This is a genomic window from Salinimicrobium flavum (assembly GCF_042684505.1).
GTDB classification, from domain to species: Bacteria; Bacteroidota; Bacteroidia; order Flavobacteriales; family Flavobacteriaceae; genus Salinimicrobium; species Salinimicrobium flavum.
Window position 1 is genome coordinate 57455 of the sequence record NZ_JBHULT010000011.1, and the last position, 49468, is coordinate 106922.

At 42.9% G+C, this 49468-nt stretch carries 42 protein-coding genes (1 of these 42 only partly in view); 18 read left to right on the forward strand and 24 right to left on the reverse strand.

From position 1 onward, the window contains the following. The 6 genes from ACFSTG_RS13445 to ACFSTG_RS13470 form a co-directional block, all read right to left on the reverse strand. A protein-coding gene (locus ACFSTG_RS13445) for a restriction endonuclease (protein WP_380753964.1) crosses the window boundary here: on the reverse strand, positions 1–451 show its 5' portion. Its footprint begins 392 nt before the window's first position; the window shows 451 of its 843 coding nt (coding positions 1–451); its start codon is at positions 449–451; its stop codon lies off the left edge, out of view. Between the two features lie 24 nt (positions 452–475). Further along, entirely contained in the window at positions 476–1324 is an 849-nt protein-coding gene (locus ACFSTG_RS13450; protein WP_380753970.1) for a universal stress protein, read from the reverse strand. Next, positions 1321–2172 (reverse strand): universal stress protein, encoded by an 852-nt coding sequence (locus tag ACFSTG_RS13455; RefSeq protein ID WP_380753976.1) that lies wholly within the window; start codon positions 2170–2172, stop codon positions 1321–1323. The genes ACFSTG_RS13450 and ACFSTG_RS13455 overlap by 4 nt, the downstream gene beginning before the upstream one ends. A 28-nt stretch (positions 2173–2200) precedes the next feature. Next, a complete protein-coding gene (locus ACFSTG_RS13460; protein WP_380753982.1) occupies positions 2201–3049 on the reverse strand; it encodes a universal stress protein in 849 nt (282 codons plus the stop codon). 159 nt (positions 3050–3208) lie between these two features. After that, complete coding sequence (locus ACFSTG_RS13465; protein ID WP_380753987.1) at positions 3209–3688, reverse strand: Hsp20/alpha crystallin family protein; 480 nt, start codon at positions 3686–3688, stop codon at positions 3209–3211. Positions 3689–4365: 677 nt separating this feature from the next. Continuing rightward, positions 4366–5418, reverse strand: coding sequence for a response regulator (locus ACFSTG_RS13470; protein WP_380753992.1), 1053 nt, complete (start codon positions 5416–5418; stop codon positions 4366–4368). Between the two features lie 207 nt (positions 5419–5625). On the opposite strand from ACFSTG_RS13470, the gene ACFSTG_RS13475 reads away from it, so the two are divergent. The 3 genes from ACFSTG_RS13475 (at position 5626) to azu (ending at position 7000) form a co-directional block, all read left to right on the forward strand. Then, entirely contained in the window at positions 5626–6039 is a 414-nt protein-coding gene (locus tag ACFSTG_RS13475; RefSeq protein WP_380753995.1) for a hypothetical protein, read from the forward strand. Between the two features lies 1 nt (position 6040). Then, a complete protein-coding gene (locus ACFSTG_RS13480; protein ID WP_380753998.1) occupies positions 6041–6307 on the forward strand; it encodes a zinc ribbon domain-containing protein in 267 nt (88 codons plus the stop codon). Positions 6308–6436: 129 nt separating this feature from the next. Then, on the forward strand, positions 6437–7000 hold the full coding sequence (gene azu, locus ACFSTG_RS13485; RefSeq protein WP_380754001.1) for an azurin: 564 nt from the start codon (positions 6437–6439) through the stop codon (positions 6998–7000). Between the two features lie 100 nt (positions 7001–7100). Here azu and ACFSTG_RS13490 read toward each other — a convergent pair whose 3' ends face one another. From ACFSTG_RS13490 to ACFSTG_RS13510, 5 genes are all read right to left on the reverse strand, one after another. Then, positions 7101–7916 carry a universal stress protein gene (locus tag ACFSTG_RS13490; protein ID WP_380754005.1) on the reverse strand — a complete coding sequence of 272 codons (816 nt, stop codon included), beginning with the start codon at positions 7914–7916 and terminating at the stop codon, positions 7101–7103. A 64-nt stretch (positions 7917–7980) separates the two neighbouring features. Beyond that, entirely contained in the window at positions 7981–8973 is a 993-nt protein-coding gene (locus ACFSTG_RS13495; RefSeq protein ID WP_380754007.1) for an MlaD family protein, read from the reverse strand. A gap of 6 nt (positions 8974–8979) precedes the next feature. Further along, positions 8980–9738, reverse strand: a complete 759-nt coding sequence (locus ACFSTG_RS13500) for an ABC transporter ATP-binding protein (protein WP_380754009.1) — start codon at positions 9736–9738, stop codon at positions 8980–8982. Further along, positions 9739–10518 carry an MlaE family ABC transporter permease gene (locus tag ACFSTG_RS13505; protein ID WP_380754012.1) on the reverse strand — a complete coding sequence of 260 codons (780 nt, stop codon included), beginning with the start codon at positions 10516–10518 and terminating at the stop codon, positions 9739–9741. Between the two features lie 98 nt (positions 10519–10616). Beyond that, the gene (locus ACFSTG_RS13510) at positions 10617–11054 is read right to left on the reverse strand and encodes a hypothetical protein (protein WP_380754015.1); all 438 of its coding nucleotides are present in this window, start codon (positions 11052–11054) and stop codon (positions 10617–10619) included. A gap of 143 nt (positions 11055–11197) precedes the next feature. On the opposite strand from ACFSTG_RS13510, the gene ACFSTG_RS13515 reads away from it, so the two are divergent. Together ACFSTG_RS13515 and ACFSTG_RS13520 are read left to right on the forward strand one after the other, a co-directional pair. Then, on the forward strand, positions 11198–11836 hold the full coding sequence (locus ACFSTG_RS13515; RefSeq protein WP_380754018.1) for a dienelactone hydrolase family protein: 639 nt from the start codon (positions 11198–11200) through the stop codon (positions 11834–11836). Positions 11837–11845: 9 nt separating this feature from the next. Further along, complete coding sequence (locus tag ACFSTG_RS13520; RefSeq protein WP_380754020.1) at positions 11846–12481, forward strand: phosphoribosyltransferase; 636 nt, start codon at positions 11846–11848, stop codon at positions 12479–12481. A 41-nt stretch (positions 12482–12522) separates the two neighbouring features. Here ACFSTG_RS13520 and ACFSTG_RS13525 read toward each other — a convergent pair whose 3' ends face one another. Further along, the gene (locus ACFSTG_RS13525) at positions 12523–13029 is read right to left on the reverse strand and encodes a nicotinate-nucleotide adenylyltransferase (protein WP_380754023.1); all 507 of its coding nucleotides are present in this window, start codon (positions 13027–13029) and stop codon (positions 12523–12525) included. A gap of 243 nt (positions 13030–13272) precedes the next feature. Between ACFSTG_RS13525 and ACFSTG_RS13530 the strand changes: the two genes are divergently transcribed. Further along, positions 13273–13524 carry an SDR family oxidoreductase gene (locus tag ACFSTG_RS13530; RefSeq protein WP_380754026.1) on the forward strand — a complete coding sequence of 84 codons (252 nt, stop codon included), beginning with the start codon at positions 13273–13275 and terminating at the stop codon, positions 13522–13524. 2 nt (positions 13525–13526) lie between these two features. Here the strand turns inward: ACFSTG_RS13530 and ACFSTG_RS13535 are convergent, their stop codons facing one another. Next, the gene (locus ACFSTG_RS13535) at positions 13527–16166 is read right to left on the reverse strand and encodes a cation-translocating P-type ATPase (protein WP_380754029.1); all 2640 of its coding nucleotides are present in this window, start codon (positions 16164–16166) and stop codon (positions 13527–13529) included. A 164-nt stretch (positions 16167–16330) separates the two neighbouring features. Between ACFSTG_RS13535 and ACFSTG_RS13540 the strand changes: the two genes are divergently transcribed. The 5 genes from ACFSTG_RS13540 to ypfJ all read left to right on the forward strand — a co-directional run bounded on the left by ACFSTG_RS13540 (position 16331) and on the right by ypfJ (position 24952). Next, positions 16331–17275 (forward strand): 1-phosphofructokinase family hexose kinase, encoded by a 945-nt coding sequence (locus tag ACFSTG_RS13540; RefSeq protein ID WP_380754032.1) that lies wholly within the window; start codon positions 16331–16333, stop codon positions 17273–17275. 15 nt (positions 17276–17290) lie between these two features. Beyond that, a complete protein-coding gene (locus tag ACFSTG_RS13545) occupies positions 17291–20020 on the forward strand; it encodes a cation-translocating P-type ATPase (RefSeq protein ID WP_380754035.1) in 2730 nt (909 codons plus the stop codon). An 18-nt stretch (positions 20021–20038) separates the two neighbouring features. After that, entirely contained in the window at positions 20039–21562 is a 1524-nt protein-coding gene (gene otsB / locus ACFSTG_RS13550; RefSeq protein ID WP_380754038.1) for a trehalose-phosphatase, read from the forward strand. Between the two features lie 12 nt (positions 21563–21574). Then, positions 21575–23989, forward strand: a complete 2415-nt coding sequence (locus ACFSTG_RS13555) for a glycoside hydrolase family 65 protein (RefSeq protein WP_380754041.1) — start codon at positions 21575–21577, stop codon at positions 23987–23989. 117 nt (positions 23990–24106) lie between these two features. Beyond that, positions 24107–24952 (forward strand): KPN_02809 family neutral zinc metallopeptidase, encoded by an 846-nt coding sequence (ypfJ, locus tag ACFSTG_RS13560; protein ID WP_380754044.1) that lies wholly within the window; start codon positions 24107–24109, stop codon positions 24950–24952. A 46-nt stretch (positions 24953–24998) separates the two neighbouring features. Here ypfJ and ppsA read toward each other — a convergent pair whose 3' ends face one another. Then, on the reverse strand, positions 24999–27371 hold the full coding sequence (ppsA, locus tag ACFSTG_RS13565; RefSeq protein WP_380754047.1) for a phosphoenolpyruvate synthase: 2373 nt from the start codon (positions 27369–27371) through the stop codon (positions 24999–25001). Between the two features lie 11 nt (positions 27372–27382). Further along, entirely contained in the window at positions 27383–27769 is a 387-nt protein-coding gene (locus ACFSTG_RS13570; protein WP_380754050.1) for a hypothetical protein, read from the reverse strand. Positions 27770–27883: 114 nt separating this feature from the next. On the opposite strand from ACFSTG_RS13570, the gene ACFSTG_RS13575 reads away from it, so the two are divergent. The 4 genes from ACFSTG_RS13575 to ACFSTG_RS13590 all read left to right on the forward strand — a co-directional run bounded on the left by ACFSTG_RS13575 (position 27884) and on the right by ACFSTG_RS13590 (position 31634). Further along, the gene (locus tag ACFSTG_RS13575) at positions 27884–28969 is read left to right on the forward strand and encodes an efflux RND transporter periplasmic adaptor subunit (protein WP_380754053.1); all 1086 of its coding nucleotides are present in this window, start codon (positions 27884–27886) and stop codon (positions 28967–28969) included. Continuing rightward, positions 28966–30228, forward strand: a complete 1263-nt coding sequence (locus ACFSTG_RS13580) for an ABC transporter permease (RefSeq protein WP_380754056.1) — start codon at positions 28966–28968, stop codon at positions 30226–30228. Before ACFSTG_RS13575 ends, ACFSTG_RS13580 begins: the two co-directional genes overlap by 4 nt. Positions 30229–30235: 7 nt before the next feature. Further along, entirely contained in the window at positions 30236–30907 is a 672-nt protein-coding gene (locus tag ACFSTG_RS13585) for an ABC transporter ATP-binding protein (RefSeq protein ID WP_380754059.1), read from the forward strand. A gap of 106 nt (positions 30908–31013) precedes the next feature. Next, positions 31014–31634 carry a DUF6064 family protein gene (locus ACFSTG_RS13590; protein ID WP_380754062.1) on the forward strand — a complete coding sequence of 207 codons (621 nt, stop codon included), beginning with the start codon at positions 31014–31016 and terminating at the stop codon, positions 31632–31634. Here ACFSTG_RS13590 and ACFSTG_RS13595 read toward each other — a convergent pair. From ACFSTG_RS13595 to ACFSTG_RS13635, 9 genes are all read right to left on the reverse strand, one after another. Further along, entirely contained in the window at positions 31619–32704 is a 1086-nt protein-coding gene (locus tag ACFSTG_RS13595; RefSeq protein WP_380754065.1) for a DUF6920 family protein, read from the reverse strand. The two genes, ACFSTG_RS13590 and ACFSTG_RS13595, sit on opposite strands and share 16 nt — an antisense overlap. 8 nt (positions 32705–32712) lie before the next feature. Beyond that, positions 32713–33567 (reverse strand): universal stress protein, encoded by an 855-nt coding sequence (locus ACFSTG_RS13600; RefSeq protein ID WP_380754068.1) that lies wholly within the window; start codon positions 33565–33567, stop codon positions 32713–32715. Positions 33568–33645: 78 nt separating this feature from the next. Next, on the reverse strand, positions 33646–34218 hold the full coding sequence (locus ACFSTG_RS13605; protein WP_380754071.1) for a pseudouridine synthase: 573 nt from the start codon (positions 34216–34218) through the stop codon (positions 33646–33648). Positions 34219–34450: 232 nt separating this feature from the next. Beyond that, positions 34451–35119: a helix-turn-helix transcriptional regulator gene (locus tag ACFSTG_RS13610; RefSeq protein ID WP_380754076.1), complete on the reverse strand. Its 669-nt coding sequence runs from the start codon at positions 35117–35119 to the stop codon at positions 34451–34453. 129 nt (positions 35120–35248) lie between these two features. Further along, positions 35249–35905, reverse strand: a complete 657-nt coding sequence (locus tag ACFSTG_RS13615; RefSeq protein ID WP_380754079.1) for a helix-turn-helix transcriptional regulator — start codon at positions 35903–35905, stop codon at positions 35249–35251. 126 nt (positions 35906–36031) lie between these two features. After that, positions 36032–36712: a type 1 glutamine amidotransferase domain-containing protein gene (locus ACFSTG_RS13620; RefSeq protein ID WP_380754084.1), complete on the reverse strand. Its 681-nt coding sequence runs from the start codon at positions 36710–36712 to the stop codon at positions 36032–36034. 96 nt (positions 36713–36808) lie between these two features. Next, the gene (locus ACFSTG_RS13625) at positions 36809–39835 is read right to left on the reverse strand and encodes an SbcC/MukB-like Walker B domain-containing protein (protein WP_380754090.1); all 3027 of its coding nucleotides are present in this window, start codon (positions 39833–39835) and stop codon (positions 36809–36811) included. Continuing rightward, positions 39832–41055, reverse strand: coding sequence for an exonuclease subunit SbcD (gene sbcD, locus ACFSTG_RS13630; RefSeq protein WP_380754096.1), 1224 nt, complete (start codon positions 41053–41055; stop codon positions 39832–39834). Before sbcD ends, ACFSTG_RS13625 begins: the two co-directional genes overlap by 4 nt. Positions 41056–41274: 219 nt before the next feature. Then, entirely contained in the window at positions 41275–42567 is a 1293-nt protein-coding gene (locus ACFSTG_RS13635) for a carboxypeptidase-like regulatory domain-containing protein (RefSeq protein WP_380754101.1), read from the reverse strand. A gap of 207 nt (positions 42568–42774) precedes the next feature. Here ACFSTG_RS13635 and ACFSTG_RS13640 point away from each other — a divergent pair, with 207 nt between their 5' ends. The 3 genes from ACFSTG_RS13640 to ACFSTG_RS13650 all read left to right on the forward strand — a co-directional run. Next, on the forward strand, positions 42775–45885 hold the full coding sequence (locus ACFSTG_RS13640) for a ligand-binding sensor domain-containing protein (RefSeq protein WP_380754106.1): 3111 nt from the start codon (positions 42775–42777) through the stop codon (positions 45883–45885). 69 nt (positions 45886–45954) lie between these two features. Continuing rightward, on the forward strand, positions 45955–46593 hold the full coding sequence (locus tag ACFSTG_RS13645; protein WP_380754110.1) for a response regulator: 639 nt from the start codon (positions 45955–45957) through the stop codon (positions 46591–46593). 253 nt (positions 46594–46846) lie between these two features. Further along, a partial coding sequence (locus tag ACFSTG_RS13650) for a GEVED domain-containing protein (RefSeq protein ID WP_380754113.1) occupies positions 46847–49468 on the forward strand: 2622 nt, incomplete at its 3' end.

A 49468-nucleotide genomic window follows, 5' to 3' on the forward strand; every position in this document is an offset into this window, starting at 1 on the left:
TTTTTACATCGCAATATCTCCCGTGGTCTCCATGAAATTTACATTCAATGAATAATTTTTTATTTTGAATGGTAGCTATGACATCTATCTCATGAGGCACACAAATTCCCTGCACGATCTTGCCTACTTCGACATTATACCCGCTGTTTTCCAGGATGGCGGCCACAAAACGTTCAAAAGGATAACCCGTGGGGCCCAATTCATAAATGGCATTTTTGAGCTTATAACGGGAGGCAAACAGGGAATCTTTTTTTCTGAGTAGTTTAAAAGCCCTGTTATAGATCTCTTTTGTAGTGATCCCTTCATAAAGTTCAGACTTAATTACCGAAAGGATTTTCCTTATATCAGCCTCATCAGCACCCGATTTTCTAAGGGAATTTGCTACTTTATTGCTGGAAAACCTGGCTTTTTCCCCCGAAGCTGTTGTAATTATAAGGTCAGAAATATTCATTAAGATATAAGATTGATGAGAGGATCAAGGTTGGTGCAATACCAGCACAGGAACTTTGGAATAATGAGCCAGGTTCTTGTATAACGGATCAAATAAAAGGTTTTCCAGGAAACTGTGTTTTTTATTGATAAAAGCGACCATTTCACTTTCCCGGCTTTCTGTAAAGGAATAAACGCCCAGAGGTATACTTAAATGTTCAAGGGTGTGAAACGAGTGGGCTACTTTCTCCTCTTTTAGGTGATTTCGCAGGGCTCTCCTGTTCTGTTTTTGTTTTTCATTGAGTCCTCCTTCTTCACAAATATGCAGGATACGTATGGGAGCCCAGAATTTCAGGGATAGTCTTATAAGAAACTTGAGATCTTTAGGAGTAAGTTCTGCTTTAAAACTGTTGGCCAGAACGATCTCTTTCAGTGCGTGAAATTTAACATGAGCCGGCACAGCCAAAAGAGGGCATCTCCTAATCTCTTCCATTAAGTTTATGGTATTACTCCCGTAAACAACTTCTGTGTTACCAGTATGACCTTGAGTACCAATAATGATCAGTTCAATATTTTTTTTTCTTAGCTGTTCTTTTACTGCTGTTGTAAGAGATTTATTGGCTGCTTCAAACTCAAAGTTGTGATGACAATTTTCCGGGGATTCCTTCAGTTTTTCTACTTTTTTTTTCAATCTTGTTTCTACCTTCTTTTGCCCTTCCAGCAATGCTTCCTCTCCGGGTATGGGGGTTAATTTGCTTTCCTCGTCATAGCCGTCTACCCTGTAAGCATGTAATAAAATAAACGTGCAGACCTCTTTATGATATAATTGAAGTGCATAATTTATTGCATTTTCAGCATTTTTGGAGAAATCTGTGGGAAGAAGGATCCTTTTCATAACTGCCTTTTTTTACCTGAAGGGATGACCAGAAAAGGTACCTTGACATGGAAACCAATTTCATTCACCACCGGCCTGAAAAGTAAATTCTCAAAAAATGAATGTTTATTGTTGATCATCACCAACATATCTATCTCATTTTCCTCCTGAAAGTCATAAATGGCCTGAGGAACGCTTTTATCTGCAATACTGTAAAAATGATGACCGTTGTTCTTAAAAATTTTGCCCAGGGCTTTTTTCCTCTTTTCCTGCTCCTCGGTAAGGGCGGGTCCAAAATATACATGAAGGATATGGACGTTTGACTGGTAGGTGACCGCGAGCTCTTGGAGGACCTCCAGAAGCTCAGGTAGGTCTGCTTCATAATCTGTTGGCAGAAGGATCTCCTTAGGGGGTCGAAATTCATAATGGGAGGGAATGGCCAGCAAAGGGCATTTGGTTTTTTTTATGGCATGAATGGTATGGGTTCCAAAAAGGATCTCTTCTGCCCCGGTAGCTCCCTTGGTACCCATTACCACAAGGTCGATCTTCTTTTCTGCTACCTGTTCTTTTATCTCATCGCTAAGCATATTAAAAGAGGAGATTTTCTTGAATTGGTGCCTTTCATTAGGAAAATTCTTTTTTAGCTTTCTTAAAACCCGGTTTAATCCTTTTATTGAGTTGTTCTTATAGATCTCGGTAAGGGTTGGCTGGGTAGCACTGTATACCAGGTATTCATTGTCATACAGAATAGGGGTATAGGTGTTCAAAAGGTAAAAGGTGCATTCTTCCCCAGTAAAGAGTTGTACCGCATATTTTGCTGCATTATAGGCGTTTTCAGAAAAATCTGTGGGTAGTAAAATGTTTTTCATGGCCTTGCTGTTTTGGGTTGAACTATGGTTAATTCCGGTGAAAATTCTGCAGTACTAAGAAAGGGATCCTGGGGTGCAAACCAATCCTGTCAAGAGTTGACTTGTAAAGGACGTTCTCAAGGTAGCTGTGCCGGGAATTCACCAGGATGAGCATATCTATTTTCAGGTCTTCTATAGATTTTAAAATGGCTTTGGTTTTTTCCTGTTCATCTATCTGATGAAACTCAAGATCCACATCATAGAATTGCTCTTTAATGGCCAATTGGTTATCTTTTTGCCTGAAAGAATCAAGCGGAAACCGGGAAATGTATAACATGTGTATCTGTGTGCAAAATGAACGGGCCAGATCGCCGACCAGTTTTAACTCCCGCTTTTGATAAGGAAGCATGTAATTGGTGGGAAAAAGTATTCTTTTAGGATCTGAATAGGAATAATTCTCTGGAATACTTAAAACAGGGCATTGAACATATTTTATGATCTGAAGGGTATTGCTGCCAAAAGTCATCTTGCGATCATTGGTCTTGCCTCGTGTAGAAGTGATGATAATATCTGCGTTTTCACGATCCACAAGATCGTTCACTTCATCGACCAGAAGACCAAAAGCTGAAATAGATTGAAAACGGTGCCGGGGATTAGGGAAAAGATCCTGTATACGGTTGAGGATCTTTTCAAGTTCAAGATCTGAATTATTTCGGGTGGTTTCCTTGAATTCCTCCCTTAATTCATCAGTGAGGAAACCTTCGGTATTATATACCTCATCTGCATAGGCGTGAAGAATAAAGAAGTCACTCCTTTCATACTTAAAAAGTTCAGCAGCAAAAATCAGGGCATTGAAAGCATTCTCTGAAAAATCTGAAGGTATAACTATCTTTCTCATCTTCCGGGGTTTATTCTTTAAATTTAAAGGAAAAAGCCCTGGAAAACAATGATTATTATCACCAATCAGGGCCGGGTAAAAAGAGAATTTCTTTTCTTCCCTGAGAGTTGAGAAGAAGTTATAAAAAGGGGGTGATTTTGACACCCCCTTTTTATAAAATTAGGATACTTTAATGGATTTTGGTTTTTTTTCCTGACTTCCTTCCTTTTTAGGGATCATCATTTTTAACACCCCATCTTTATAAGTAGCCTGAATATCTTTTGCTTCATCAACATTTTCAGGAAGTCTTACAGACCTTGAAAAAGAATTATAACTAAATTCTTTGGAAACATAACCTTCTTTTTCCTCTTCCTTTTTTTCTTCTTTTTCAGCGGAAACGGTCAATAATCCGTCGTCAAAAGTTATTTCAAAATCCTCTTTTGAAAGCCCTGGTGCGGCCAACTCTACCTGGATCTCTTTTTCTTTGTCCTTGACGTTCATTGCCGGACTAAGATCGAAATCATTCTCCCCCATGTTGAACATCCTGTTCAATAAATTACGGCGGGTGTTTAAACTATCAGAAAAGAAAGGATCATTAAAGAATGAGTTACTCATCATAGGAGTATTCCGGCGGCGTTTGTTTGATTTTACTAATGACATGACTTAAAGGTTTTTGGTTAATAATCACTATTATATCTTCTAATGTATACTGAAAGTCAGTAATTTAAAATGATAAAAATCATCTTTGTCTTTTTGGAAAAAAGAATACAGATCAGTGTGGACGATTAACCTTGCATTGGCCATGCCTTTGGTTTCTGTAATGATTGTATGAAAGGAAACTATTTTACCAAAGAGGTTTCTGAAGCTTCTGTTTCAAGGCAGTTTTTATCAAATGATACCGCGACATAACTCAGGGATAAGAAGAGACCGATCAGGAAGATCAGGAAAAACAAAAACCCCGCTTTTAAAATTCTGTACATAATGCTGAAGTTTAGGATGGGGATCTTTAACAGGAAAAGGTTGAAAGCAAAAAAAAAAGGAACAGGAAATCAATATTCCCTGTTCCCTAGGAAGATATAAGTGCAATATAACTCTAATTGATACCAGTGATTATACCTGCGTAAAATATGTGTATCAGGTTATAACTTGCCTTTCTACCTCCTTAACCTGATCTTCGACTCCAATAAAGTACTCAAAAATCAGATATTTCATTAATCTTTCTATTCTTATTATTGATCTACAGTCCTAAAGTACAACGAGATAGGTCCATTTTTCATGACAAATATCATCTAAAGAGGGTTTAACTAAACTTTAATAATTTACTGCCATACAGAGATTTACCTGATCGCATGAAGTTTTTTAAGGTCCAGGATCTTTATGTCCCGCCCTACAATATCGATCAAACCTTCCTTTTTTAAACATGACAGGCTCCTTATAAAACTTTCCGTAGAAATTCCGGCCACACTGGCGAGATCGCTCCTGGAGATCCTTATGCATTCCCCGGGATCTTCCTGGATCTTCTCTGCAAATTCCAGGATAGTATTAGTGGTCTTTTTCATCACAGAGCTATACGCCATATCAAGAAGGTGGGTCTTGAGAAGTGAAAGGTTAACTGTTAAAATTTGAGCAAATTCAAGAATGAGATCCTGACTTTTCGTGAGGTTTTGTATAAAATCTTCGGCAGAGATCCTGAACAAGGTGGTCTTTTCAAGTGCCTGTGAAGTTTCAGGGTATTGAGCCGGGATCCTGAAGCTATAGAAGCCCAGAAAATCATCCTTTTTAGACAGGCCGGTGATCAATTCCTTTCCGTATTCATCCAGGCTGTAGGTTTTTGTAAGGCCTTTATCAATCAAATACACATAGGACGCATTACGTCCTTCCTGAAAGATTTCGTCGTATTTTTCAAACTCAAGAAAATCTCCATAGATCCTAAAATATTCTTTAAGATCTTCCAGAGAGTGTATGGGCTTCTCTTCTTTTTTTTCAGTGTTCTTCCTCTTCTCCCTTTCAATAAGGATCGCCCGTTTGGCCAACCTGCTTTCAATGGCTGTTACCAGATCTTTTTCCCTGAAAGGTTTGGTAATATAATCATCGGCCCCCAGGTTCATTCCCTTCCGAATATCTTCAGGCCCGGCTTTTACAGAAAGAAAAATGAAAGGTATCCCACGGGTGATCTTGTTCTTTCGGAGTTGTTTGTATACTCCATACCCGTCAAGTTCGGGCATCATTATATCAGAAACGATAAGGTCGGGTATTTTTTCACTGGCAAGTTGCACCCCTAGTTTGCCATTCTGAGCGGTAAAGACTTCGTAACTGGACAGCTCCAGGAGTTCCTTTGTGTTTTCGATCAGAGTTTGATCATCTTCTATAAGTAAAATCCTTTTTTTCATTGCCGGGAACATTAAAAAGGTGACACGGATTTCTGTTGTAGGGAGACGGATGTAAATTACAGTAGGGAGAATTATTTTTCTCCTTCAGAACGCTCCTATAAAGATACATTCTTTTGGGCTGACCAGAAATTTTTTTGTTGCTAAAAATGATGAAAGTCATGCTTTTTTTAGCCTCTTTTAGTATCTTTAGTTCAATTAACATGAAATATGAAGGAGCAGGTGAATATAAAGACGTCACAAGCTTTTTACCAGAACCTGGGGCGATTGTTCTATGCAATAGCTGCTGCAGACAAAATGGTGACCAGGGAGGAAGTCGAGACGGTTAAAAGGTTAGTGAGAGAACAATGGCTGGACCTGGAGGGATCCCTGGATGAATTTGGGACTGATGCTGCCTACCAGATAGAGATCATTTTTGACTGGCTCGATGCGAACAAACCCCAGGCTACTTCTGCTTTTGAAAATTTTAACCAATTCCATAAGGAGAATAAAGATCTGTTCACCCCTTATATCAATGATAAGATCCTGAGAACGTCGAGGGAAATTGCATCTGCCTTTAGAGGTAAAAATAAATCTGAACTTGTAATGCTGGCAAAACTGCAAAGCTTACTTAAAAACCAATAAGATGAAACCCCTGATTTGCCAAAGCTGTGGATTTCCTTTTTCTGAAGAATTTCGGGGAACTAACAGGGACCATACCAAGAGTATGGATTTTTGTATAAGTTGTTTTAAGAACGGCGAATATACAGACCATCATCTTACCATGCATGAATTGGAGCGCAGACTCCTTGAAATGGCCCACGAACACAATGAGATCAGTCTGGAGGAAGCCCAACAGATAATAAAGCGTCTTCCCAATCTCAAAAGGTGGAAAATGACTAATATTCTGTAATCTGATAAAAATCTAAGATTCGCATAAAAAGGAGAATTTCTTCTCCCTTCTCCTATTTGATCAAAATCTTTATCTTTACACTAGCACCAAAAAATTTGTGCTGTATAACTATAACCAAAAATGAAATTTATGAGAAATGTTAGTAAATGGCTCGCTGTTTTTGCAACTATGGCTTTTATAAGTTGTGGGGACGAGAAAAAAGAAAAAGAAACGATCACAATTGGAGAAGACAATACTCTCGAGCAGGTAGAAACTACTGAAAGTACCACGATGACCGATAATGCTGTTTCTGAAGGTGAAGCGGTAATAAGCCGGGACGGAGTGACCGAAGTAAGGCTTACCGGAAATGATCAGATGAAATTCAATCTTAAGGAAATAAGGGTAAAGGCAGGTGATAAAGTAAAGCTTACGCTGACTCACGTGGGTCAATTACCAGAAAATGCTATGGGTCATAACTTTGTGTTGCTCAAACAAGGAACAGATATTCCTGAGTTCGCGAATAAGGCAATGGAAGCCAAAGACAATGAATATATCCCGCAGAACTCAGAACAAGTGATCGTTAACACAGAAATGATTGGAGGAGGGGAAGAAACCTCTATCGAGTTTGATGCCCCTGCTGCAGGGACCTATGACTTCATTTGTAGTTTCCCCGGTCATTACGTACAAATGCAGGGTAAATTCATTGTGGAATAAACCCCGTATTTAAAATTAAAAAAGCTGTCTGTTAAGATCCTCGTCCTCTCATTTCATTACAGGACTGGTTGAGTCTTTGAACAGGCAGCTTTTTTTATTGCTATAAGGCAGGAGGGAAGCTTAACAAAGGGACTTTGGTACAGGATTGCATTCTTTTGACCCGGTCCCTAATGATTACCTTATTAAGTTCGTTCTTTTCCCTGTGCTCAGGCATGACGATAAAATCGGGTTTGGTTTCGTCTATTGTTTCCTGAAGGGTGTCAAATATCTGGAAGGAATAGATATTCCTGAATGTTAGATTCTCATAGTTTATTACCTGTGTTACCCGATGTTTAAAATCTTCAAGGGCCTTTGCAGCAGCCTCTTCATCTTTATGGGTAATATGGATCACATTGATCTCCGGTTTGGCGGGTGCCAAAATGTTGATAAGTTCAGCGAGATTATTAATGTCTTCATCTGCCAGTACACTGGCAAACATCACCTTTTCTACCTTATCTGAGTTAAAGTCGGCCGGGACAGCCAGGACGGGGAAAGGGGAAGCTCCTAACATCTCTTTCGTGGTACTTCCTACTAACACTTCCTTGAAAGTACTGGTTCCGCAGGCTCCCATCACGATCATATATACGTTCATGTCTCTTACGAACTCAGATATCGCATGAGCCACATTGGCACCTTTAACCGCGGCCACACTTATTTCTGTAGAATCAAATTTATCCTTGAGATGTTCTTTACAAAATTCCAGAAGTTTCTCCTGGTGCATTTTGCGCACTTCTTTTTTTCCCGATCCTTCTTCAGAAGGAGGGTAGACATGTAGTACAATTACGTCAGTCTTTAAAAGATCACCCATGGCAGCAGCATATTTTAAAGCGGCAATCGAGTTGTTTGAGTAATCTGTAGTGTAGATTATTTTTTTCATAACCTGAAAAATTATGATCTAAAATTACCTTTTTATGAGAGCAAATAATATGACAAACATCATGCTATTGCTCATTTTCCCTTGCTTCGGCAGCTTTTTTTCTTTCCAGTCTTCTAAAATATCCCCTAAAGAGAAAATTGTGCTGCAATGCCTTCATGTTTTCATCCAGTTTTTTGCTGGCTTTCTCTGCATTTTTTATCGTTGCCTCCAGGTGATTTACAAAGCTGGTATCATTAACCATGTAATTTAGCAGGCCATCCCCGTCCCTTATCTCTTCGGAATAATGGTTTAGATTGGCTGTCATCTTTTCGATTTCTGAAGCAGACCGGCCAAGGCTCCCGATCATTTCCTGAACATTACCTGCAGCTGTTGTGTCACTCAGTAAGATCCCGGCCACACTTTCTTCGTAATTAACCGCGGAGAGGAGATTATTCAGTTTATAGATCGCGGCAGAGGCAGATTGGCTTGACCTGCGAAGATTGCTCACGCTTTTCCTGATATCTGTGGCCATGGTCGTATCTTTGATCAAGGCTCCCAGGGTTCCTTCTCCCCGGTTAATAGCAGCAGTGATCTTTAGAAGATCTGCTGTAAGCATGGCGGCATTCTCGTTAGTGGTGTTGAGAGTGGTGAGCATATCTGCCGTTGCAATTTTACTAATGGACTCAATAGTGTCACCGGGTTCTACTCTTGGTGCATTTATATACTCATCAGGAACCAGGTTCACTACCATACTTCCTACCAGCCCATCTGAACTTATTGTGGCTCGTGTATTCTTCCTTATGAACCTTATAGATTTTTCCTGGATAAGGAAATCAACCACAATACTGGTATCATTTACGATGTCGATATTTTTGACCGTTCCAACATTCACCCCTGCAAATCGTACATTGTTGCCCGGCTGAAGTCCGCTAATATTCTTGAATACAGAGCTTATCCTGGTATTTTCTCCAAAAAGGTTCTGCTGGTTGCCAATGAAATAAACGGCTGCAACAAAAATGATCAGCCCAAGGATTACGAACAGGCCCAATTTCAGGTTTTGTGTGTTTCTGTTTCTCATGTCATATCATTTAAAAAAGGCCTTTACTTTAGGATCTTCAGAAGCAGATAGTTCTGCAAAAGTGCCAACTGCATAATTGGTCCCCTCCAGAAGAAGGATCATGCGGTTGGAGATCACCCGGGCACAATCCACATCATGAGTAATGATGAGGGAGGAAGTTTTGTACTTCTCCTGGATGTTCATCATCAGCAGGATAATTTCCTTTGCGGTAATAGGATCAAGTCCGGTGGTTGGTTCATCATAAAGAATGATCTTTGGTTTAAGGATCAAAGCTCTTGCCAGCGCTATCCTGCGTTGCATTCCTCCCGAAAGTTCTGCAGGCATTAGTTCTTTGGTTTGTTCGAGACCCACACTTTCAAGCGCTTCCTCAACCAGGGCATCGGTATTGTTTACATCCATCCTTTTGGTGTGTCTTCGTAAGGGAAATTCTAGGTTTTCCTGTACGGTCATGGAATCATATAAAGCACTTCCCTGGAATAAAAAACCTATCTCTGCCCGCAATTCATCCATTTCATGATGTTTTAACTTGAGAATATCATTTCCCAACACCTCAATTTCTCCGCTATCCGGCTCCATTAAACCTACCATGCATTTAATCATCACAGATTTTCCCGAACCCGATTTACCCATTAATACCAGGTTTTCCCCTTCATACAATTCCATGCTGAAGTTATCGAGGACTACCTGTTCCCCAAATCTTTTACAAAGGTTATGAATCCTTATCACCGGTTTCTTCTTCTTTGGGTTATGTGACCTGGTTTCCATTTAACCGTAGATTATATCTGTAACAAATACTGCCACAAAATCAATTATAAAGAGCAACATAGAAGTAAAAACAACTGCCGAGTTCGAAGCTTTTCCTACCCCTTCGGTCCCTTTACTGCTATAATAACCTTTAAAACATCCTACAAGGCCAATGGCAAACCCGAAAAAAAACGATTTGACGGTTGCAGGTAAGAGATCACTATAAGTCAGCGCTTCAAAAACCTCGTTGAAATAGAGGGTGAAGGAAACATTACCTTTAATATTTTCCACCATTGCAGAACCAAACAAAGCGATAAGATCTCCAATTATTATCAATAATGGCAGCATTAAGGTCGCTGCCATTACCCGGGTCACTACCAGAAATTTAAAAGGGTTGGTCCCCGATACTTCCATGGCATCTATTTGCTCGGTTACCCGCATTGATCCAAGTTCAGCACCAATGCTGGAGCCAATTCGGCCTGCACAGATAAGGGCGATCATCATTGGCCCTATTTCCCGTACAATAGAAATACTGATCATGCTGGGCATCCAGGATACAGCACCAAATTCCAGTAAAGTAGGACGTGACTGTAAAGTAAAAACCAATCCCAGGATGAGGCCTGTTACGCCTACCAAAAGCAGGGATTTATTTCCCATCTGGTAGCTTTGTTTTAAAAACTCCCTGAATTCAAAGGGTGGGGAAAAAAGTTCCCTGTAAAACCTGGCAGCAAAACGGGAAAGTGCTCCTATTTCTATGAAGAAGGAGGAAATGTTCTCCATGAAAGGTGCTTTTTTTTCCATAATTGCCAGGTTATAAATCTTCTCAAATTTAAATTAGTTTTTAAGTAGGGTAAATGATTTCCCTCAGGTTTACATATTGACAGTAAGCCGGGAGAAGCTTAGGAGAGAGAAATGTTTTCAGAATCCATTACCTGTTCAGAGATCTTAAAGACCTCGAGCCGGTTGTTTCTGAAATTTCGAACAAAATCAGCAAATTCATTTTCCAATGTAATATGTAGAGAAGTCAGATTTTCCCGGTCTTTCACTTCCTGTTCATTGCTTACCAGTGCCTTGAGGACATTCAAGTGTTGTTCAATTTCACCCGATAATGCCTTCCCTTCCTCAATTAGTTTCAGGAGGCCTGCTGAAAGTTTGTTAACGGCTTCGGCATTTTCGCTGAGTTTTATCCAAATTGAATATTTCCCGATCAGGCGTTGAAGGAACTTCAGGTCCTGAAGATAAAATTCGATATCCTGCTTCCAGTGTCTGGTAAGTATGTAGAGATGATCGTAAGTGACCTCATCTCCTCTGTTGGAAAGGCTTTTAAAATTATCCATCGGTTTAACTATTTGTATTTAAATTTAGCAAATAAGGCGCGAAATGCAATGAGAATAATCAGGTAATTGATAAATGTCATGGACGAATTAGATCATATCATGTAACTTTAAGAGAGGTATAATACAAGTAATGTCGTGTTGCCATGGAAAATGATATAAAAACCGGACTTTCCTTAAGGATAAATAACATTAACCTTAAGGCTGATCTTGTTATACCTGGTGGTTCTACAGGCCTGGTGATCTTTTCTCATGGAAGTGGTAGCAGCAGGCTGAGCAAACGGAATGTATTTGTCGCTTCCCGTCTACAGGAACAAAAACTTGCTACTTTACTCTTTGATCTCCTCACCGAAGAGGAAGATATGATCTATGAAACGCGTTTTGATATTGACCTTCTTACCCAAAGACTGGTGGCTGTTACCAGGGAACTAAATAAAAACCCTCAAACCAGGGATCTTAAGAAAGGATTTTTTGGTGCAAGTACCGGTGCAGCATCGGCCCTAAGGGCTGCCGCTGAGTTAGGAGAGGAGATCCAGGCAGTGGTTTCCAGGGGAGGCCGACCCGATATGGCCGGGAACACCCTGGATAAAGTTTTGGCTCCTACTTTACTTATAGTTGGAGGGGATGATGAGGTGGTGATCCAACTTAATAAACAGGCCTATGCTCTTCTTAATTGTGAAAAAAAATTAGAGATCGTTCCGGGTGCCTCGCATTTATTTGAAGAACCGGGTACACTTGAAGAAGTTGCTCGCCTGTCTGCAAATTGGTTTGCTAATCATTTATAATTTGAAAGAATGTTCAGGAACAGGGAGGATGCGGGAGAACAGCTGGCCGCCGTACTAGATGGGTTCAACGGTAAAGAAACCGTGGTACTGGCAATACCCCGGGGAGGACTTCCTTTGGGAGCCATTATAGCGAGTTCCCTTAAAGCTCCTTTAGATGTGGCTATTACCAAAAAGATAGGTCATCCCAATAACAAAGAATATGCAATAGGGGCTTTGAGTATGGAAGGTACTTTTATCAACCCAAATGTGGATGTATCTCCCGAATATATCGAAAAAGAAAGTCAAAAAGTCAGAAAACAGGTTGAGGAACGGTACAGGCAGTATTATGGAAAAACAAAACCCCATGATTTAAAAGATAAATGGGTGATCATAGTAGATGACGGGATCGCAACCGGAAGTACCGTTCTCGCTACAGTTTCCCTGGTAGCACAGTCCAGGCCAAAAGGGATCGTGGTGGCCGTTCCTGTTGCCCCACCTCAAACCCTGGAGAGACTACAGCAGGAGCCAGGCATTGATCGGGTAGTTTGTCTGCAAACCCCCTGGAATTTCATGGGGGTAGGTCAATTCTATGAAGATTTTGAGCCTGTGTCAGACCGGGAGGCTATAACTATTCTTGAGGATGCCAGCCTAAATGATCTCTCATGAAAAAGAGGCTTTTAAGGCCTCTTTTAATTGTTCTTCCATTCCTATTTTTGGAAATTTCCTTTCTCATCCAACTTAACTCTCATACGGTCTTCACCTTTATCAATTCTAACTTTGTAGATCTTATCGGCGCCGCGATCATCAGTATAATTCACTTTATAAATGTCTTTTGTGATGGTCCAGTCGGGATATTTTGCTTTAATGGCCTTTTGAACGGGGCCTGGAAGTCCAACATTCTTAAACCTTTCCACAGTTTTGAGAAGTTTTCCATCCTTGTCATATGCGGCGAGGATCTGGCCTTCAGGTATAAAAAAGCTTACCTCATACAGGTCATAATCGTCATGATAGACTTCTGAAGATTTAATGTCAAATTTTGCTACCATTTCTTCCAGCTTTTTCACCGGTACAGCTACTTCATCACGGGTTGTCGCATCAAGATATTTGTAATTTACGGCAACCAGTTCAATTTCTTTCAATTCCACGGGATCGGTCTGACCCCATATGGGATTCATGATCCCCACGAGGAATAATAACAGAATAAGATTTTTCATGATCATAATATTTAGTGGTTATTTTAATTAATTGCCTATTAAAGATAATTTTTTATATATCGTAAAACAATGACATTTATCAAGGTTTATTGTTAAATAATTTTATATGATGATTATCATTTAAAAATTCAGGAAATGCTTGTACCTTAGAAGGATTGCCCTCTTTCCAAATAAGTAAGCCGCAGGGTGGATTGGTGCAGCTGCAGCCAGGGTCTTTTTAGAGGCCCGGATCAAAAGTGGGTATTGGTCGATCTGAAGGAAGAAGACCTTAAACGGGTTGGTGAGGAATTTAATAGCCCCGATTTGATCTGGTTTGCCGCAGATGTTTCTAAAGCTGAAGAGGTAACCTATGTTCAATATATACCATTGACCACTTCGGCCAGATATGCTGAGAACGAGGAAATAGGAGACCTTATCCTATTCCTTGCCTCAGAAGAAAGCAAATATATTACCGGCACCATTCAGGTGATCGATGGGGGTATGACCATTCTTTAAATTTAACTGGTAAATCCCAGCCTTTTGATGATCTGGGTAAGGAGAAGGCCTCCCAATCCGAAACTACCTATTACAGCAATGTCCTCAAACGTTAGAGGTGTGAGAGAAAGTATCTCAGCAACAAGGGGTATATGATAGACGACCACAAGAATGATTAAGCTGAATACCAGTGCAGCCCATATCCATGGATTGGTGGTGACCTCGTTGACAAAGAAGGATCTTTGCCTCTTAGGAAGGTTAAAAACATTCAGTAGCTGTGCGAAGATTAGGGTATAAAATGCCATATTGTTAACCACTCCTGCCGATCTTTCCATGAACAGCCACGAATAAGCCGTTACTCCAATTACTGCAGTTGTAATAGTGAGCCCGTAGACCATAGTAGAGGCCCAATGTTTTTTAGTGAGAATGGGTTCAGAGGGATTACGGGGTGGTTGCTCCATCACTCTTTTGTCCCCCCGGCCCATACCAAGTGCCAAAGCCGGAAAGACGTCGGTCACCAGGTTAAGGAATAAGATCTGTAATGGGAGCAGCGGCATGGGCAGGTTGGAAATAGAAGCCAAAGCCACAGATATTATTTCTGCCAGGTTACAGGAGAGCAGGTAGATCACGAACTGTCTTATATTTTCAAATATGGTTCGCCCCTGCCTTATGGCAAGTTCTGTAGAAGTGAATTTGTCATCCATCAGGATCACATCGGCCACTTCTTTTGCGGCCTCTGTTCCCCTTATTCCCATAGCTATGCCTATATCTGCTTTTTTGAGGGCAGGGGCATCATTGACCCCGTCGCCCAACATGCCAACTACCTGGTTGTGCTTTTGATAAAGATTTACCAGGTCCAGCTTTTGTTTGGGAGCCATACGGGCAAAAACGGTGGCCTGCAGGATCTTTTCTTCCTGGCCGCCCGTCATTTCTTCGGGGGTGGGCACATCGCGACCATGAATGACCTCCTGCGTGGGATCTTCCGTTCTCATAAGGCCAATTTCTTCCCCTACTTTTCTCGCGGTATCGGGGTGATCTCCGGTGATCATTACTACCTTGATGCCGGCATTTCGATAAGTTTGGATAGCCTTTTTGATATCTTTACGGGGAGGATCCAGGAAGGCCGTTATTCCAAGAAAGACAAGGTTTTCAAAAATTTGTGTTTTTTCAGGTTTCTGTGGGACCGACTGAAAGGCAAAAGCCAGCACCCTCATTCCGGCTGAGGCAAGAGTATTCGCTTTTTGCTGCCACTCTTCTTTATTCTCAAATTCTGTTTCCCGGCCATCTTTTGTGAGTATAGTGTTGCAGGAGCCAATGATGCTTTCCAGAGCTCCTTTTACGGCGACAAAATAATGGTCTTCGTCTTCATGAACCGTAGCCATCTTTTTTATTTCAGCATCAAAAGGAACTTCACTGATCTTGCTGTGTCGATTGCGCATTTCCGGAGGATCAAATCCTGCTTTTTCGGCGAAAGCGAGTAGTCCAATCTCCACAGGATCGCCCAACATCTTCTCCTCTTTTTTTCTACTATTATTGCACAACACGGCTACCTGCAGCAACTTCTCTAGGTTCCGGTATTCCTTAAACAGGTGGTTCTGTTCCCATTCCGTAGGTCCGAAATCGGCTTCTGCCACTACTACCCGGTGTACAGACATGGTGTTCTCAGTGAGCGTTCCGGTCTTATCTGTACATATGATACCGGTTGCGCCCAGGGTTTCAACGGCTTCCAGTTTTTTGATCACCACTTTGCGATGGGAAAGCTTCAGCATTCCCCTGGCCAGGGCAATGGTGGCTACAATTGGTAAACCTTCGGGAATGGCAGCCACTGCAAGAGCAATAGCAGTCTCTATCATCAGCAAAAGCTCTTTACCCTGGAGGTAACCCGATAAAGCAATGAGCCCCGTTAAGAAGATGGTGAGCCAGATAAGCTTATGACTCAATTTTGTAAGTTTTTTCTCTAGTGGGGTTCTTCCTTTTGTGGCTTCCCGGGTTAACCTGCTTATTTCGCCCATGACCGTATTTTCCCCTGTTGAGGTCACTACTGCTTTTCCTGTTCCCCGGGAAACTATAGTTCCTTTATAAACCATATTCTTCCTGTCGGCAAGAGTAGTTTCTTCAGGTAATACCTCGATGTCCTTTTCTACCTGGTTACTTTCGCCGGTAAGTACTGCTTCCTTAACAGCCAGGCTTTGCCCCTCCAGTAGACGTGCATCTGCCGGGATCACATCTCCTGCATTGAGTAGAATGATATCTCCAGGTACTACGAAACTCAGGTTGAGGTGTTTTTCCTGCCCATCGCGAATTACATTAGCAAAAGTCTGTACCAGTTTCTGTAATGCTTCCACAGACCGAATTGCCTGCCACTCCATGAAAAAACCTATGGAGGCGGTGATTAGGATCACTACCAGTACCGCGAAACCTTCCAGGGTCTCATCGAACAGAAAAGCCAGAAGGGTAGCCCCGGCGAGTACATAGATCACAGGATCGAGGAACTGCTCAAAAAATATCAGCCAGGTTCTTTTGGGCCGGGTTTGCTTTAACCTGTTCCTGCCAAATTCCACAAGCCGTTTTTCAGCTTCTGTAGAGGAAAGACCTGACGAGGGATCGACCTTCAGATTTTGGGTCACCTCTCCGGGCGTTAGATTATGGGCATTTTTGATCATTTGATTGATGTTCCGGGGGCAGTTCAGGCTTTGCCTAAATTTACAAAGTCAGGCAAGCTTTCGGTATGATATTTATCAATGTGCTTTTAAGTTGCAAAAGATATTCTTAAATTAGGAATAAATCCTGAATCTCCAGGATTCACGTTACCTAAACCAAACTGACCATGATCACAACCCTGACCATTAATCCTGCCCTCGATCTGTATTCCCGTGTCGACAAGGTATTTCCCGGTGAAAAACTAAGATGTGAAAAAGCAAAGCTTGATCCCGGGGGTGGAGGTGTGAATGTCTCGAGGGTGATCCAGCGCCTTGGAGGAGAAACCACCGCGATCTATACCCACGGGGGATATACAGGTGAGGTCTTTAAAGATCTCCTGGAGAAAGAAGGGGTGAAGCAGGACGTCGTTGAGGTTGCCGGCCCTGTGAGGCAAAATATAGCCATAACAGAAACTTCCTCGGGAGAATTGTATAGGTTAGGTTTTCCCGGTCCCACCCTCACTGAAACCGAATATGAGGACGTTCTCACTAAGCTTAATCTCTATAAAAAAGCTGATTTTTGGGTAGCCAGTGGCAGCATTCCGCCAGGTGTACCTAATGATTTTTATGCCAGGGTGGCGAAAAAGGCGAGAGAAAACGACGTGAGGTTTGTGTTGGATACTTCAGGCAAAGCATATTCCGGGATCCTTGAGGAAGGTGCATATTTACTAAAACCCAATATGAATGAACTGGAAGACCTGGTGGGGGAAAAGGCGGGGGATGAACAGGAACAAAAGGAATTGTTGCTTAAAGTGCTGGAAAAATACCCCATAAAGGTAATTGTTCTCTCATTGGGGGCTAAGGGTGCCATCCTGGCCACAAAGGGATCTGTGAGGCATTTTCCCGCCCCAACCGTTGAACATATTAGTTCAATTGGGGCGGGTGACAGCATGGTTGCAGGTATGGTCTACAGTCTTTCCCGTGGTGATGAGCTTGAGAAAGCCATTCTCTATGGACTTGCCTGCGGAAGTGCTACCATTAAATCACCCGGCACAGAACTTCTGCAAAAAGAAGATGTGGAACCTCTTTACCAAACACTTCTGAATAAGGTGTCAAATAATGATCTTCTTTAATTAAAAACAGTTGCCGTGGCTTCAGAAAAAATGAAGATCAAAGATGCCTATCGCCGGGAATTTACGCAGGTAGCCGAAGAGCTTTCTGCAGATCCCGAAAACGGTCTTTCTAAAGAGGAAGCTCATAAAAGACTGAAGAAATTTGGCCGCAATAAACTGAATGAAAGTAAAAAACGAAGCATCTGGGACCTGATAATTTCCCAGGTGAACAATCCTGTAATTTATCTTTTAACGGCAGCAGCGATCCTTGCCTTCAGTTTTGGGGACCTGCCCGAGGGCATAGCTATTCTTGTCGTCTTGTTGGTCAACACTATTATTGGGTTCTGGATGGAATTCCAGGCGCAAAAATCTATGGAAGCCATCAGAAAAATGGATCGTATAGAGGCAAAGGTCATAAGAGGTGGAGACCAAACCCAGATCGATGCAGAGGAGGTGGTACCGGGAGATCTCCTCGTAATTGAAGCGGGCGATCTTGTTCCTGCCGATGCCCGTATCGTAGAGGCTGCAGAGCTCAAAGTGGACGAATCTCCCCTTACGGGAGAATCTGTTCCCGTTGACAAATCTTCCGAAGTAATAAAGGAGGAAAAACAAGTGGCAGACCGTTTGAATATTGTTTACAAAGGTACTGCCGTTACCGCCGGGAAAGGAAGTGTCCTGGTGTTTGGAACAGGAATGGATACCGAAGTAGGAAACATTTCTTCACTGGTGGAGGAACAGAAGGACGCAGATACTCCTCTCACCAGGAAACTGAATAAACTTACCACGAATCTTATATGGGTCATCCTGGCTATGGCTGCAGCTTTTTTCCTGACCGGCTGGCTGGCTGGCAAGGAAATTTACCAACTGGTGCAAACCTCTATTGCCTGGGCCATCGCAGCCATTCCTGAAGGATTGCCCATTGTGGCAAGTATTGCTCTGGCAAGGGGAATGTTCAGGTTATCAAAAAAGAATGTACTTATTAAAAAATTGAGTGCGGTAGAGACCCTGGGGGAGACCACTGTTATTTTTACAGATAAAACCGGGACCCTTACAAAAAACCAGCTTACGGTGGACACCTTATGTTTTCCTGAGGAGAATCTGCTGAAGATAGACTGGCACTCAAAAGATAAACCCGCCGTGGAAGGAGCAGGGGAAGATGATGAAAATTACAAACAGATCCTTAAGATCGCAGTTCTTGCCAATGATGCTTCCCTACCCGGGCAAGATGAAAAAGCGGCAAAAAGAACAGAAGAAGATGAGGATCGACCCGCAGCCCAGGGAGACCCACTGGAGATCGCCCTGCTGGACCTGGTCAATAAAATTGATCCCGACCTTTTTAAGGAATTGCAGGAACTTGAGCGGGAACTTCACGATCCTTTTGATTCAGATTCCATGGTTATGGGCACTGTCTATGCTGAGAATGACACCTATTACATGGCCGGAAAAGGTTCTCCAGACGCTATTATAGACCGATGTAAAGAGATTCTGAAGCAAGGGGAGACCGCAGAATTTTCTGAGGAAGAAAAAGAAAAGTGGAAGAAGAAAAACAATGAACTTTCAGAAGACGGACTCAGGGTACTGGCTTTTGCATATAAAAATACAGATATCCTTCCGGAAGGTGAGGAAGCCGAAGACTTTCTTCACGAGCTGGTCTTTGTGGGACTGGTTGGTTTCCTGGATCCGCCGCGCAAGGAGATTGCCAGGTCAATGGAAATTTGCAAGGAAGCCGGAATTAAGGTGGTAATGGTAACGGGAGATCATCCCGGAACCGCCAAGAATGTAGGGAAACAGGTGAATCTTTTTTCCGAAGAAGGAGATGATGAGACTGCAGTTATGCATGGCAAACACCTGCAGGAGGAAATGGAAAATAACCACGGAAAGAAACTTATAGATACTGCGGTCTTCTCCAGGGTTGATCCTGAGCAGAAGTTAATTCTTATAAAACATTTCCAGAACCAGGGAGAGATCGTGGGAATGACAGGGGACGGAGTAAACGATGCGCCTGCCTTGAAAAAGGCTGATATTGGCATCGCGATGGGAAAACGGGGTACGCAGGTGGCGCAAGAGGTTTCAGATGTGGTGCTGAAAGATGATTCTTTTGATTCTATAGTAGTTGCCATCAAACAGGGACGTATCATTTTTGGGAATATCAGGAGGTTTGTAATGTACCAGCTTTCTTACCACCTTGGGGAGATCATATTGATCGCACTCATTAGCTTTAGCTTGTTCATATTGCCAATTTTACCATTGCAGTTGCTGTTCCTTAACTTGTTATCTGATGTTTTTCCGGCACTTGCACTGGGGGTGGGGGAAGGAAACAGGCAGGTGATGAAACTGCCTCCCAAAGATCCCAAAGAACCTATAATTACTAAACATAACTGGATCCAGATAGCTGTGTACGGGATCATTATAGGAGGTGCGGTTTCCGGGGCTTATTTCTATGGACACTTTGTGTGGGAAACACCTGAAGAGATCAATAATAACATCGCCTTTTTCAGCCTGGCCTTCGCACAATTCCTTCATGTACTGAACATGCGGGAAGCAAGAGAAAATATTTGGAATAACCAGGTCACCCGCAACAAGTATGTTTGGCTGGCAGTGATCTTTTGCGTAGCAGTGTTACTGGTGGCATATAACATTCCGGTTCTTGCAGAGGTGCTTTCCTTCGTGTCTCTGGGGATGAGAGAATGGATATTGATCGCCGTAGCCAGCTTATTGCCAACCGTTCTAATTCAATTGATAAAACTATTTCGAAAAGATTTTTAACGACTAAATTTAAGAAACATGAAATACGCTATAAAAGCTGCAATTATAGATCTTGATGGAGTCCTGACCAAAACTGCTTCCCAGCATGCCCGTGCCTGGAAATTGGCGTTTGATGACTATAATAAAAGAAGAAAGATAAGCGGGAAAGAACCCTTTCCCACGTTTTCCATCAAACAGGATTATCCTAAATACATTGACGGGATCCCCCGGTATGACGGTATCGTAAAATTCCTGGAATCAAAAGGGATTGCCCTCCCCATGGGTACTCCCGAAGATGACCTGCGTGCAGATACAGTCTTTGGAATAGGGCTTTTAAAAAACAGCATTTTTCAGAAGCTTATTCAGGAAGAAGGAGTTAAGGTTCTTGATAGGAATCTGGAGGTTTTTAGGGAATGGAAAAAGGAAGGTATTCATCTGGCCATCATTTCTTCCAGCAAGAACTGCAGAAAGATTTTAGAGGAGATAGGGCTGGAAGATTTCTTTGAAGTGAGAATAGATGGCATCACTGCAGAGGAAAGAAATATCCCCGGAAAACCTGAACCCGATATTTTTCTTGAAGCGGCCAAAGAGCTGGGGGTTGAGCCAGGAGAATCCCTTGTTGTTGAGGATGCACAGGCGGGAGTGGAAGCGGCGAGAAAAGGTGATTTCAGGTTGGTCATTGGGATCGAAAATTCGTCTAATCACCAGGAACTTCTGGATAAGGGAGCTGATGTGGTGGTGAAAGATTTACAGGAGTTGAAACTTCACTTTAAAAAGGGAGGCGACCCTAAAGACCTCCCTTCTGCTTTGGAAGATTTCCCAAAGCTGGTAGAAAACTTCAGGGAAACGCAGCCCTTATTCTTTCTTGACTTTGATGGCACTTTATCCCCCATTGTTGAACACCACAATGACGCGGCTATTTCAGAAGAAATGAGAAAACTGGTGCAGGAACTGGCACATAAATATCCCGTTGCGGTTGTAAGCGGGCGCGGCCTTGCCGATGTTAGAAAAAGGGTAGATCTACCTGATATTTACTATGCGGGGAGCCATGGCTTTGAGATATCTGGTCCTAATGGATTTTCCCGGGATCATGAGGGCGCCGTGAAGGTAATTCCGGTTTTTGAGAAGCTGGAACCCGTACTTAGAGAAAGATTAAAACATATTAAGGGGGTAGATTTTGAGCGAAAAAAGTTCACCCTGGCGGTGCATTACCGGCAGGTGAAGGAAGAGATGGAGCAGGAGGTGCACCAAACGGTCATGGAGGCGCTTAAGGAATATCCCGAGGTGACTAAGGCAGAAGGAAAAAAAGTGATAGAGATACGGCCGGCAATAGACTGGCATAAAGGTAAAGCGGTTGAGTTCCTTAAAAAAGAGCTAAGCAAAGAATCTTCCCCTTTCTCTGTATATATTGGAGATGACGTAACAGATGAGGATGCTTTCAGATTCGTAAGCAATGGGCTGGGTATCCTGGTGGGGGAGCATGGGAAACAAACTTATGCCGATTACAGTCTGGCCGACCAGGAAGAAGTTAAAACCTTCTTCAGAAAATTACTGGAACATTAAAAGTGCAGAGAAATGGAAGAGTGGATCGTAAAATATGACCAATATCTGCCCGCAGAGGAGAAGCTTCGTGAAGCTTTATGTACCCTTGGAAATGGATATTTTGCTACCCGTGGAGCCTTGGAAGGCAGTAATAATTCTGAATTCCACTATCCGGGAACATACCTGGCGGGAGGCTATAACCGCCTTGAAACCGAAATAAAGGGACAGATCATTGAAAATGAGGACCTGGTCAACTGGCCGGACTGGACCATTCTGAAATTCAGAACAGAGAACGGGGACTGGTTTGATATTGATAAGACCGATCTCCTGGAGTTTGAACAACAGCTGGATCTTAAATGCGGAATGTTGATTCGAACCCTGAGATTCCGGGATGAGGAAGGACGGGAGACTCTGTTGGAAAGCAGAAGGATGATAAGCATGAGTGACATGCATGTAGCCGCAATACAATGGGAAATTACTCCGCAGAATTGGAGCGGGAAGATCATTGTTCATTCTGCTTTAGACGGGAAGGTCACCAACAGCGGTGTCCCAAGGTATAAAGCCTTTAACAGTGATCACATTGAGGTAATCGATAAAGGCAATCTTGGAGAAGAAGGTATTTTTTTAAAGGTTTCCAGTAACCAGTCTGAGATCGTGATGGCGCAAACTGCTCGCTTGACCGCTTCTTTCTGCCTGTACGATTCTTTCATAAACCGGAACACTATTGTTGAAGAGGAGTATGTAGCCCAGGAACTTACCTTTGACCTGGAAGAGAAGAAAACCTGCAAGGTTGAAAAGATCGTCACCCTTTATACCTCCAGGGATAAAGCCATTTCAGACCCTCTTACCGAAGCCAGGACGGCGGTAAAACGTCAAATCAATTTTGCTGATCTAAGCAAAAAACAGGAACAGGCCTGGAATGAGCTGTGGGGACAATGTGATATTATTCTGGAGGCCGACGATGGGAACGACCAGTTACTGTTACGTCTTCATATATTCCACCTTTTCCAGACCTTCAGCTTACATACCATAGACCTTGACTCGGGGATCCCGGCAAGGGGCTGGCACGGGGAAGCTTACCGGGGCCACATTTTTTGGGATGAGCTTTATATTTTCCCTTTTTTCAATATTAGTATTCCCGAACTTACCCGCGCGTTATTGATGTACAGGTACAGAAGGTTGCCCGAAGCCCGGTTTGCCGCACGACAGTTAGGTTTCCAGGGTGCGATGTTTCCCTGGCAGAGTGGGAGCAACGGGAGGGAAGAAAGCCAGGTGATCCATTTGAACCCCGAATCGGGGAACTGGCTGCCAGATCATACCTTCCTGCAACGTCATGTGAATTCGGCCATAGCCTATAATGTATGGCAATATTTTCAGGCCACCGGCGACCTGCAGTTCCTTTCATTTTACGGAGCAGAACTTATGCTGGAGATCGCAAAATTCTGGGCCGGGATGGCGCATTATAATGAAGAGCGACAAAAATATGAGATCCATAACGTGGTGGGTCCAGATGAATATCATACCTCATACCCCGGTTCTGAAACCCCGGGACTTAAAAACAATGCCTATACTAATTTTATGGCGGTCTGGTCCCTGATCCACGCCATGGAGGCACTTAATAAACTTAACATCAGGCGGGGTAAAGACCTTATGGACATGCTTCAAATAGATGAAGAAGAACTATCGCGCTGGGACAGGATCACCCGAAACATGTATATTCCTTTCATTCAGCAGGGGTACATTATTGAACAATTTGAAGGCTTTAGTGAACTGCGGGACCTGGATTGGGAAAAATACCGCGAAATGTACGGAGAGAACATACGGCTGGACAGGGTACTCGAAAAAGAGGGAGATGACGTTAGTAATTATAAAGCCGTCAAGCAACCTGATGTTTTGATGTTGTTCTACCTTTTTTCCGCAGAAGAACTTACAGAGATCTTTGAACGTATGGGATATAATTTTGACACCCGGGAACAGATCCCTATGAATATCTCATGGTACCAGGATATCACCTCACACGGCTCAACCCTCAGCAAGGTGGTGCATTCGTGGGTATATGCCCGGTCTCACCGGGAAAAGTCCTGGCATGACTTTAAAAAAGCCCTGATAAGTGATTTCAATGATATACAGGGAGGAACTACTGCAGAAGGCATCCACCTGGGAGCCATGGCAGGAACGGTCGATCTAATTCATCGCTGTTACACAGGAATGGAATTTAAAAAGGATTGTCTTTATTTTAATCCACGCCTGCCAGATAATGTCAAGCAGATTAGATTCAGGTGCCGATACAGGAAACACTGGCTGGAAGTACATCTTACCCATGACAACCTATGCCTAAAAAGCCACGGTGGCTGGCAGGATATCATTAAGATCATTGTGAACGACGAGGAATTCAAGATGATCAAAGGAGAGGTAAGGAACATTAGTTACCGAACCTCCAAAATCTGAGTGCACTGTAACCAACCTTTTCAAATTTTTTGGATTGCTTCGGAATTTTATGAAATACTGAACATATTCAGGACCTTTTATTTTCTACTTTGCCGTGATCATTAAAGACGAGAACCTATGAAATGGAAAGGCAGAAGGAAAAGTTCCAATGTTGAAGACAGGAGAGGAAGTTCCACGGGAGGAAAGGTAGCCATTGGAGGTGGTCTTATTGGATTGATCTTCCTGGCCATCCAGCTTTTCTCGGGAGGGGATACTACAGAGATCCTCGATCAACTTCAAAACCAATCGGGTACGGCCACAGAAGAAAGGGAACTTACCGCAGAAGAAAAGGAGTTGGGAGATTTTTCAGCCACCGTACTGGCAGACACAGAAGATATATGGCATGATATCTTCCGGGAAAACGGAGGTACTTACCAGGAACCGGGCATGGTACTGTTCTCAGATGCCGTGCAAACTGCCTGCGGGGGAGCATCGGCCGCATCGGGTCCTTTTTATTGTCCTGCAGACCAAAAAGTATACATGGACCTTACATTTTTTGAAGAACTGCATAAACGGTTTGGAGCCAAAGAGGGGGATTTTGCCATTGCTTATGTGATCGCCCATGAGGTGGGCCACCATGTACAGACCCTGTTAGGAACTTCAGGAAAAGTTCGGGAAGCTCAGCAGGGGATCAGCCAGACTGAAGCCAATGAACTCTCTGTAGCCCTCGAACTGCAAGCCGATTTCTACGCCGGCTTATGGGCCCACCATAACCGGGAATATCTCGAGGGGGGGGATATTCAAATTGCCATGAGTGCCGCGAGTGCAGTGGGAGATGATGCCATTCAAAAACGTACTTCAGGCCGTGTGGTGCCCGATGCCTTTACCCATGGAACCTCTGAGCAGCGTATGGAGTGGTTTATGAAAGGGTATAGGTCTGGAGACATAAGGCAGGGAGATACTTTTAAGGCCCTTGCAAATTAAGTGCTCAAAGAGGTAAATTCAGGATCCCTTTCTAATCTCCAAAATTTTAATTTTTCTCTTCAGCCTTATTGATATTTTTGATCCCGTTCAGCAAGGCATCTGGGTTAAAGGAGATGCTGCTTATCCCTTCGTTTACCAGGAATGACGCAAACTCGGGAAAGTCACTGGGTGCTTGTCCGCAAAGTCCTATCTTTTTACCTGCTTTTCGTGCCTTTTCAATGGCCATGGAGATCATTTTCTTAGCTGCAGGGTCATTTTCATCAAAAAGCGCTCCCATCAACTGAGAGTCCCGGTCAATTCCAAGGGTGAGCTGGGTAAGGTCGTTGGATCCAATTGAAAATCCATCAAAGATCTCAGCAAATTCTTCCAGGAGGATCACGTTGCTGGGGATCTCTACCATCATGTAGATCTCAAGTCCTTTCTCACCTCGTTTAAGACCATTATCTTCCATTAGCAGCACTACTTTTCTTCCCTCTTCCAGGGTACGGCAAAACGGGATCATGACTTTCACATTTTCCAGACCCATATCTTCTCTTACCTTTTGAATAGCCTTGCATTCTAAAGTAAATCCTTCCCTGTACAGGTCATGATAATAGCGCGATGCACCTCTAAAGCCCAGCATTGGGTTTTCTTCGAGGGGTTCGAATTGGGTACCTCCAATAAGATTCGCATATTCATTGGTTTTAAAATCACTCATGCGAACTATGACCTCTTTTGGATAGAATGCCGCGGCCATTGAAGCAATTCCCTGGGCGAGCTGATCAATGAAATATTCCTCCTTGTTGGCATAACCTGTGGTAAGTTCTTCTACCGCCTTTTTTACTTCCTGGTCTTTTAACTCCTTAAACCTGATGAGCGCCATGGGATGTACTTTTACCATGTGGGTAATGATAAATTCCATGCGGAGTAAACCCACCCCGTTATTAGGGTAAAAGGAAAGCTGGAAAGCCTTTTCAGGATCAGATAAAATAAGTTTAGCTTCGGTCTTTGGCAGCTTTACACTGGAGAAATCCAATTCCTCTTTTTCATATTTTAGACTGCCTTTATAAACAAATCCGGTTTTTCCTTCCACGCAGGAAACGGTTATGGTTTCCCCATCCTTGATGTTCTGGGTTGCATGATAGGTACCAACCACGGCCGGCACACCTAATTCACGCGCTACTATAGCAGCATGGCTTGTCCTGCCTCCCCGGTCTGTGATCACCCCGGAAACCCGTTTAAGTATAGGATCCCAGTCAGGGCTTGTGGTCTCGGTGACTAAAATATCTCCTTTTTTCAGCTTATCTGCTTCCCGCGGACTCTCAAGGATTCGTGCTGTTCCTACCGCGATCTTTGAACCAATGGCATTTCCTGAAACCAGGATCTCACCCTTTTCCCGCAGCTTGTATTCATACTGAAGCTCTTCCCGCAATGCCCTGTGTACCGTTTCTGGACGGGCCTGGGTGATGAATAGTTCTTTGGAAACTCCATCTTTTGCCCATTCAATATCCATAGGCTTGTCGTAGTGTTCTTCTATGATCAATGCCCATCTGCCAAGGGTGAGGACCTCTTCATCGTTAAGTACGAACTGGTCCTGTTTAGAAGCTTCGGTCTCTATGTTCACGGTTGAGGAATGCCCGTTGGACTCTGCATAGACCATGGTTTTCTCTTTTCTTCCAAGTTTCTTCTGAAGAATAGCATTTTTTTCAAGCTTTAGTGTAGGTTTGAAAATGTAGAATTCATCAGGGTTTACCGTTCCCTGTACTATATTTTCCCCAAGCCCCCATACTCCCGAAAGGTGGATCACATCAGGAAAGCCAGATTCAGGCTCAATGGTGAACCCTACGCCGGAACTTCCACAGTCTGAGCGTACCATTTTTTGTATGCCTACAGAAAGTGCTACATCCCGGTGTTTGAATCCCTGGTCTTCCCGGTACTTTATAGCCCTGTCTGTATACAGGGAGGCAAAGCATTTCTTTACTGCTTCCAGAACAGCCTCGTCGCCTGAAATATTCAGAAAGGATTCATGTTGCCCTGCAAAACTTGCCTGCGGGAGGTCTTCGGCGGTGGCACTGCTTCTTACGGCTACCTCTACATCTTTTCCCTTCCCCAGGTCATGGTAAGCCTTCAGGATCTCTTCAGAAAAACCTTTGGGCAAAGAAGCGTCCAGGATAAGATCGCGTGCTTTTTTCCCTTTTTCGACAAGGTTGGTGTATTCCTTATGGTCCAACTCTTTCATGAGAAGTTCCAGTTTATCTTCCAGCGCGTTTTCTTTCAGGAAGAGCCAGAATGCTTCAGAAGTAGTCGCAAAACCATCAGGCACCTGTACTCCTTCCGAAGAAAGCTCGTTGAACATTTCACCCAGCGATGCATTTTTCCCGCCTACCTGCGGAACATCCTGAATGTTAATCTCAGAAAATTTCTTTATAAGTGCTTTCATGATCCTATTTTTTAATAAAGAACAATTTGGTATCCCATATTCAGCAGAAAGATACCTACCAGGAAAAGCAGGAAATAGATCACCTGAATAAGCTTTACGTTGATTACGGCGATCCTGTTGCTGGTGTGTTTGGGAAAGATAAATAATCCCAGCCCAGTAAAAAGGGACATCCAACCCAGAAAAGTGATCAAAAAACGCCAGTCGGGTTCCCATACATTGTGGACCAGGATATTGAGCAGCCCCAGTACAATGGCCAAAAATGCGATGAGGATCTGGAATTTCTCATTCTTCAGATCATTATTTATCTGCCTTATCCTGTCAGGATTAAAACTGAGGACGAAGAAAAAGATCAACAGGTACCAACCCCAGAATTTTGCCAGAAACAGTGAAATATCCATAATTTTCCTGGTTTTTTAATTCCTATTAAATGTAACGTCTACAGAGGTTTTATTATATGATATATGTCATTCACAATGGCAGGGCTTTGATTTAATTTTGAGCAAAAGGTGTTCATGTACAGAGTTTTACCATTCTTAATTTTTGCTTTTTTCCTTATTTCGTGTAACGGACGGGAAAAAAAAATACTTCCGAAAGAAACAGGTATTACAGAAGCGGTATACTCATCTGTGATCATTCAACCTGATAGTCTTTACCAGGCCTTTGCTGCAGTGAACGGTATTGTGGAAAACAACCTTTTTGAAGAAGGGGACCTGGTAAAGAAAGGAGACCCCATAGTTCAGATCATTAATTCCAGTCCCAAATTAAATACTGAAAATGCCCGGGTCGCCCTTGAACTGGCAAGGAAGAATTATGAGGGGCAAACTGCCATTCTCAAAGGCATAGAGGAAGAACTCAGAAGCGCAAGGGTTCAATATCTCAATGATTCTGTGAACTTTATTCGACAAAAAAAATTATGGGAGCAGGGGATAGGTTCAAAAACAGCTTTTGAGACCAGGGAAATGGCTTTTGATATTTCTGCATCTTCCCTGGAGATTCTTCGGAATAAGTATTCGCGCACCAAAAATGAACTGCAAACCCAGTTGCGACAGGCAGAGAACAATTATCGCCTTTCACAAATAAATACTACAGATTTTACAGTGACCAGCAAGATCAACGGCAGGGTATATTCCCTTTATAAGAATCCCGGAGAAACCGTTAATACCAATCAGCCGGTGGCTTCTGTGGGAAGCGCATCAGATTTTGTTATTGAAATGCTGGTAGATGAGGTCGACATCGTAAAAATAAAGGAAGGGCAGGAGGTGTTACTGGTGTTGGATGCCTATGGAAACAAAGTTTTTAAGGCCAGAGTGAACAAGATCTACCCCGAAAAGGATGAACGCAATCAAACCTTCCTGGTGGAGGCGTTGTTTGATGAAACTCCCCCTGTATTGTATGCCGGTCTTTCGGGAGAAGCCAATATCGTCATTGAAAGTAAGGAAAAGGCTCTTGTAATCCCTCGCAATTATTTAATAGGAGAGGATAGGGTAAAAACAGAACAGGGATATGTGAAAGTCAGCACAGGGATTAAGAGTATCGATTCCGTAGAGATCACCTCGGGGCTTACCCCTGAAAGTTACATTTATAATCCCGAGAAATGATCAATCATTCTGTCATATTGAGCATCGCCAAAACCCATCTTTTCAGCAAATTAAAGCAAACAATTATTGCAGCGCTGGGGGTGACCTTTGGCATTGGCTCATATGTAACCCTGGTAAGTTTTATGACCGGGATGAACCAAATGCTGGACGACCTTATCCTCAACCAGACCCCACACATCCATATTTACAACGAGATCGAACCCTCTGAAGAGCAACCCATCTTTTTGGCAGATGGAATAAAAAACACTTTCAGGGTGGTACGTTCCGTGAGGCCCAAACAAACCCAGAAGAAGATCTATAATGCTCAACCATTGATCGACCGGCTTAACCGGGATCCCAGGGTGCGGGGTGCACTTCCGCAGGTAAAGGCCCAGATATTCTACGTGTCAGGTTCGATAGAAATAGGAGGGAATCTAATAGGTGCAGACATCCTGAAGGAAGCTGAGTTATTTAACCTGAAAGATTATATAGTTGAAGGGAGTGCGAAAGATCTTCACAACGATTCCAACGGGATCCTGCTGGGAGTAGGACTCGCCAAAAAGATGTCCCTCGAAATAGGGGATAGGGTGCAGATCAATACCATAAAAGGAGAGATCTTCCCACTTAAGATCGTGGGGTTTTACCAAAGCGGAATAACCGAAATTGACAACATTCAAAGCTTCACCAATCTCAAAACTATACAGCGGGTGCTTGGGGAACCTCAAAATTATATCACAGATATCAATGTGAAACTTTACCACATGGATGATGCCGTGCCCATTGCCCAAAAAGTTGAAGAAGAGTATGGGTTAAAGGCTATGGATATTAAGACCGCAAATGCACAATTCGAGACAGGAACCACCATAAGGAACTTCATAACCTATGCTGTCGCTGTCACCTTACTCATTGTTGCTGGATTTGGGATCTATAATATCCTAACTATGCTTATTTATGAGAAGATGAACGACATAGCTATTCTCAAGGCTACAGGATTTTCGGGAAAGGATGTACAACTCATTTTTATGAGTCAGGCTCTTATTATAGGTATAGTTGGAGGGATCCTGGGTTTAATAATGGGTTTTGGCCTGTCTGTGCTTATTGATAATACCCCTTTCGAGACCCCGGCCCTTCCAGCCGTTAAAACTTACCCCATAAATTTCAACGGGTGGTTCTATGTTATTGGGATAAGTTTTGCCCTGATCGCTACTTCCCTGGCCGGTTACCTGCCCTCACGAAAAGCTAAAAATTTGGATCCTGTACAGATCATAAACAGGTTATAGAAGTCCTATGAATATCCTTGAAGCAAGAAATATCAACAAATACTTTAAAAAACCTGTCAAATTCCAGGTGTTGCACGATATAAGTTTATCTGTCAAAGCGGGGGAGTTCGTTTCGATCATGGGAAAATCGGGTTGTGGGAAATCCACCTTGCTTTATGTACTTTCTACCATGGATACTGACTATGACGGGGAACTATTTCTAAAGGAGGAGCTAATTACCGGTGGATCTCCCAATGAACTAGCATTTATCAGGAACAAACGTATTGGATTCGTTTTTCAGTTTCATTATCTGCTGGCCGAATTCTCTGTGCTTGATAATGTAATGCTTCCAGCCTTAAAACTGGGCGAAAAAACAACTAAAGAGATTGAACAGAATGCCATAGAAAAGTTGCGTGTACTGGGCATTGAAAAACTGGCGCCAAAAAAGGCTGCCATGATCTCGGGTGGGGAAAAACAGCGGGTGGCCATAGCCCGTGCATTGATCAATGACCCTTCCATAATTATGGGCGACGAACCTACCGGAAACCTGGATTCCCAAAATTCTGAAAATGTTTTTAATATTTTTAGAAACCTTAGCGATGAACATGGCTTGTCCCTGTTGATCGTGACCCATGACCCCGATTTCGCCAATCGCACAGACAGGATCATACAAATGGAGGACGGCAGGATCATAGGATGAGATATGTCATTGTCCTTCAGGGGTTCATTAGTTATCTTCCCCTTAATTTTGCTGTAAAATGCCTTTTTCCGGTGAAGAATTCATAAAGGTTTTCGGGCAGTAAAATATGGCAGTCTGGCCCCTGCAGATCCTGCTTTTCCTCCTGGGAGGTTTTGCTGTTGCCATGTTGTGCTTCAGGAGGAAATGGAGTTCCAGGATTATAAATCTGGTTTTAGCACTTTTATGGTTGTGGATGGGGGTGGTTTATCATTTGCTGCATTTTAGCAGGATCAACCCGGCAGCCTACTTTTTCGGAGCATTTTTTATTCTCCAGGGACTTATATTTCTTATTCCGGGAGTCCTGAAAGGAAAACTGAAATATGAATTCAATATGCACACCAGGGGAATTCTGGGGATGCTGCTTCTTTTCTTTGCCCTGGTTGTGTATCCTCTTCTTTCTTATTTTTTCGAGCACAGATTTCCTTATTCCCCCACTTTCGGACTTCCCTGCCCCACAACCATATTTACTTTTGGGGTATTGATGTTTTTACAACGCAGGCCTTCCTGGTTTGTGTATATCATTCCGTTTTTGTGGTCACTCCTGGGATTTTCGGCTGCATTAACACTGGGTATCAAAGAGGACCTTGGCCTGTTGGTGGCTGGACTGTTAGGTACACTATTTTTGATCTTCGGAAAATTTAAAAAAGAGGGGGAGGAATTGAGAAAAGATGATCAGCTATTGTATTGAAGAGAGGTGATCTCGAGTTCCAGCCAGGTGAAATCTCCCCCGGGTAATTTCCATGTTACTTTGCAAGCCGAAGGAACCAGCATTCCGTCAAAATCTTTATGTTCAGTTATCTCTATCACCCACTTTTCCTGTTTGGCTTTTTCTCCGCTGCCGTAGTACCTAAAGGCTTCAAAAGACCTTAATTGACCTTTCCTGTCAAAGCTGAAAGTTCCCGAAACCCTTTGATCCTTTATCGCTAATACCGCTTTCACTTCTCCCGGTACAATCTCTTTCCAGGAAATGTATGGTTCTAAAGCAGCAGTAGGAAACCAGCAGATTTCCCCCAAAAAACGGAGCATGGTCCCGGTATCTGTTTCAAGGTTTCCTTTTGCTTCGGCAACTTTAATCAGAGAAAAAAGTTTGATCAACATTTCCCCTTTTCCGTTTACCAACTTGTCTCTGCCGTCGAGATAAACCAAAGGAAAAGCCTTCACCCTTGCCCGCCATACAAAGGCCGGTTCATAAACAGTAAAATGCTGCCGGGCGTAAAAGCGCATCCATCTTCCGTTGGGGTTGATCTTCATTCTTCCTTTTTGCTCGAGATATGCTGTGGTGACAGCAGTGTGATCTGTCGCTCCCGTTACCTTGAGCCATTTTTGGACTGATGCGGGCAGAGCAGCCATTGCGTTTTTTGAAGATGAGGAACTATTTTCCGGAGCAGAATTGATGACAGAGACTTCTTTAGCTGTCATGGCACTGAAGGCTGAATAACCATAAGCCGAAAGAGCCACTGCGAGGATCAATAGATTCAATAGGGTACCGAATTTAGCTTCTTCCCAGTTGATGGTCACCAACAGCTGCGACAGGATCACCCCAATAATTGCTACCGGCTCCCAGCCGTCCTTTTTGAGAAAGTAAAGAATAGCAGCGGCAAACAGCAACAAGAAAGCCACTAGCCAAAGCAGACCTTCGGGAATTTGAATATTCCTGGTTAGCTGCGGAATACTTTGAGGCCGGAAGGCTTTGATCAATCCTAAAAGATGGATAGAACCGTGCAGGAGAAGGATAATACCAAAAACGACCTTCATCATATAATAGTTTAACTTTTTTTCCCGGCGCGGCTGCCTTGTAAAATGAAGAGAGGAACAGGAGTAGAGTATATGATCTTAGAAAGGTGCGATCCAAAAATACGTTCCAGAAAATCCTCTTTCCTTACCGGCAGAATGTTCATATCTATATTACGGGATTCCACCAGGCTAATGACCGCTTCATGAGTAGGGGTGTCAGAAACCCTATGATATTCCGGATTATAGATGGCAAAGTGGTCCTTTAACTCCTTTTCCCCGGCAGTTTCCACTTCAGCATCTGCACCTGTTTCACTCATTTTTAAAATTTCCATTGAAAAAGAGTGATTTCCTATAAGTTCAAGCAAAGGCTTGAGGCTGGTTTGTTCAAAATCTACCGAATGGTCCAGAATAAGCAGCAGGCGCCGCAACATATGGAATTTGAGGCCTGCCGGAATGATGAGCAGTGGAGAATCCACTTTTCTTATCACTCTAAGGGTATGACTGCCAAAAAGTTTTTCCTTCGCGTCTGAAGCTCCATCTGTACCCATAACAATAAGGTCAATATGCTTCACCTCGATGAATTTGTTGATCGAATCTGTAAAAACATCATAATCTGTTAATGCATGAAAAGTGAAATCCTCATCCACGGAATTTTTGCTGATCCTTTTCATTAATTTTTCCAGCTTGCTCTTGTTTTCTGAAATCAGGATATCATATAAAGAATCGTCTGCGGAAGCTTGCATAAGGTCGCCGCTGGTATAGTTCCAGGCTTTATAGATGCTCAGTAAATGGAAGGTACAGGAAGTGCCCTTGAACAACCGTAAGGTATATAAGATCGCATTGGTCGAACATTTGGAAAAGTCGGTGGGCAGCAAAATATTTTTCATCGCAGTAAATTTTGACCAGTTTCAAATTACTATTTCGAACCTGATGCTGCAATGATACAAATCATCTAAAAGGGCAAATCAATAGGAAAACTTTTCAACCTCTCTTACCTCTCCGGCATCCATTGTGTCCAGGTGCTCGCTTCCCACCCTAACCCTAACCAGGCGCAGCGTGGGAAACCCAACTGCAGCAGTCATTTTTTTGACCTGTCGAAATTTCCCTTCCCGTAAGATTACAGAGATCCAGCTGGTAGGGCCGTGGCGTTCATCCCTGATCTTTTTGGCCCGTTCAGGAAATTTAGGTGAAGTAGTAATTATGTCTACAGTACAGGGGTCTGTTTGATATTTTTTACCATAGATCCCAATCTCGACTCCTTTAGAAAGTCTCTCCACGGCCTCCTGGGTTATGAATCCGTCTACCTGCACGTAATATTCCTTCTCTACTTTACCTTTGGTGATCTCTGCGCTAACCTTTCCATTGGTTGTTAGCAGGAGCAAGCCCTCAGAATCTTCATCCAGCCGGCCCACAGCCATAGTCCCTTCAGGGAAATCTGCCAGTTCCCCCAGAAGTCTTTTATTTTTTCGGGTCTTTTGATTAGTAACGAACTGGCTTAGGAATCCATAAGGCTTGTAGATCTTGAAGTGCCGGTGCATGATTTGGTCTTTGCGGCGAATTTAATGAATTATACAGTGATTGTAATTAGAGCTGAAGCTGGAAGAAAAAAGTAGGAAAATTCGTGAATTATTTTTATTTAGGCCAAAAATTCACCAGAAGTGGGTATTGTGAAGAGCTTTTTAATCCTTTAATTTTACAATATGAATTTTCCTGAAGAACTCTTCTGGAAATGGATTAAAAAATCGGGGGTGTAGGGGCCCCGATTTTTTTTTATATTAAATCGAAAGCGTGAGCATATTCGGTAAACTCATAAGAGGTATTAATACCCAGCTTTTTCTTAATGATCTTACGGTGTGTGTTTACCGTGTCTACAGTAATACTTAACTCCTCTGCAATTTCTGAAGAACTTTTTCCCATAGCCACCAATCTCAACACTTCCTTCGCTCGTGCTCCCAGGTTCAGGAATTTTGTATAATTTTCCTTGAAGAACATATTTTCCGCCAGCAGGCGTTCGGCTTTATTGGGAATATGTTTCATCTGGTCTACAGGGAAGACAACCGTCACCAAATGGGTAGGATTCCCGTTATCATCCTGATGGAAGATCCTGACAGAACCAATATGCCAAACCCACTCATCCCTATCCTTGAATTTCACTTGCTGGAAAAATGTAAAGGTCTCTTCTGGATCTTTGTTTTTTAGTAGCTTTTCCAGTTTTTCCAGGAACCCTTCCATATCTTCATTATTGAAGAAGCGTTCGTGGTACTTGCTTCCCATTTCAGATAGCTCATTAAGACTGACCCCCAATTGGCTCAAACCTTTTTGGGTCATAAAAACGGTCTTAAAATCTGTAATAGGGTTGATTTCATGGATAACTACCACCCCGGGCATACATTCTGCAGAGGGTGCAAATTTTTTGATCTTTTCTTCTATAATTTTCAAAGTTGTGAATTTTTAAGGAAAGGATCCAGTTTTATCTTTCACCTTAATTTACCTAATTACTTGTACTTTTATAATTATTAGTTATAGAATAAGAGATTTTGTTACAATATCCAAAAAATGCAGGCAGAATTAAATCAGGTCGAAGGAAAGGGCGTATTTCGTGAAATCATACTGGGTTGAGATCTCCAGTTTCTGTTTTATCGCCATGCGGTGTGAATTGACCGTATCTATAGAAATATTTAAAAGGGCAGAGATCTCACCCGAACTTTTTCCAAGAGCCACCAGCCGCAGAACCTGTTTAGCCCTTGTGCTGAGGCAGGAGAACTTTTTATAATTCTTTTTATAGAAGAAATTTTCGGCCAGTAATCTTTCTGCTTTTTGAGGCAGGTGTTGGAACTCACCAATAGGAAAAGCTGTGGTAACCGTGTGGGTGGGCCTGTTCTTTTCGTCAACATGGAAAACCCTCAGAGAGGAAGCATACCAAACATAATCTTTTTGTTCTTGCAACTGTACCTGGTGGAAAAAGGTATAGGTCTCCTCTAAGGCATCCTCCTGCAGCATTTTTGTAAGGGCCTGGAGATAATCTTCCATGAAATCCTTATTAAGGAACTTCTTCTGGTAATCTTCCCCCACTTCAATAAGTTCCTCCAGGGAAATTCCCAGAAGCTCAAGACCATTAGAGGTCATAAATTTAGGGGAAAAGCCGTCGATTTCATGTATCACTACCACCCCGGGCATTTTCTCTGCCATGGGTGCAAACTCCTTGATTTTTTCCTGAACTGTCATACAAAAGACAAATTAAAGAAATCCATCCCTAATCTCCTTCCCTACAGGCATGATTCTGGTACCGGATGATGTCCAGGACAAGAGGTTAAGTAAGGGATGGTGAAAAATAATTTATGAACCTCTAATTTACTCCAGCATTTTGATCAGTTCTTTGGCTGCTTTTTCTGCCGATGCAGGATTCTGTCCCGTGATAAGTTTTCCCGAAACCTTTACTTTTGAAGTAAAAGGTATGGTAGCCGATTTATAATTGGCTCCCAGTGTTTTCAACCTGTCCTCAAGACTAAAGGGAATATTATCCCTCAAGCCTACCATTTTTTCTTCGGCATTTGAAAAACCTGTGACCTCTTTTCCCTGCAGAATAGCAGGTTCCTTGGTTGCCGCCTTTAAAAGTCCTGCAGGACCGTGGCAAATGGCTGCGATAGGTTTATCTTGATTGAAAAAATCTACTACCAGGTTGGCATTGGTTTCATCTTCGGCCAGGTCTGTCATTGGCCCGTGTCCCCCCGGAAAGAAAACGGCATCAAAATCCCCGGCCTTTACTTCAGAAAGTGGGAGGGTGAATTCAAAATCCTTTTGTGCCTTCTCGTCCTTATTGAACCTGCGGTTCGAAGAAGTTATATTTTCAGTAAGCTTGCTCCTGGGATCTACGGGTGGTTTCCCGCCCTTTGGACTGGCAAGGGTCACTTCATATCCTTTATCAAGAAATTCATAATAGGGATCTGTGAATTCCCCCAACCAAACCCCGGTCTTGTCGCTGGTATTCACAAGTTCACTACTGGAGGTAAGTATCATCAATATTTTTTTCATGGCTTTTCTTTTAGTATTTCCATTTAAGTTAAGCCATTGTCAGTAAAGGATAAAATACTGCTGGAAACTTTATTATATTATTAATAAATGTCCCGGTTATTTTATTTCCAGCGAACTATATCCCTGCCCGTTCCTTTTTAGCTGGATCTGGGTTGCGATCCTTTCCTTCAGCGAATCTACATGGCTAATTATTCCTATGGTCTTTGAAGATTCTGCCTGTAATTTTTCGAGGGTATCCAGCGTTTGATCAAGGGTTTCAGGATCAAGGGTGCCAAAACCTTCATCGATGAACAGACTGTTGATCTCCACATTTCTGGAGGCCAGGTCAGAGAGGGCGAGAGCCATGGAAAGACTCAGGATAAAAGTTTCCCCACCCGAGAGCGTTTTGACAGACCTTCTTTGGCCTCCCATATGCTCATCAATAGCTACCAGTCCGTCATCTTCATCCCCTTCCGGTTTATCGATAAGGTAGCGGTCACTAAGATCTTTAAGCCGCACATTGGCCAGCTGCAGTAACTGCGACAGGCTAAGGTCCTGTGCAAAATCGTTGAATTTTTTACCTGTTGCATCTCCAATAAGGTGGTTCAGTAATTCCCAACGCCTTATGCCTTTTTTCACGCCTGCCAGTTCCTTTTCTATGGCCGCAATTGCAGTTCTCCGCTCGGAATCGTTACGCTGCCTTCTTCTTAATTCCTCACATTCCCCGCTAATCTCTTCAAGTTGTTTTTTGGTAGTAGACATTTTTTCATTCAATACCTCGGCTGTTTCTTCTACGTCTTTCTCTTTAAGAACTGTGAGTTGGTCCCTCAGTGTTTTTAAAGAAGCTTCGATTTGCTCTTTTTGAGAGGTGAGAGCTCCCCGTTCTTTTCTAAGTTCCTGATATTCTGTTTCAAGAAGGAGCCTTAGCAGTGCATCCCTGATCTCCTTACAGTCAATTTTTGAAATCTTCGGTTGCAACAACTTTTCTGCCTTCTCCAGGTCTGCCGATTTTCCTTCCAGTTTGGTACTAAGCTCGCTGTACAATTTGGCTAAAGAACTCTTTTGATGTTGCAGTCCCGTCCAGGATTTTTGTAAGTCAAGACAATCGGTGTCAATATCATTCCCGGTGTAGAGGCTGTCAAGCTCTGCCTTGATCTTTTTACCATGTAGCAGTACATCCTTGATTTCTGAAATAATGGGAATTCCATTGAGTATGGCTGTATGTTTCCGCTTTTCCTGTTCAAATTTCTCCAATAACTGCAGTTTTTCCTCCCTGATGCTGCAAAATTGCTCCCAGTTTTCTTCGGAAGGGTTCAGTTTTGAAAAATGCTCCTCAAAATCTATTTTTTTAGCCTGGAGTTCCCGTTGCTTTTCTCCCAGTTCCTTTTGAACTGCGGCAAGTCTTTTTCGATAATGCCCAAGGGTGGTGCTTAATCCTGTGACCCGCCTTTCCAGTTGATCCAAACTGCTTTGTGTGGCCGAAATCTCTTCCTGAAGCTTATCATTTTTTGGCGGAAGCCCGGTCGCATAGGGATGTTCCTGGGAACCGCATAAAGGGCAGGGTTCCCCGGCATGTAATTTATGGCGAAGTTCCTCGAAATTGGCCTTAAGGATTTCATTGTCCCGTTGCAACTGCAGGTTCTTAAGATCCTTTCGTAAAAGTTCTGCTTTACTGCTGATCTGTTTTATTTGCTCCGGAAATTCTTCCACCTCCGGAAGCAGATTCTTCTCTTCCTGTCGTGCCTTTTCAATGGCTTCAGAAAGATTTTTAATAACTGATGCTTTCTGCTGGGCACGTCTTCCCAGCTGTATGACCTGCCGAAGCCTGCTTTTTTCGGTTTCAGGATTTTCAAGGTCTACATCCCCCAACTGTTCCCTTAACTCCTGAAGGTTTCTCTCTCCCGTAGTTTTCATTTCTTTCAGCTTCAGCTCTTCAGATTCCAGATCACCGTTCAGCATGAAAGGCACCTCCCTGACTTCAGCATGAAATCTTTCCTTCAGGTTATCATATTTGCTAAGCTTTTCTTCCCTTTGATGCTGCAGCTTCCTTACATTCCTTGAAAATTCCTGCAGACTGGTTTCAATTTTCCCTGTTTCAGGCTCCTTTTTAAGGAAGCTTTTTATGTTCTCCAGGCAGGAATTGATCCCCTGCAGGTTTCCCTGCTCCTCCCGGGCATGTGCGGTCAAGTCCTCTCTTAATTCACGACAGGACCTGTCAAGGTTTTGCCAAGACCTTAGATCTTCAGCGAAGACCTGCACCTGCTCGTGCTTTCGTAACTTTTCCAGGTATTTATTTTCGAACTCCTGTATACGTTCGGCAGCAGATCGCTGCAGGTTTTCCTTTTCAAAAATTTGCCGGGCCTGCTCATTGATATTTTTCTTTAGCTGAAGTCGCCTGTCCAGCTGTTCCAGTTCTTTCCCGAGGGGCGTGCAAGCAGTGGTTTTTTCGGCCAGGTCTTTCTTCAACTGCTCCAGGACTTCCTTCTCTAAAAGGTCTTTTTGGAGCACACTTATTTCTCTCTGCCGGTCTTCAATTTCAGCATTTACCTGCTTGAATTTCTGAAAAGCTTTCACCCCCATTTGGCGGTAAATTCCCGTGCCGGTGATCTTTTCCAGCAGCTCACCTCTTTCCTTTTTTTCAGCCTTTAATAACTGTGCAAATTCTCCCTGGGCCAGAAGCACTGCTTTGATGAATTGCTCGTAAGAAAGACCTATCAATTCCTCATTTTTGGAGGGTACTTCAGATTTCTTGAGATCCAGGAGATTCCCGGTATTCAGATCGGAAATTTCCATCTCGTGATCTCTGAGAGTCCCGGTGCGTGCAGTAGAAATCCCCCATTTTGACGAATATTTCCCGGTTTTGGTCTCGTAGGTGATTTTCGCGAAAGCTTCTTTTTGATTGCGCGTAAGGACAGCTCCGAATTTCAGGATGTCGGTTTTCGACAGGGTTCTGTTTCCCGGCATACGCGGTATGCGGTTGAACAATGCCAATGAAATGACATCCAGAATGGTACTCTTCCCGCTTCCCGTAGGACCGGTGATGGCAAAGAGGGAACTAACCGTAAAGGGAGCCTTTGAAAAATCAATTTCGTGGGTTCCCTTGAGGGAATTTATGTTCTGAAATTCAATTTTCAAGATCTTCATAATGCTGTGTTTTCATCCCGCTGTACTTCTTCCAGGAGTTCGTCAAAGGCAGCCACTATTTCCTGTCGGACTTCCGGGTCGTATTCATGCTCTTTTATAAGTTCCAGGAAAACTTCCTTAGGTTGCAGATCCTGTAATTGCTGATCTTCACCAAAAGAGCGGGAAACACCCATTGCCTGATTTTCAAAGCTTGCGCGGTGTTTTATGATCCTGTAGCCTTCCTGTTGAAACGCTGAGACCATCTCATCAAGAGCATAAAGTTTAAGGGCATCATACTGTTCTTCCTTCAGTTCAACTTCGACAAGACTTTCCAGATGCTTTTTTTCCTGCAGCCCTTCTAATTTGAAAATGAGCTCTTCAAGATTTCCCGTCACCTTCAGCAATGACCTGAAAGAGGGTACAGGAATGCTTTTCGGCTCCCAACCATCTAAAGAATCGATCAACAGGACCCTTTTTTCATCCCTTCGTTCGCTAAACGACAGGGGCAAGGGGGAGCCACTGTAAAATGCAGGCACTGCAGCCGCCACTCTTTGCGGTTTATGTATATGTCCCAGGGCAATGTAATTGAAGTAACTGCCAAAACGGGAAGCCTCAAAAGCTGCCAGGTTCCCTATCTGGATTTCCCTTTCACTCTCTGAAGTTTCTATCCCGGCCGTAAAGAGATGGCCCATAGCTATTGCGGGAACAGTCGGGAATTTTGCTGCACAAATTTCTGAAGCTTTAAAAAAGGTATTCTGGATGCCTGTTTTTAGAGCTTCCAGACGGTCTTCATAAGTGTTCCCGTCTTCTGCGCGGCGCAGATCGGCCTCGCGGAGGTAGGGAAGAGCGGCGATCACTACTTCGGGCTGGGTGTTTTTTCCCGGAATCGGGATGATCAAATCCTCCATATTTTCAGGAAGCCCCCCAATAATGTGAATATCCAATTCCCTCAGGATCTCTTTTGGGGCATCAAGCATGGCAGGGGAATCGTGGTTACCCCCGGTAAGTATAATGCTGCAATCAAAACGCTTCAATTTTATTAAAGCTCTGTAGTACTGGGCGCGAGCCTCAGAAGATGGATTAGCGAGATCAAAAATATCCCCGGAAACCAGCAGGACATCCACCTGTTGCTCCTCAATTATCCTGCACAGCCAGTTGGTGAAGAGATCAAAATCTTCGGAAAGATCAGTCTTATGTAGTTTTTTCCCGATGTGCCAGTCGGCGGTATGGAGAATTTTCATTTTCTGTTTTTTTTGGAGAGCCTGGGTCGGCTTCGAAAGTAATATTATTACCTCTCTATAGCAAAATTATAATACCCTGGCGACAGAAGATGTCGTTATAAAAAAGGTTACCAAAAATAGCTTTTTTGGTAACCTTTGTGGTTTTCCTGTTCAGGATCAAAGCAATCCTGTATTGAAATTATTTTTCCGAAGCAATAGATCAGAAGATAGGGTGGTTTCTCAAAGTTGATTATTTTCCTCCAGGTTCTTTCTTATCTTATCTATAGCCTTTTCAATGGATTCATCGGGTTCTATGATATTGTTTTCCCCCCAGAAGGCTACATCTGCAAATCCTGAAACATCATCGATCATAACGATGTTAGGATTTATATAGTTTTCATCTCTTTTAAATTTCCCTTCTGCCGGCTGCCAGTCGGTCACTGCCAGTTCACTGTTCACCCGGTAACGGGAATTGAACAGCCGGCGCTTCCAGTTCACCACAAACTCGAGGTCGGTCTTCCCGTAACCGAAATACCAACGGCCATCCCTTTCACGATATTCAATATCATAATGTACTGAAATAGGATAGACCTTGGTGCCTCCGGGTTTTTTCTTGACAAAAAGAGCTGTGGCTGCTGCCCGGTTATCTACATTGAGATTAAAAGACCCCTTTACGAGAGTGAAATTTTCAGCATCGATATAAAGTTTCCCGAAGTACCACGGGTAATCCTTTGCCAACTCTTCAAAATTCACCACATAAAGATAGCGGTCATTGATCCTGGTGGGAGGATCAAAACTGAATTTATAGTTATTCAAACCCTCATTCCTGAACATGAAATCGGGGTTTTTCATGAGATCGATATTCACCGTATTATAGGGTCCCCCCCTTAATTTAAGGGCAAGGGTATCCAGGCGGTCATAGTCTGCCGTCTTACGGGCTTTAATTAGCGATATTTTATCACTAACAGTGTTGCTGTAAGGGGTTTTGTGTATGGTCACCACCGCTTCAGAAAGAGATACATTTTTTCTGCCTCTTTTGATGGTTTCGCGGTAAAAGGCCGTCATGTCAAGAGATTCTGTGAAATAATTACTTCCACGGTTCCGCAGCATATTTTTTACCACTGCCTGCGGATCTGTATAGGTGAAAATAGCCACTTCAGATAATTCTTCCATGGATTCATCCAACTCTACTACCACGTCATCTCCTCTGAAATAATCCAGGGGTAAGGTTTTGCTTCGGTATCCAAGGTGTGACACGGTCACCGTGACGTCTGTGAGGTTATCGGGGACTTTTAAAGAAAATTCCCCGTCGTTATTGGTCACCGTTGAAATATTCGTGCCGTTGACAGAAAGATAAGCAGAGGCAAGCGGTTGCCCGTTACGGCTGCTAACTACTTTTCCGAAGTATTCAGCGCGAATAATATCCTTTGTTGTAAGATCAGGAAAATTCTCTGCTGAAAGTGATACTGGAAGCGCGACAAATATCATCAGCAGGATAAGTATAAGTCTGCGGGTATGGTTTATTTTTTTCATGGCAGATGTGTTAAAGGTAGCCTCTCTAAGATACTGAATTTAAGTTATTTTTAAAAATCCAATTTCCGGAAATATTTTGGCACCTCCTGAAGGCCTGTTCTGAGTTATTGAATAGGTACTCAGATAAATATATGTTGCCGCAATGATTTTTTTAACATATATTTATAGAGATCCAAAATCCCCCTATATGATCTAAAAAATGTAAGTATGGGCGGACGTTTACTATTCTTATTATTTTTTCTCTCCTTAACTACGGCGCTGGCCCAAAAGCCTTCCTATGACTTTAAGAATATTACCATCAATGACGGTTTGTCACAGAACAGCGTGGTTGCCATTGCAGAAGACGATTATGGTTTTATGTGGTTTGCGACCCAGGACGGGCTCAACCGATTTGACGGTCGGGATTTCGTAATATTTCCACGGACTTTTGACGATATTACTTCCCCCACTAATTCCCAGACGGGAAAACTGGTTGCCAGGGGAAAGGAATTGTGGCTCATTAAAAAAGGGGGAGAGATAGAGATATTTGATCTTGCGACAGAAGAATTTCGCCCATTTCTCCTTCCGGAAAAACAGGAAAACCTGCAGTCTCCGGTAACTTACCTTTATTTCGACACCCGGGATGATCTGTGGTTGGGAACCTCAGGCAAGGGGCTGTATAAAATTGACCGGAAAACAAATAATGTTACCCGGTATCACCGGGATGCAACCAACCAATTCTCCCTTTCCGGCAACCGGGTGCGTTCTGTTTTCCAGGATTCTTCCGGAGATATATGGATCATGACCTATAAAGGCCTGAACAGATTAGGGAAAGCAGGAAACAGGCAATATCTTCCCGGGGTAAATGCCAATATTTTAAAGGAGGATAAGGACGGAAAACTTTGGTTAGGCACCTTTGGAAAGGGCATTTTTACCAGGGCTAAAGATTCCGCTTCATTTTCCCCTTTTCAGGGATACCCGAAACACCCCATTCCGAAAGATCTCATAGTAGAGAGTTTGCTGACAGAAGAGGATGGAAAAGTATGGGTAGGAACTTATGGGAATGGTCTGTTCATCATTAATACTAATGAAAAAACTATAGTTCATCTCCTTCCCGAAAGAAGAAATCCCTTTTCCCTGGGATTCCAGGATGTACTTTCTATTGAAAAGGACAGGAATGGTGGGATTTGGATTGGGACTGACGGGGGTGGGGTGAGTTATTACAATCTTCATTTTAATATTTTCAACCGGCTGACAGATCAGGATGTGCAGGAAAATATAGCTATTGAACAGATAAGGGCTGTCACCACAGATGATGACGGATTTGTTTGGTTGGGGACTTCGGGAAATGGCCTCACTAGTTTTTTACCCGCAGAAAATGAGTTCCAAACCTTCCATTTCAAACCGTTTAAAAGCGGCATCAGTAATTATGACAGGGTAGTTTCCCTACTTTCAGATGACGAAGGTGACCTGTGGATAGGAACCCAGGGGAACGGCTTAATGCTCAAAGACCGCGGTACAGGAGAGCTGAAAAAATGGTTTTTTTCTGAAGCAGGCACCGCTTCAGAAAGGATCCCGGACAATACCATATGGACGCTTACTCATGCCGAAAATAACCGGGTATGGGCAGGCACCAGAAATGCGGGCCTACTACTAATTGATAAGGAAGAAGGGTTAATTTCCCAATATTTACCGGAACCTGCCTCAAATTTGGGTTCACAGAACAACATCAGGAGTGTGGAACAGCTCAATGATTCTATTCTTGCCCTGGGACTCGAACAAAATGGGATTAGGTTATTGAACACCTGTACCGGCAAATTTAAAGAGGTAACCAACCTTTTTATTGAGCAAACCATTGAAGATGAATACGGGATCAAATGTCTATTTTTTGAATCGGGATTTCTTTGGGCCGGCACAGCCGGAAGGGGTATCCTTATCATTCATCTGGAGTCAGGAAATACTCAATTGCTGGATGCTTCAGAGGATCTGCCCAATAATATGATCTATGGGATCCTTGCTGAGGGAAAGAATGCAGTTTGGGTGAGCAGTAACCGGGGCATCTTCAGAATTGATCACCACGTTGATATGGACGAGGTTCAGGTGACCGGGATTTATCCTTTTACCGTGGAAGACGGCTTACAAAGCAATGAGTTCAATACCGGGGCGTTCCATAAAGCAGAGGACGGAACCCTCTATTTTGGAGGGATCAACGGGTTGAACTTCTTTGATCCGAATAAAATATCCCATTCTCGCAGAACAGGACCGGTGGTATTAACCGGGGTGATGGTGGGCAACAAACCTCTGGAAACAGATACCCTAATCACTTATAAAGATCACATACGGTTACCCTATTCTGAGAATTCCCTTTCTTTTAATTATACGGTCATTGATTTTTTATCTCCCCAAAAAATGAATTATCAATACCGACTGACCGGATATGATGACAACTGGATAGATGCGGGTTCGCGGCAATATTCAGCTTATACCAATTTACCCCCGGGGGAATATGATTTTCAGGTCAAACTGGCCGGGGAGGAGTTGGCTGAAGCTCAAACCGCCAGCCTGGGCATTACCATTACGGGACCTTTCTGGTTGCGATGGTGGTTCATTGTCATGGTAATTTTGATCATTGCAACTCTTTTATATGCTTTCTATCGCTACAGGATCAACCAGTTGCTGGAAGTGCAGCGCGTGAAAAATACTATTTCTGCCGATCTGCATGATGATCTGGGTTCCCGGCTTACCAGTATCCATTTTTTATCGGCTGTATCCAAAAAGAAAATTTTAATGAATGAAGATGCCAAAGCCTGTCTCCAAAGAATAGATGAAGAGGTGATGGCTTCAGCCGAAGCTTTGAACGAGATCGTATGGAATATTAAAATGAATGATGAAAGCCTGGAAGATATTGTGGCAAAAATGAGAAGGTACGCAGGGGAGGCACTTGACGGGGCCGGTTTAAATTACAAAGTGACAATAGAGGATGACTTTACCGGTAAGAAAATGGGGATGCAGGAGCGCAGGGAACTTTTCCTTATTTATAAGGAATTACTGAATAATATAAGAAAACACGCAGCTGCAGAAACGGTGGACATAGAGATCGCCATAAAGGAGGAAATGTTCTATTTAGCCGTTGGAGATGATGGAAAAGGTTTTAACCCTGACGGAGAAACCGACCGGAATGGGATTCGAAATTCCAGGGAAAGGGTAAGAAAATGGAATGGCCGCTTAAAAATCATTTCGGAATCCAATAAAGGGACCCTTATCGAAATTTGGCTTCCATTCGATACCCCTTCATTACAAACTAAACTTCTCATGATGTTTAAAAAAGATTCAGAATAGGTTTAACAAATCTCTTCTCTCATCCTAAAAGAGGATTGCGGAAATGGTAAAGGAGAACTAAATTTACATATGACAACACGGCTGGTAATTTTTGAGGATAATGATATGGTGCGAAATTCGCTGGCTACCCTGCTAAATGACGGTGAAGGATACCGGGTTTTGGGTGCTTATCCCAATGTACTGGATGTAAAGGCCGTAATTGAAAAAAATATGCCCGATGTGGTCATTCTTGATATAGATATGCCCTCAATGGATGGGATCACTGCCATTCCCATGATCAAGGAAGTTGATCCTGAAATTTCGGTGGTGATGTATACCCAATTTGAAGATGATGATAAACTTTTTAAGAGTCTGTGTGCTGGTGCCGATGGATATGTGCTCAAAAAAACCTCTCCCCTACAACTACTGGAAGCAATAGAAGAAGTAAGGAGGGGAGGAGCACCTCTGTCCCCGGCGGTAGCAAGAAAAGTCCTGAATTCTTTTCGCACCCGCCAAAGGAGTGCCCGTGAAAAATTTGAACTTACCGATAGGGAAGTGGAAGTATTGCAACTGCTTATTAAAGGATATAGTGTCAAACTTATAGCTTCTGAACTTAACATAGCATTTGATACCTCCCGTTCCCATCTTCGTAATATTTACAGAAAACTCCATGTGAACTGTGGCAAAGAAGCCATCGCCAAGATACTGGCAGAAAAGATCATTTTGTAGCTGAGAAAGAATAGGATTAATAGTTCATTAGAATGGTTGGAAAAGCATCTTTTTAAGGAAGATGCTTTTTTTATACCCGTATATCTCACCCTAAAAGGCGATTGTGAACCAGGGGAATTCCTGCTAATTTAGTTCACTCCCTATTTTATCTCCCTTACAGATAGATCAAAATCCAGGATTTCAATGAGCTCCCAACAGGTAGCCCTGCCTGATATTGCCTCCCCCCTTTTTGACTAATTTAAATTTTTCTGTTATGAAAAGTCATTACTCTATTTCCCATGATTCCTTAAAAAAAGGGTTTGTGGCACTCTTGTTCCTTTTGATATGTATCCCACTTCAAGCCCAGGTGGTAGATTTGAACGAATCTGGAGTACTTCCGGAAATCACTGCACCTGAGATGGCCGGAAAGCCAATATTTAAAAATGCCAAACGGGCCAGGCCTTTTAATATGAACCAGATAATCAAAAATCGGGGATTGGGGAAAGGTGCCAATCTTCAGTTACATTTATTTGACAATAAAAAATTTGAATCTGTTGTCGAAAGAAGGTCCACAGATATAAATGGGGTGACAACTATTGTGGTGAAACTAAAGGATTATCAATTTGCCAGGGGATACATAAGTATATCACAATCCTCTTTTCTGATCGACATACATATTCCTGAATTGAATGAAAAATATACAACCAGGGGGGATAAATCAACAGGTACCAATTATCTATTGGAGTTAGAAGAAGATGCTTATTCAGATTTAGATTGCGGTACTGCTTCTACCCCGACAAAAGATGAAAGTTCCAGGACTCAGATAAATTCAACAGAAAAATCGGGTGTAACCACCCAGGCTATTGATGTCGATCCTGCCACTTGTGAGGTTATTTTACCGGGTGCGGCCGATCCTGCGGTAATTGACTTACTGGTGGTATATACACCTGCAGCTGAACAATGGGCTATAGATAATGGCACTGATATTAATACGCTTATTGCCACGAATATTGCTGAGTCTAATGAAGTCGTTGGAAGTAACAATAATAACCTTGGCATATCCTTCTTCCTGGTGCATTCGGAAAAGTTGAATTATACAGAACAAGGGGGTATTGGAACAGATTGGGGAAATTTACTCACTTATGGTGATGGTAACCTGGATGAAGTTCATAGTATCCGAAAAACATATAATGCAGATTTAGTTGTTATGCTTTCCTCTTATGAGAACAGTGGTAACGGCGGAATCGCTACTCCATTAAATTCACGTTATGGTATGCCTACCAATGCTTTTGCTGCTGTGAGAGTTGATTATGCGGCTTATACCGACGCCTTTATTCATGAAATTGGACATATGATGGGAGCAGGCCATCATAAAGAACAAACCGATGGCCCTGGTCCCACGACATTTACAGACTGGCCAACCAACACCTGGTCTGCCGGTTGGAGATGGCAGGGTACAGACAATCTATACTATTCTGATATTATGACATACCAGGGTCCGGACCAATTCCCGGATGGTAATTCCACTTCCCATATTCCTTATTTTTCTGATTCGAAGATTACAATTGATGGGCAGTCAATTGGAGATTCTCAAAATGGAGATAATGCCCGTACTCTTTTGGAAATGAAACATTACGTGGCAAGATATGAGGAATCAGCTCAATACTGTTTGGTAAATCCACCAGATAATTATGTGGGGGAATACTTTCTCTCTTCTGTGAACATGGGCCTTATTTCTATCACGAGTTCAGGAAGTGGGTATTCCGATTATACGACATTGGCTACATGTCTATTACCAGGTGAGGTGCAGCAGTTATCAGTGGAAATTACAAAAATACAAAATTGGGGTACTTACTTTTCTGTCTGGATAGACTGGAATGATAATAAAGAATTTGATTCAGACGAACTAGAATTTACTTCTGACGCCAGCGCTAATTTTTTTACTACAAATATTACGGCACCTGTTGGATTTCCAGCGGGTCCTAAGCGTATGCGAATTCGTACTCATCCTAACTCCAATATTGATCCATGCGGAGGCAGCGATTTAGGAGAGATTGAGGATTACACGATAAACCTTGGAGAAGCAACGCCTTGTACTACTGCTTCAACACCTCAAAATTTTGATCTCACTGAGACTCAAAGCAATAATGCTTCATTTTCCTGGGATTCTGTCGAAGGTGCAACATCCTATGAATTACGATATAGGAAAACAGGTGCAACTCAGTGGAACTTAATTTCTGATATTCGTTTTCCATATTACACACTAACAGGACTGGAGCTTTTAACTGAATATGAAGCACAGGTTAGAAGCACCTGCCAGGGTATACCTTCTGAATTTACAAGCTCCTTAGTTTTTTCAACAACAGATTATTGTTCTTCCAGTGGTACGGATGGAAATCTTTCCATTACCAGAGTGCGAGTTGGGACTATTGATAACATATCCTCAGGTGATGCTTCCGGATATACAGATTTCACATCTATGTCCACAGACCTTAAGCAGGGAGACCAGTATAGTCTTACCATTGATAACAGCGGTCCCAGTGGTTCAGACTATCCAAAAGGTTATCGGGCTTGGATAGATTATAATAATGATGCTGATTTTGAAGATCCCGGAGAATTGGTTTTTGACGTGGTGAGTTCCACGAACACAGCTAATGGTACATTTACAGTACCTCTAAATTATACAGCAGAAGTAAGGATGCGAATCTCTTTTCAAATGTTTAGAAGACCTGCTGCATGTGGTGATTTCGAATTTGGTGAAGTAGAGGATTATACGGTGAATATTATTAACCCCGGAAACCAGGCACCTGTAGCAAATGCCGGAGTAGACCAAACCCTTACCGATACAGATAATAACGGCACTGAGCTGGTGACTTTGGATGGTTCAGGCTCAACA

Bases quoted from the DNA above. Each gene is read 5' to 3' on its own strand.
- otsB (WP_380754038.1), top strand. From the start codon at position 20,039: ATGAAATACGCTATAAAAGCTGCAATTATAGATCTTGATGGAGTCCTG.
- ACFSTG_RS13510 (WP_380754015.1), bottom strand. From the start codon at position 11,054: ATGGATAATTTTAAAAGCCTTTCCAACAGAGGAGATGAGGTCACTTAC.
- ACFSTG_RS13475 (WP_380753995.1), top strand. From the start codon at position 5,626: ATGAAGGAGCAGGTGAATATAAAGACGTCACAAGCTTTTTACCAGAAC.
- ACFSTG_RS13575 (WP_380754053.1), top strand. From the start codon at position 27,884: ATGTACAGAGTTTTACCATTCTTAATTTTTGCTTTTTTCCTTATTTCG.
- ACFSTG_RS13635 (WP_380754101.1), bottom strand. From the start codon at position 42,567: ATGAAAAAAATAAACCATACCCGCAGACTTATACTTATCCTGCTGATG.
- azu (WP_380754001.1), top strand. From the start codon at position 6,437: ATGAGAAATGTTAGTAAATGGCTCGCTGTTTTTGCAACTATGGCTTTT.
- ACFSTG_RS13480 (WP_380753998.1), top strand. From the start codon at position 6,041: ATGAAACCCCTGATTTGCCAAAGCTGTGGATTTCCTTTTTCTGAAGAA.
- ACFSTG_RS13600 (WP_380754068.1), bottom strand. From the start codon at position 33,567: ATGAAAAATATTTTGCTGCCCACCGACTTTTCCAAATGTTCGACCAAT.
- ACFSTG_RS13590 (WP_380754062.1), top strand. From the start codon at position 31,014: ATGGCAGTCTGGCCCCTGCAGATCCTGCTTTTCCTCCTGGGAGGTTTT.
- ACFSTG_RS13450 (WP_380753970.1), bottom strand. From the start codon at position 1,324: ATGAAAAGGATCCTTCTTCCCACAGATTTCTCCAAAAATGCTGAAAAT.
- ACFSTG_RS13585 (WP_380754059.1), top strand. From the start codon at position 30,236: ATGAATATCCTTGAAGCAAGAAATATCAACAAATACTTTAAAAAACCT.
- ACFSTG_RS13515 (WP_380754018.1), top strand. From the start codon at position 11,198: ATGGAAAATGATATAAAAACCGGACTTTCCTTAAGGATAAATAACATT.
- ACFSTG_RS13645 (WP_380754110.1), top strand. From the start codon at position 45,955: ATGACAACACGGCTGGTAATTTTTGAGGATAATGATATGGTGCGAAAT.
- ppsA (WP_380754047.1), bottom strand. From the start codon at position 27,371: ATGAAAGCACTTATAAAGAAATTTTCTGAGATTAACATTCAGGATGTT.
- ACFSTG_RS13505 (WP_380754012.1), bottom strand. From the start codon at position 10,518: ATGGAAAAAAAAGCACCTTTCATGGAGAACATTTCCTCCTTCTTCATA.
- ACFSTG_RS13495 (WP_380754007.1), bottom strand. From the start codon at position 8,973: ATGAGAAACAGAAACACACAAAACCTGAAATTGGGCCTGTTCGTAATC.
- ACFSTG_RS13500 (WP_380754009.1), bottom strand. From the start codon at position 9,738: ATGGAAACCAGGTCACATAACCCAAAGAAGAAGAAACCGGTGATAAGG.
- ACFSTG_RS13570 (WP_380754050.1), bottom strand. From the start codon at position 27,769: ATGGATATTTCACTGTTTCTGGCAAAATTCTGGGGTTGGTACCTGTTG.
- ACFSTG_RS13580 (WP_380754056.1), top strand. From the start codon at position 28,966: ATGATCAATCATTCTGTCATATTGAGCATCGCCAAAACCCATCTTTTC.
- ACFSTG_RS13640 (WP_380754106.1), top strand. From the start codon at position 42,775: ATGGGCGGACGTTTACTATTCTTATTATTTTTTCTCTCCTTAACTACG.
- sbcD (WP_380754096.1), bottom strand. From the start codon at position 41,055: ATGAAAATTCTCCATACCGCCGACTGGCACATCGGGAAAAAACTACAT.
- ACFSTG_RS13525 (WP_380754023.1), bottom strand. From the start codon at position 13,029: ATGAAAAATCTTATTCTGTTATTATTCCTCGTGGGGATCATGAATCCC.
- ACFSTG_RS13540 (WP_380754032.1), top strand. From the start codon at position 16,331: ATGATCACAACCCTGACCATTAATCCTGCCCTCGATCTGTATTCCCGT.
- ACFSTG_RS13625 (WP_380754090.1), bottom strand. From the start codon at position 39,835: ATGAAGATCTTGAAAATTGAATTTCAGAACATAAATTCCCTCAAGGGA.
- ypfJ (WP_380754044.1), top strand. From the start codon at position 24,107: ATGAAATGGAAAGGCAGAAGGAAAAGTTCCAATGTTGAAGACAGGAGA.
- ACFSTG_RS13490 (WP_380754005.1), bottom strand. From the start codon at position 7,916: ATGAAAAAAATAATCTACACTACAGATTACTCAAACAACTCGATTGCC.
- ACFSTG_RS13605 (WP_380754071.1), bottom strand. From the start codon at position 34,218: ATGCACCGGCACTTCAAGATCTACAAGCCTTATGGATTCCTAAGCCAG.
- ACFSTG_RS13595 (WP_380754065.1), bottom strand. From the start codon at position 32,704: ATGATGAAGGTCGTTTTTGGTATTATCCTTCTCCTGCACGGTTCTATC.
- ACFSTG_RS13470 (WP_380753992.1), bottom strand. From the start codon at position 5,418: ATGAAAAAAAGGATTTTACTTATAGAAGATGATCAAACTCTGATCGAA.
- ACFSTG_RS13615 (WP_380754079.1), bottom strand. From the start codon at position 35,905: ATGACAGTTCAGGAAAAAATCAAGGAGTTTGCACCCATGGCAGAGAAA.
- ACFSTG_RS13620 (WP_380754084.1), bottom strand. From the start codon at position 36,712: ATGAAAAAAATATTGATGATACTTACCTCCAGTAGTGAACTTGTGAAT.
- ACFSTG_RS13520 (WP_380754020.1), top strand. From the start codon at position 11,846: ATGTTCAGGAACAGGGAGGATGCGGGAGAACAGCTGGCCGCCGTACTA.
- ACFSTG_RS13455 (WP_380753976.1), bottom strand. From the start codon at position 2,172: ATGAAAAACATTTTACTACCCACAGATTTTTCTGAAAACGCCTATAAT.
- ACFSTG_RS13555 (WP_380754041.1), top strand. From the start codon at position 21,575: ATGGAAGAGTGGATCGTAAAATATGACCAATATCTGCCCGCAGAGGAG.
- ACFSTG_RS13460 (WP_380753982.1), bottom strand. From the start codon at position 3,049: ATGAGAAAGATAGTTATACCTTCAGATTTTTCAGAGAATGCTTTCAAT.
- ACFSTG_RS13465 (WP_380753987.1), bottom strand. From the start codon at position 3,688: ATGTCATTAGTAAAATCAAACAAACGCCGCCGGAATACTCCTATGATG.
- ACFSTG_RS13535 (WP_380754029.1), bottom strand. From the start codon at position 16,166: ATGATCAAAAATGCCCATAATCTAACGCCCGGAGAGGTGACCCAAAAT.